Origin of the sequence: Chitinophaga pinensis, assembly GCF_007896845.1 — a bacterium.
GTDB lineage: Bacteria > Bacteroidota > Bacteroidia > Chitinophagales > Chitinophagaceae > Chitinophaga > Chitinophaga pinensis_C.
Map to the genome: position 1 here is coordinate 346,029 of NZ_VOHS01000001.1, position 57,671 is coordinate 403,699.

Annotated in this window: 50 protein-coding genes (1 of these 50 only partly in view); 23 read left to right on the plus strand and 27 right to left on the minus strand. The window is 45.5% G+C overall.

Going from position 1 to position 57,671, the window contains the following annotated elements; all coding sequences use genetic code 11:
- Positions 1-92: 92 nt before the first annotated feature.
- From FEF09_RS01495 to FEF09_RS01510, 4 genes are all read right to left on the minus strand, one after another.
- Positions 93-395, minus strand: coding sequence for a DUF4286 family protein (locus tag FEF09_RS01495; protein ID WP_146303202.1), 303 nt, complete (start codon positions 393-395; stop codon positions 93-95).
- Between the two features lie 15 nt (positions 396-410).
- Complete coding sequence (locus tag FEF09_RS01500; RefSeq protein WP_146303204.1) at positions 411-1,175, minus strand: exodeoxyribonuclease III; 765 nt, start codon at positions 1,173-1,175, stop codon at positions 411-413.
- Positions 1,176-1,269: 94 nt separating this feature from the next.
- On the minus strand, positions 1,270-4,026 hold the full coding sequence (gene metH / locus FEF09_RS01505) for a methionine synthase (RefSeq protein WP_146303206.1): 2,757 nt from the start codon (positions 4,024-4,026) through the stop codon (positions 1,270-1,272).
- A gap of 44 nt (positions 4,027-4,070) precedes the next feature.
- Positions 4,071-5,087 carry a homocysteine S-methyltransferase family protein gene (locus FEF09_RS01510; protein WP_146303208.1) on the minus strand — a complete coding sequence of 339 codons (1,017 nt, stop codon included), beginning with the start codon at positions 5,085-5,087 and terminating at the stop codon, positions 4,071-4,073.
- 506 nt (positions 5,088-5,593) lie between these two features.
- On the opposite strand from FEF09_RS01510, the gene FEF09_RS01515 reads away from it, so the two are divergent.
- Complete coding sequence (locus FEF09_RS01515) at positions 5,594-5,803, plus strand: hypothetical protein (protein WP_146303210.1); 210 nt, start codon at positions 5,594-5,596, stop codon at positions 5,801-5,803.
- A gap of 257 nt (positions 5,804-6,060) precedes the next feature.
- On the opposite strand, the gene recR is transcribed toward FEF09_RS01515, so the two are convergent.
- From recR to FEF09_RS01530, 3 genes are all read right to left on the minus strand, one after another.
- Positions 6,061-6,678 (minus strand): recombination mediator RecR, encoded by a 618-nt coding sequence (recR, locus tag FEF09_RS01520; RefSeq protein WP_146303212.1) that lies wholly within the window; start codon positions 6,676-6,678, stop codon positions 6,061-6,063.
- A 72-nt stretch (positions 6,679-6,750) separates the two neighbouring features.
- The gene (locus FEF09_RS01525; RefSeq protein WP_146303214.1) at positions 6,751-8,235 is read right to left on the minus strand and encodes an Ig-like domain-containing protein; all 1,485 of its coding nucleotides are present in this window, start codon (positions 8,233-8,235) and stop codon (positions 6,751-6,753) included.
- A gap of 101 nt (positions 8,236-8,336) precedes the next feature.
- Positions 8,337-11,537, minus strand: coding sequence for an ATP-dependent helicase (locus FEF09_RS01530; RefSeq protein WP_146303217.1), 3,201 nt, complete (start codon positions 11,535-11,537; stop codon positions 8,337-8,339).
- A gap of 50 nt (positions 11,538-11,587) precedes the next feature.
- Between FEF09_RS01530 and FEF09_RS01535 the strand changes: the two genes are divergently transcribed.
- The 5 genes from FEF09_RS01535 (at position 11,588) to FEF09_RS01555 (ending at position 14,379) form a co-directional block, all read left to right on the plus strand.
- A complete protein-coding gene (locus tag FEF09_RS01535) occupies positions 11,588-12,058 on the plus strand; it encodes an SRPBCC family protein (protein WP_146303219.1) in 471 nt (156 codons plus the stop codon).
- Between the two features lie 77 nt (positions 12,059-12,135).
- A complete protein-coding gene (locus tag FEF09_RS01540; RefSeq protein ID WP_146303221.1) occupies positions 12,136-12,642 on the plus strand; it encodes an RNA polymerase sigma factor in 507 nt (168 codons plus the stop codon).
- Entirely contained in the window at positions 12,643-13,110 is a 468-nt protein-coding gene (locus tag FEF09_RS01545) for a hypothetical protein (protein ID WP_146303223.1), read from the plus strand.
- A gap of 204 nt (positions 13,111-13,314) precedes the next feature.
- Positions 13,315-13,794, plus strand: a complete 480-nt coding sequence (locus tag FEF09_RS01550) for a hypothetical protein (RefSeq protein ID WP_146303225.1) — start codon at positions 13,315-13,317, stop codon at positions 13,792-13,794.
- Between the two features lie 87 nt (positions 13,795-13,881).
- Positions 13,882-14,379 (plus strand): lipocalin family protein, encoded by a 498-nt coding sequence (locus FEF09_RS01555; RefSeq protein WP_146303227.1) that lies wholly within the window; start codon positions 13,882-13,884, stop codon positions 14,377-14,379.
- A 93-nt stretch (positions 14,380-14,472) separates the two neighbouring features.
- On the opposite strand, the gene FEF09_RS01560 is transcribed toward FEF09_RS01555, so the two are convergent.
- The 4 genes from FEF09_RS01560 to def form a co-directional block, all read right to left on the minus strand.
- Positions 14,473-15,396 carry a LysR substrate-binding domain-containing protein gene (locus FEF09_RS01560; protein ID WP_146303229.1) on the minus strand — a complete coding sequence of 308 codons (924 nt, stop codon included), beginning with the start codon at positions 15,394-15,396 and terminating at the stop codon, positions 14,473-14,475.
- Between the two features lie 78 nt (positions 15,397-15,474).
- On the minus strand, positions 15,475-15,864 hold the full coding sequence (locus FEF09_RS01565) for a hypothetical protein (RefSeq protein ID WP_146303231.1): 390 nt from the start codon (positions 15,862-15,864) through the stop codon (positions 15,475-15,477).
- A gap of 370 nt (positions 15,865-16,234) precedes the next feature.
- A complete protein-coding gene (gene ispG, locus FEF09_RS01570) occupies positions 16,235-18,175 on the minus strand; it encodes a (E)-4-hydroxy-3-methylbut-2-enyl-diphosphate synthase (protein WP_146303233.1) in 1,941 nt (646 codons plus the stop codon).
- 50 nt (positions 18,176-18,225) lie between these two features.
- The gene (def, locus tag FEF09_RS01575; protein WP_146303235.1) at positions 18,226-18,768 is read right to left on the minus strand and encodes a peptide deformylase; all 543 of its coding nucleotides are present in this window, start codon (positions 18,766-18,768) and stop codon (positions 18,226-18,228) included.
- 138 nt (positions 18,769-18,906) lie between these two features.
- On the opposite strand from def, the gene FEF09_RS01580 reads away from it, so the two are divergent.
- Positions 18,907-19,734, plus strand: a complete 828-nt coding sequence (locus FEF09_RS01580) for a helix-turn-helix domain-containing protein (RefSeq protein WP_146303237.1) — start codon at positions 18,907-18,909, stop codon at positions 19,732-19,734.
- Here FEF09_RS01580 and FEF09_RS01585 read toward each other — a convergent pair.
- The 4 genes from FEF09_RS01585 to kbl all read right to left on the minus strand — a co-directional run bounded on the left by FEF09_RS01585 (position 19,697) and on the right by kbl (position 24,133).
- Positions 19,697-20,458 carry a tetratricopeptide repeat protein gene (locus FEF09_RS01585; protein WP_222596904.1) on the minus strand — a complete coding sequence of 254 codons (762 nt, stop codon included), beginning with the start codon at positions 20,456-20,458 and terminating at the stop codon, positions 19,697-19,699. The genes FEF09_RS01580 and FEF09_RS01585 overlap by 38 nt on opposite strands.
- A complete protein-coding gene (locus FEF09_RS01590) occupies positions 20,455-21,492 on the minus strand; it encodes a VWA domain-containing protein (protein ID WP_146303239.1) in 1,038 nt (345 codons plus the stop codon). The genes FEF09_RS01585 and FEF09_RS01590 overlap by 4 nt, the downstream gene beginning before the upstream one ends.
- Before the next feature lie 543 nt (positions 21,493-22,035).
- Positions 22,036-22,839, minus strand: coding sequence for a class D beta-lactamase (blaOXA, locus tag FEF09_RS01595; protein WP_146303241.1), 804 nt, complete (start codon positions 22,837-22,839; stop codon positions 22,036-22,038).
- 106 nt (positions 22,840-22,945) lie between these two features.
- On the minus strand, positions 22,946-24,133 hold the full coding sequence (kbl, locus tag FEF09_RS01600) for a glycine C-acetyltransferase (RefSeq protein ID WP_146303243.1): 1,188 nt from the start codon (positions 24,131-24,133) through the stop codon (positions 22,946-22,948).
- A 371-nt stretch (positions 24,134-24,504) separates the two neighbouring features.
- Here kbl and FEF09_RS01605 point away from each other — a divergent pair, with 371 nt between their 5' ends.
- The 7 genes from FEF09_RS01605 to FEF09_RS34655 all read left to right on the plus strand — a co-directional run bounded on the left by FEF09_RS01605 (position 24,505) and on the right by FEF09_RS34655 (position 31,196).
- Positions 24,505-24,990: an RNA polymerase sigma factor gene (locus tag FEF09_RS01605; protein WP_012788583.1), complete on the plus strand. Its 486-nt coding sequence runs from the start codon at positions 24,505-24,507 to the stop codon at positions 24,988-24,990.
- A gap of 50 nt (positions 24,991-25,040) precedes the next feature.
- Entirely contained in the window at positions 25,041-26,174 is a 1,134-nt protein-coding gene (locus FEF09_RS01610; protein ID WP_146303245.1) for a hypothetical protein, read from the plus strand.
- Between the two features lie 24 nt (positions 26,175-26,198).
- Complete coding sequence (locus FEF09_RS01615; protein ID WP_186774147.1) at positions 26,199-27,116, plus strand: outer membrane beta-barrel protein; 918 nt, start codon at positions 26,199-26,201, stop codon at positions 27,114-27,116.
- Between the two features lie 30 nt (positions 27,117-27,146).
- Positions 27,147-27,407: a hypothetical protein gene (locus FEF09_RS01620; protein WP_146303249.1), complete on the plus strand. Its 261-nt coding sequence runs from the start codon at positions 27,147-27,149 to the stop codon at positions 27,405-27,407.
- A 104-nt stretch (positions 27,408-27,511) separates the two neighbouring features.
- A complete protein-coding gene (locus FEF09_RS01625; RefSeq protein ID WP_146303251.1) occupies positions 27,512-30,460 on the plus strand; it encodes a M16 family metallopeptidase in 2,949 nt (982 codons plus the stop codon).
- Positions 30,461-30,624: 164 nt separating this feature from the next.
- Complete coding sequence (locus FEF09_RS01630; RefSeq protein ID WP_146303253.1) at positions 30,625-31,056, plus strand: L,D-transpeptidase; 432 nt, start codon at positions 30,625-30,627, stop codon at positions 31,054-31,056.
- Between the two features lie 14 nt (positions 31,057-31,070).
- Positions 31,071-31,196: a L,D-transpeptidase family protein gene (locus FEF09_RS34655; protein ID WP_409994844.1), complete on the plus strand. Its 126-nt coding sequence runs from the start codon at positions 31,071-31,073 to the stop codon at positions 31,194-31,196.
- A 227-nt stretch (positions 31,197-31,423) separates the two neighbouring features.
- Here FEF09_RS34655 and FEF09_RS01640 read toward each other — a convergent pair whose 3' ends face one another.
- The 4 genes from FEF09_RS01640 to FEF09_RS01655 all read right to left on the minus strand — a co-directional run bounded on the left by FEF09_RS01640 (position 31,424) and on the right by FEF09_RS01655 (position 36,641).
- Positions 31,424-32,368 (minus strand): alpha/beta hydrolase, encoded by a 945-nt coding sequence (locus FEF09_RS01640; RefSeq protein ID WP_146303255.1) that lies wholly within the window; start codon positions 32,366-32,368, stop codon positions 31,424-31,426.
- 71 nt (positions 32,369-32,439) lie between these two features.
- Positions 32,440-33,981, minus strand: a complete 1,542-nt coding sequence (locus tag FEF09_RS01645; RefSeq protein ID WP_146303257.1) for a RagB/SusD family nutrient uptake outer membrane protein — start codon at positions 33,979-33,981, stop codon at positions 32,440-32,442.
- 250 nt (positions 33,982-34,231) lie between these two features.
- Positions 34,232-36,145 (minus strand): acetate--CoA ligase, encoded by a 1,914-nt coding sequence (gene acs, locus FEF09_RS01650; protein WP_146303259.1) that lies wholly within the window; start codon positions 36,143-36,145, stop codon positions 34,232-34,234.
- A gap of 196 nt (positions 36,146-36,341) precedes the next feature.
- Complete coding sequence (locus FEF09_RS01655; protein WP_146303261.1) at positions 36,342-36,641, minus strand: hypothetical protein; 300 nt, start codon at positions 36,639-36,641, stop codon at positions 36,342-36,344.
- A gap of 394 nt (positions 36,642-37,035) precedes the next feature.
- Between FEF09_RS01655 and FEF09_RS01660 the strand changes: the two genes are divergently transcribed.
- The gene (locus FEF09_RS01660; protein ID WP_146303262.1) at positions 37,036-37,659 is read left to right on the plus strand and encodes a helix-turn-helix transcriptional regulator; all 624 of its coding nucleotides are present in this window, start codon (positions 37,036-37,038) and stop codon (positions 37,657-37,659) included.
- A gap of 169 nt (positions 37,660-37,828) precedes the next feature.
- Positions 37,829-38,278 carry a hypothetical protein gene (locus tag FEF09_RS01665; RefSeq protein ID WP_146303264.1) on the plus strand — a complete coding sequence of 150 codons (450 nt, stop codon included), beginning with the start codon at positions 37,829-37,831 and terminating at the stop codon, positions 38,276-38,278.
- On the opposite strand, the gene FEF09_RS01670 is transcribed toward FEF09_RS01665, so the two are convergent.
- Positions 38,270-38,791, minus strand: a complete 522-nt coding sequence (locus tag FEF09_RS01670; RefSeq protein WP_146303266.1) for a 5' nucleotidase, NT5C type — start codon at positions 38,789-38,791, stop codon at positions 38,270-38,272. The genes FEF09_RS01665 and FEF09_RS01670 overlap by 9 nt on opposite strands.
- 94 nt (positions 38,792-38,885) lie before the next feature.
- Here FEF09_RS01670 and FEF09_RS01675 point away from each other — a divergent pair, with 94 nt between their 5' ends.
- Together FEF09_RS01675 and FEF09_RS01680 are read left to right on the plus strand one after the other, a co-directional pair.
- A complete protein-coding gene (locus tag FEF09_RS01675) occupies positions 38,886-39,632 on the plus strand; it encodes a DeoR/GlpR family DNA-binding transcription regulator (RefSeq protein ID WP_146303268.1) in 747 nt (248 codons plus the stop codon).
- 47 nt (positions 39,633-39,679) lie between these two features.
- Entirely contained in the window at positions 39,680-40,837 is a 1,158-nt protein-coding gene (locus FEF09_RS01680; protein WP_146303270.1) for an MFS transporter, read from the plus strand.
- Positions 40,838-40,922: 85 nt separating this feature from the next.
- On the opposite strand, the gene FEF09_RS01685 is transcribed toward FEF09_RS01680, so the two are convergent.
- Positions 40,923-41,996: a hypothetical protein gene (locus tag FEF09_RS01685; protein ID WP_146303272.1), complete on the minus strand. Its 1,074-nt coding sequence runs from the start codon at positions 41,994-41,996 to the stop codon at positions 40,923-40,925.
- Positions 41,997-42,591: 595 nt separating this feature from the next.
- On the opposite strand from FEF09_RS01685, the gene carB reads away from it, so the two are divergent.
- A complete protein-coding gene (gene carB / locus FEF09_RS01690) occupies positions 42,592-45,411 on the plus strand; it encodes a carbamoyl-phosphate synthase large subunit (protein ID WP_146303274.1) in 2,820 nt (939 codons plus the stop codon).
- Between the two features lie 104 nt (positions 45,412-45,515).
- Here the strand turns inward: carB and FEF09_RS31335 are convergent, their stop codons facing one another.
- Both FEF09_RS31335 and FEF09_RS31340 read right to left on the minus strand, forming a co-directional pair.
- Positions 45,516-47,216 carry a PDZ domain-containing protein gene (locus FEF09_RS31335; RefSeq protein ID WP_222596905.1) on the minus strand — a complete coding sequence of 567 codons (1,701 nt, stop codon included), beginning with the start codon at positions 47,214-47,216 and terminating at the stop codon, positions 45,516-45,518.
- Positions 47,171-48,730 (minus strand): hypothetical protein, encoded by a 1,560-nt coding sequence (locus FEF09_RS31340; RefSeq protein ID WP_222596906.1) that lies wholly within the window; start codon positions 48,728-48,730, stop codon positions 47,171-47,173. The genes FEF09_RS31335 and FEF09_RS31340 overlap by 46 nt, the downstream gene beginning before the upstream one ends.
- An 869-nt stretch (positions 48,731-49,599) precedes the next feature.
- On the opposite strand from FEF09_RS31340, the gene FEF09_RS01700 reads away from it, so the two are divergent.
- The 4 genes from FEF09_RS01700 to FEF09_RS01715 all read left to right on the plus strand — a co-directional run bounded on the left by FEF09_RS01700 (position 49,600) and on the right by FEF09_RS01715 (position 55,156).
- On the plus strand, positions 49,600-51,609 hold the full coding sequence (locus FEF09_RS01700; protein ID WP_186774148.1) for a ComEC/Rec2 family competence protein: 2,010 nt from the start codon (positions 49,600-49,602) through the stop codon (positions 51,607-51,609).
- Positions 51,610-51,621: 12 nt separating this feature from the next.
- Entirely contained in the window at positions 51,622-53,133 is a 1,512-nt protein-coding gene (purH, locus tag FEF09_RS01705; RefSeq protein WP_146303278.1) for a bifunctional phosphoribosylaminoimidazolecarboxamide formyltransferase/IMP cyclohydrolase, read from the plus strand.
- Between the two features lie 117 nt (positions 53,134-53,250).
- Positions 53,251-53,805, plus strand: coding sequence for an RNA polymerase sigma factor (locus FEF09_RS01710; protein ID WP_261387282.1), 555 nt, complete (start codon positions 53,251-53,253; stop codon positions 53,803-53,805).
- Positions 53,806-53,818: 13 nt separating this feature from the next.
- A complete protein-coding gene (locus tag FEF09_RS01715; protein WP_186774149.1) occupies positions 53,819-55,156 on the plus strand; it encodes a TonB family protein in 1,338 nt (445 codons plus the stop codon).
- 8 nt (positions 55,157-55,164) lie between these two features.
- Here FEF09_RS01715 and FEF09_RS01720 read toward each other — a convergent pair whose 3' ends face one another.
- From FEF09_RS01720 to gldD, 4 genes are all read right to left on the minus strand, one after another.
- On the minus strand, positions 55,165-55,365 hold the full coding sequence (locus FEF09_RS01720; RefSeq protein ID WP_146303284.1) for a YqaE/Pmp3 family membrane protein: 201 nt from the start codon (positions 55,363-55,365) through the stop codon (positions 55,165-55,167).
- 12 nt (positions 55,366-55,377) lie between these two features.
- On the minus strand, positions 55,378-56,754 hold the full coding sequence (locus FEF09_RS01725) for a LutB/LldF family L-lactate oxidation iron-sulfur protein (protein WP_146303286.1): 1,377 nt from the start codon (positions 56,752-56,754) through the stop codon (positions 55,378-55,380).
- Positions 56,755-56,890: 136 nt separating this feature from the next.
- The gene (locus FEF09_RS01730) at positions 56,891-57,466 is read right to left on the minus strand and encodes a DUF3109 family protein (protein WP_012788607.1); all 576 of its coding nucleotides are present in this window, start codon (positions 57,464-57,466) and stop codon (positions 56,891-56,893) included.
- 88 nt (positions 57,467-57,554) lie between these two features.
- Positions 57,555-57,671: the 3' portion of a gliding motility lipoprotein GldD gene (gldD, locus tag FEF09_RS01735; protein WP_146303288.1), read on the minus strand. It continues 486 nt past the right edge of the window; 117 of the gene's 603 nt are visible here — the last part of the coding sequence; its start codon lies beyond the right edge, outside the window; it ends in the stop codon at positions 57,555-57,557.

Sequence of the window (57,671 nt, forward strand, 5' to 3'; positions counted from 1 at the left end):
TGTATTTACTATAAACGCATCTACGTTCCAAGTATTGTACCAAAGTCTGAACCCCCTGTAATCAGTGGATTTCCTGTGGATAAGTTTAACAACTATACTACCTGCATCACTGTATTGAAAGCTACAAACTGGTTCCCAAACCGCTCATAACCAGCCTGACGGAGGCCTGGCGCATATTCAGCAAGGAAGGTCTGATAGTTTTCAAGTGTGTCTGTAAAGTACTGAGCTGAGTAGGTTGGACCATCTTCATCATCCTGTTCAAGCAGCCTGCAGATGCGGAAATCGTGGAAAAGCCCCGTCGCCATGATTGCAGGAATATGTTCTTCTTTCATCCATTGTAACCACCTTTCATTGATGAAGTGTGTTACTTTGGTTGTTACGTTGTATATAATCATGTGTGAAAACAGGCTTTAGGCTTCTAATTGCAGGTATATCGGACAGTGATCTGAATGCTTTACATCCGGCCATATCAGGGCATCTTTCAGCTTTGTCTGCAGCGGTTCAGTGACACTGATATAGTCGATACGCCAGCCCTTGTTATTAGCCCTTGCATTGGCGCGGACGCTCCACCAGCTGTATTGATGCGGCTCCGGATGATAATGACGGAATGTATCTACAAATCCATTGCTGAACAGCTTGTCCAGCCACGCTCTTTCTTCCGGCAGAAAACCGCTGGACTTCTTATTACCCACAGGATCGTGGATATCGATGGGTTTGTGACATATATTATAGTCACCACAGATGATCAGGTTTGGTCTGGTCGCCTTTAGCTGGTCTACATATCCATAGAACTCGTCCAGCCACTGATATTTATAGGTCTGTCTTTCATCACCACTGGTGCCGGAAGGCATGTAAGTATTGATCAGGGTAATATCGCCGAAATCAAGGCGGATAACGCGTCCTTCTGCATCGCTCTGCATGAATCCGTTACCGTATTGTACATGATCAGGAGTGATTTTTGTCAGTACAGCTACGCCGCTATAGCCTTTCTTTTCTGCCGGATACCAGTAGTGCTCAAAGCCAAGCTCTTCAAACTGTTTGTAGTCCACATTGTCTTTGTGTGCTTTGATCTCCTGCAGGCAGATAATATCCGCCGGATCTGTTTTCAGCCATTCGGTGAAACCCTTGTTCATGGCGGAACGCAGTCCGTTTACATTATAGGAAACAATTCTCATGGTGTGCTAGGTCATTGTCCCGTGGAGGGGAACAATCTGTGTTGGTTATATAAAAAAGCCGGTAGCCCTGAGAACTACCGGCTCTATCGAATCATTACATGTCGTATTCAAGTACGGGGCGAAGCCATTTTTCGGCTTCTTCTATTGTCCATCCTTTACGTGCTGCATAGTCTTCTACCTGGTCTTTTTCAATCTTGCCCAGTCCGAAGTATTTCGCTTCAGGATTTGCAAAATACCAGCCGCTTACACTGGAAGCAGGGTACATTGCGAGTGATTCTGTCAGTATGATACCGGTATTTTCGGTAGCATCCAGCATATCGAACATTTTGTATTTCTCTGTGTGTTCCGGACAGGCAGGATAACCTGGCGCAGGACGGATACCCGTGTATTCCTCGCGGATCAGCTGATCATTGTCCAGCGTTTCCTCGTTAGCATAGCCCCAGAACTCTTTTCTCACGCGTTTATGCATGAGTTCTGCAAAGGCTTCTACCAGTCTGTCAGCAAGGGCTTTCAGCATAATGCTGCTATAATCATCAAGGTCTTCCTTGAACTTCTCCAGCCATTTCTCGATGTCGCCACCAGTGGTTACAGCAAAAGCGCCCATATAGTCCTGTATGCCTGATTCTGCCGGTGCAATAAAGTCAGCGAGGGAGAAGTTAGGCTGTCCCGGTGCTTTCTTCAGCTGCTGGCGGAGACATTCAAGGTGAACAGTACCCTGACCCGGTTTAGGCGATAATACCGAGATGGTATCATCTGCACTTCTGTTGGCCGGGAAGAGGCCGATCACGGCGTTGGCAGTCAGCCATTTTTCTTCTACAATGCGCTTCAGCATTGCTTTGGCGTCTTCATACAGACGGGTTGCTTCCGTACCTACAATTTCATCACTCAGGATCTGCGGGAATTTCCCGTGCAGCTCCCATGAAATGAAGAATGGTTGCCAGTCGATATATTCAGCGATTTCAGCCAGATCATAGTTACGGAACACCTGTACACCCAGTTGTTTTGGTACGACCGGTTTGTAGTTGCTCCAGTCTGTGATCGCCTTATGCTGACGTGCTTCTGCTATAGGCAGGTATTGTTTTACCGGTTTTTTATTCCGGAAGTTTTCGTTCAGTTTCTGGTAATCCTTTTTAACGTCGTCGAGGAAAGTCTTTTTAAGCGCTTTATTCAGCAAACTACCTGTCACCGTTACGCTACGGGATGCATCCAGTACGTGGATCACACCGTGCTCGTATTCCGGAGCGATCTTCACCGCCGTGTGAGTACGGGAAGTAGTCGCACCACCAATGATCAGAGGTACTTCGAAATGCTGGCGTTTCATTTCTCTCGCCACGTTCACCATTTCGTCAAGACTCGGGGTGATCAGACCACTGAGGCCGATGATATCCACCTGTTCCTGACGGGCGGTCTGTAATATCTTTTCAGCAGGTACCATTACGCCCATGTCTATGATGTCATAGCCATTACAGCCGAGTACCACGCCTACAATGTTTTTACCGATATCATGTACGTCGCCTTTTACGGTAGCGAGCAGTATTTTTCCAGCGGATTTTACTACACCGCCATTCTCAGCTACCATTCGCTGTTTTTCCTCTTCAATAAAAGGGGTGAGAACAGCCACTGATTTCTTCATTACACGGGCGCTTTTTACCACCTGTGGAAGAAACATTTTACCACTGCCAAACAGGTCGCCAACGATGTTCATACCATCCATCAGCGGGCCTTCGATCACATCCAGCGGACGAGGGTACTTCTGGCGGGCTTCTTCTGTATCACCCTCAATATAGTCGGTGATACCGTTCACCAGTGCATGGCTCAGTCTTTGTTCTACGGTGCCCTGACGCCATGTCTCGTCTTTCTCGATCACTTTACCTTTACTTTTAACCGTTTCGGCAAAGGCAATCAGACGTTCAGTGGCATCTTCTCTACGGTTCAGGATGGCGTCATCACACAGTTCACGCAGTTCAGGCTCTATCTCATCATAGATCTGAAGCATACCGGCATTCACGATGCCCATATTCATACCAGCCTTGATGGCATAGAACAGGAATGCGGAGTGCATGGCTTCACGCACCACATCATTACCACGGAAAGAGAAGGAGATATTACTTACCCCACCGCTTACGCTGGTGAGTGGCATCAATTCTTTAATACGGCGGGTAGCGTTGATAAAGTCTACCGCGTAGTTATTATGCTCTTCGATACCCGTTGCGATCGCGAAGATGTTCGGGTCGAAGATGATATCCTGCGGATCGAAACCTACCTGTTCTGTAAGGATCTTGTAGGAACGATGGCAGAAGCTTACTTTCTTTTCTTCTGTATCGGCCTGACCGTATTCGTCAAAGGCCATTACAACTACAGCTGCACCAAAGGCTTTACAGATCTTCGCCTGTTCGACGAATTTAGCTTCGCCTTCCTTCAGACTGATGGAGTTCACGATACATTTACCCTGCAGGCATTTCAGGCCGGCTTCGATGATAGAGAACTTACTGGAGTCGATCATCACCGGTATCCTGGAGATATCGGGCTCCGCTGCCAGCAGGTTCAGGAAGGTGGTCATGGCTTTTTCTCCATCGAGGAGGGCGTCATCCATGTTCACGTCCAGTACCTGGGCACCGTTTTCTACCTGCTGACGGGCCACTGAAAGGGCTTCTTCATAGAGCCCTTCTCTGATCAGACGGGCAAATTTCTTGGATCCTGTTACGTTGGTACGTTCACCAATGTTGATGAAGTTTGTCTCCGGCCTCACCACCAATGGTTCCAGACCGCTCAGGCGAAGGTAAGGTTGAATGATCCGGCCTGCCGGCGCGGCTGTTTCTATCGTATCTGTTGAAGTGATTGTATCGCTCATTTGAGTTACTGTAGTAATTGTAGGAATACCCCTGTTTATATGGTTTACGCCAATGTTTCTACCATTTCAGGCAGGCGTCTCGGACTCACTGTTTTTACATGTTCTGCAATGTGACGGATGTGGTCAGGCGTAGTGCCGCAACAACCACCCACGATGTTCACATATCCTTCTTTTGCAAAATCTTCAATGATATGAGCGGTATGATCAGGTGTTTCGTCATATTCACCAAATGCATTTGGCAGACCCGCGTTCGGATAACAGCTGACATTGCAGGCTGCAATCTGTGACAGTTCTGAGATGTAAGGGCGCATCTGCTCACCACCCAGTGCACAGTTAAGGCCTACAGAGAATGGTTTTACGTGCATTACGGAGATATAGAATGCTTCCAGTGTCTGACCGCTGAGGGTTCTTCCGGATGCATCTGTAATGGTACCGGAGATCATTACAGGTAATTCAGGTTGTGCGATATCGCTGAAATATTTCTTGATAGCGAAAATAGCTGCCTTACTGTTTAGTGTATCGAAGATCGTCTCGATCAGCAGAATATCTGCCCCGCCTTCATGTAAACCTTTTATCTGCTCATAATAAGCTTCCACTACCTCGTCAAAGGTAACGGAACGGAAACCCGGATTATTTACGTCAGGGGAGAGGGAGAGTGTTTTATTCAAAGGACCGATAGCACCTGCCACAAACCTTGGTTTGTCAGGGTTCTTTGCGGTGTACTCCTGCGCTGCTTTTTTAGCAATACGGGCAGCAGCAACGTTCATTTCAAAAGCCAGTGACTGCATGTCGTAGTCGGCCATTGCAATGGTAGTACTGCTGAATGTATTGGTCTCGATAATATCGGCGCCAGCTTCCAGATACTCTTTATGTATAGCTTCGATGATCTGAGGTTGTGTGAGACAAAGCAGGTCATTATTGCCTTTTACGTCGAGGTGATAGTCTTTGAAGCGTTCGCCTCTGTAGTCGGCTTCTTCCAGTTTATAGCGCTGGATCATGGTTCCCATCGCTCCGTCAATAATTAGAATGCGCTCAGCCGCACATTGGGATAATGATTTCATAATTGTAATACGTTTATTAGTTACTGTTTAATAATGCCCACAGGTCGAACAATAAACAAATCTACCTGCAGAAACTAATAAACAAATGTACTTAATAATTACCTTATAAAATAAGGCTTGGCGCGGATGACAGCCGCCTGACGAAAGGGTCAGTACGAAGCATCAGCTGCTTTTCATGTGGAGTGCTGATGGTATCTAAATGATTAAAAAGTGACTTCGAGCCATGGGAGGGGGTTCTATGGTTATTATGATGCCTATTTCCCACAAAAGATAGAAAAATTTGTTTTGATTTACAAAGTCTACTATATTTGTAGGGTAATAGGGAGCCACGCTCCCATAATGAGAATTACGATGCAAAAAGAGGTTCAACAATCGTTAGGGCACGTTACCACCCTGAACATGCTTCATCAAAACAACTGTTGTTATAACCAGCACTGTTGTTGCTAACCGGCACATTACCACCATTGACCGTTTAGTTTTTTAACCTGCATTAAATCATTATTGATATGAGTATTGCTGAGCATGTACACAGCTTGCAGCAACACCTGGCACAGTATGGACTGTTCCCGGTGCCTGCGGACGCCGATCGTGGAGAAGCAGAGGTATTTAAGATCTGCTTTCTGAATAAGTATGAGATGAAGAGATGGCAGGAGCTACGGGAAAGCGAGAAAGAAGCTGGTGAGGTGGACAAACACCATTCCATAACAAAGAAATAACCGGGGTACTTACCCGTCGGTATATAAGGCAGACCTGATACAGTCCGGAGGTTTATCTGTAGCAGGTTTGCCCGTAAAGAAAAAACCAACCATCAACCTTTTTTCATAACGTGGAATTACAGGTTAAACACACACGAGTGTTGTTCAGCACTCGTATCTTTTTAAGCAAAACGCTTAACATGGAATGGTAGCCATTCTATGTTAAGCGTTTTGCTTTATTGTATAACAAGCTGCTTTAATAGCGTTATCTGTCTGTGTTATTTCTGCACATAACTTTCCAGCGGAAGCCTGTTAGAAATAGATCTTGCCAGCGTCATTTCATCCGCATATTCAAGTTCGCCGCCAAAAGCAATACCACGGGCGATCGTAGTGATCTTACACGGGAATTCCTTCAGCTTTTTAGACAGGTAATAGATCGTAGTATCACCCTCAATAGTTGGGCTGAGCGCCATGATGATCTCGTCCACTCCCTGTTGCTGTACTCTCTCCACCAGTGAATAGATATTCAGCTGATCCGGACCAATACCATCAATAGGAGAGATAATACCGCCCAGCACATGATACACACCATTGAACTGTTGTGTATTTTCTATCGCCATTACATCACGGATGTTCTCTACTACACAGACCAGTGCCTTATTACGGGATGGGCTGCTGCATATACTGCATACTTCCTGATCAGAAACGTTGTGGCATACTTTACAGAATTTGATCTGCTCCCGCATACGGGTCACTACTTCACCAAACAGTTTCACCTGCGCAGGGTCCTGTTTGAGCAGATGTAACACCAGACGTAAGGCGGTTTTTTTGCCAATGCCCGGTAGCCGCGCAAACTCATTAACTGCATTTTCTATCAGTGCGGAGGAAAATATCATACTGTAAAATTAACTCAATTACGATTGATGTATTACGATTTGTCTGTTCCGGCAAGCCGGTTCGTAATTGCGCTAAAAACTGACCGGTACCTTTACTGCCCAGTTGGCCTTTATGTTCTCTTTCTTAGGGAAGCTGACCACTCTTTCCGGCTGTTTCTTCGGCGTACCGTAGTAAACGCCGCGATCCCATTTGCCATTATCATTTTCATCCATCAGTATCCATACTTCATATTCCCCGGGGGTAATACGCTTCTGGATCCATGAGCCACGTACAATTTTTCCGGAATACTTTACTTCCTTGTTAACAATGAGCTGGGCCACATAATGCATCGTATCGCTGATAGCTGCTTTTGAACTGTCACTCAGCGTGAGCGACACCATCACCTTGCCGTAATCTGATTCTTTTTTAGCGTTGAAGGTGATCGTATCTGACTTATTAGGTTGTAATCCTGTTGAGTCAGCAACAGATTCCTTCGGAATGATCAGTTCATACGGTTTACCCTCTTTCCAGTCGAAGTTGACATACAGTTTGGTACGGGTAGAGTCCAGTGTGGTGGTGAATTCCACCGGTGTATACAGTGTGTCCTGCGTGAGACTGATGGCCATACTGTCAAACTTCGTAATTGGATAGCTGAAGCTGATCAGTAATGGTTTTCCCAGTTCCTGTTTGTTGTCGGTCAGGTCAGGTGAAATGTTCAGGATGCGTTTTTTCTTTTTCTCTTTGTCTTTCTCCTTTTCCTTCTTCTCCGGTTCTGGTTCCGGTGCCGGCTGGTCTTCACCAGGCACGTCTTCCGGTTTCTTCAGAGTGCTGTCCAGCTCTGTGAATAACAGCATGGTAATATCGCTCAGATTCTGTTCGCGGAGATGTAGCAGACTATCATTGAAGGCAATCATTTCCTTCGGCTGATTGTACTGAAGATCCCTGTCTTCTTCTTTAAGTGCAAACAATTTGTAATCACCCGGGGCCATATTCCTGAACCAGAACGATCCATTGCCTTTGGAACGGGCAAAATACACCGGTTTTTCTTTGGACACGATAGAGTCAACGTTGCTCCGGTAGATCATTACCGCTACGTTACTATCGGGTTTACCTGTTTCTGCATCTATGATAAAACCTCTTACCTGTAAGGAATCCAGATAGTCGCCTGTAGAGACAACGTATTGAAAGTCCTGTATGGGGTTGTTTTCGTTATTATCCCGGATTGCGTCAGCAAAGTTGAATGTATAAGTAGTATTGGGCTGAAGGGTATCCTTGATCTCCATCGTTACTGTTCTCAGTTTGAACGTAACCGAAGGGGTACGTTTCAGAGTAGGAGATACGATCAGCTTTTCAAACACATTGTCTACCTGCACAAATTCGTTGAAAGTAAAAGAGACCTTTTTTGCCTTAAAATGAAGGGTAGAGTCCGGAGGATTAATGCCCATCAGCCTCGGCGCCAGGGTATCTTTCGGGCCACCGCTCGGAGGAACGATGTTAGCGCAGCCCGGGAGAAGATAAATACAGGCGCTTAGTATGATCAGCCAGTTGGCCCAGCCACGGAAAATATGATTCATCATTTAATGTGTTATTCCAAAAACCGGTTCCAAAGATCAAACTCCAATCAGTAATATCCAAATATACCGGGGAGCGGACACGGTCGGGCAATGGTAAGTTTTTGTTAAAGATCGGGGAGCGGCTGTTGCCGGAGGAGCTGACCGGGCCGATAGCCGGTTTCTGATTCGTCTTCTTCACTGAGGTCGTGCAGGGCTACATGCAGCTTATTGTCTTTTACGAAATTACACCAGACACAGTCCTTTTTGCCGCATCCGGTATAAAACTCCTTATTCTGGATCTTTGTCCAGGTGGATACGATCTGACCTGTTACCATCCGGACGTCTTCCGGTGTGATTACTACCTTTTCCCGGTGATAATGCCGCTGCTTGTTGGGTTCAATAAAGTCAAACTCCGTGCTGACCACCTGCCAGTTCTTCTGACGGTAGTTGTCCAGCAGGATTTTGTAAAATACAGCTTGTCGCCAGTAATCTCCCCCATGGGGGTGCTGCTGGTCTGGACGGACGAATTTCTGATATTCCCTGATGGTCTTTTCATAGTCGCCGGTTTTGTAGTCCACTACATTGACCAGATTGCCGTCAAATTCCAGTTTATCGATCTTTCCTTTTAACGGGACGCCGCTGACTACCACACTACGGATATTCCTTTCCACGCTGACTACCTTATTCCAATGTGGCAGCCAGGTTTCATAGTAATGATCGAGGATGTCGCGACCATATTCCAGTCTTCTTTCAAATGATTCGCGGGTGAAGCTTTCCCGGTTGCGCAGCATACTCCAGGTAAAGTCGCGGATGAATTCTTCTTTGGAAGGAAACTCGTAGCGACCGCTTTCCTGCATTTTCTGGAAGAGCTTTTCCAGTGCATAGTGTACAGCAGAACCGAATTCTGTGTTTTCAGAACGGCCGGAAGGCACGCGGACCAGATTTTTATAATAGAAACCCAGCGGGCAGTCGAGATAATTATTAAGGGCCGTCACGTTCATGACGAAGTTCGCCAGCAGATTGTCTATCAGTGGCTGGTCGGTCTTTGCTATTTCCGGCGCCAGCGCTGGTGCATAGTCTAATACTGCAAATGTGAATTGTACTTCTTCCGGGATGATCACCTTTTCAACCGGAAGGGTATGTTTATCCAGTATTTCGCTAACGAACAGACTGGGTTCCAGCGGTTTGCCATCCGTCTTGTATTCCGGATAACTGATATACAGGTGTTTCTCTGCGCGGGTGATGGCCACATAAAATAGCCGGCGCAGTTCCTGTTCATCGGTGCTGGTGACAGCTGTAGTAAAGAGTGTATCCGGAAAAGAGAAGCCGCTGTTGTTCTTCACTTTCTCTTCCCAGAGGTGTGCATTGGCGCCTGCTATGAACACATATTCAAACTCCAGTCCCTTTGCGCCGTGGGCAGTCAGCAGATTGATACCTCTCTCATTACCAGATACCTGTACCAATGGGATGGTGATACCATTGTGCCGCATCAGATCAACCATATCCATAAACGGCACGAGTGTCAGATCGGGGTTGCGATGTGTTTCTTCTTTGACGAAGTCGAAGAGCGCCTGCAGCACTTTCATCAGCCATGGTTTTTCGGGCGATTGCATGGCATAAGATAGCACGCCACATTCATTGATGATGGCTGCAAACAGCTGTTGCAAGGTCAGGTTGTGTGCATCCCGTATCAGCTTTTCCATCATTGCGGAGAAGTCAACAAGCGCCTGTTCAGGCGCTGCCGTGAAAAGCGTCAGATTGCGCGTATGCGCCCATTCCTGTAAATATTGGCGGATGGACGACTTTTCCCGATAGCCTTTTTCGGCCGCACGGATACTGATCTTCGCTACTTCTATCGCCGGAATATTATAAAAATCGTAATGCAGGATGGAGAAGAGCAGGTCATCGCCACTGTAAGGTGTGTCCACCTCACAGGCAAGGTAGCGCAGGAGGGACAGTACTTTACGGGCAAAAGGTACCTCAAATAGATTGATGCTGCGTTTGGAGTAGAAAGGCAATTGTTGCTGACGACAGTAACGGGCCAGTTCCTCTCCATATTTATTCTCTCTATAGATCACCGCTATGCTGCCCGGTGCAATCCCCTTTTCCAGCAGGCTGGCTATCTGCTGCGTAATATCGATCATTTCATCCCGGGGCGTATTGTAACGCCTGATAACCGGAACGGGTGATTGTGTGACGGGTATGGCTGCAATCAGTTGTTTGTCCAGTTCCGGAAGCTGGTTGACCAGCCGTGAATTGTCATTATTAGCGATCAGCGACATGGCCACATCGAGAATAGGCTGTACTGAGCGGTAATTGTGTGTCAGCACAATGGTGTGGAGGGTTTCTGCAAAGGTTTCTGCAAACTGGGCCATATTCTCAATACTGGCGCCCTGAAAGCGATAGATAGACTGATCATCATCGCCCACCACAAAGATGTTCGGGCTTTCCTGCGCTTCGGTAAGCAGTTGTACGAGGCGGTTTTGAGTACCGCTGGTGTCCTGATATTCGTCCACCAGTATATACTGGTATTTCTCACGGTAATCTGCTAACAGATCCGGATACGCTTCAAAGGCCTGTATCACCCAGTTGATCATGTCGTCAAAATCGTAGCGACCGGCAGCATGCATAAATGCCGTATATACAGGAAACTGTTCTACAGCGGCCTGCAGGCGGACCATTTTTTCTTTCTCCCGGGCGATCCTGTCCGTACGGACGTCTCCGCGGGAGTAGGCGCCGGCTGCTTTTTTGGCGATGAAGTCTTCCCTTGAGGGCAGACTTTCTATGTAAGTAGTGATGGCTTCATTGATATAAGCGACTGTCCAGCCTTCCTTTTTCATAATAGAAAAGAGCTGGGCAAGGTTTTTCATATCGAAGTATACATCACCTCTGTAGCGTTTGAGTGGATTGTCTTTGGTAAAGCCGTCAATGAGCTTTTTAAGCAACTGGATCTTTTCCAGTTCGGAAACAGGATCAAGGCTGTGTTTGTCGAACAGGGAGAGATTATCCTGTATGACTTCATTACAGAAGGAATGAAAGGTATGAATATTGACACGGTAAGCATCGGGGCCGATAAAGTCAGTCAGTCGTTTACGCATGGCCACTGTACCGGCATCGGTATAAGTCAGGCAGAGAATGTTTTGCGGCTGATAGTCGGTGTCCTGCAGGATCTTGCCAATGCGGGAGGCAAGAATCTGGGTTTTACCGGTACCGGGGCCCGCGATGACCATAACAGGGCCTTCCGTCTGGTCAACGGCCTGACGCTGTTGCCTGTTAAGGCGGTCATACATTTCCCTGAAATGCTGTTGGTATTGATCTCTTGACATGACTATATTTGAAGTCGGCTTACCGGCCAACAAAAACATACTATGAAGTTATGGTAAAAATCTATCGTTTACAGTATGAGCAGGTATTAAACACCAGTATGGATGAAGCCTGGCGCTTCTTTTCGCGTGCGGAAAATCTGGAAAAGATCACGCCCGCGTATATGCGTTTTGACATTACATCTCCACAAACGGATAAACCGGTATATGCCGGACAGATCATCACGTATATCATAAGGCCTGTGTTGGGCATTCCTTTGCGCTGGATGACGGAGATCACTCATGTGGTAGAAGGCAGGTATTTTATTGATGAGCAGCGGGAGGGACCTTACCGGATGTGGCATCACCAGCATCATTTTGAGGAAGTACCGGGAGGTGTGAAGATGACAGATATTGTGCATTACTCAATGCCATTAGGTATATTAGGTAAAATCGCCCATGCGTTGTTTGTGCAGCGGCAGTTGCGGGATATCTTTCGTCACCGGCAGGAAGCAGTGGAATCCGTCTTTGGCAGACGCTCATAACAAGAATATGTTATAACAAGAAATTGACGATTCGTAATTAATAGTTTATCTTAGTTTTCTCTTAAACCTATAACAATTTGCAGCAATCAGCTGTCCATATCGACGAGTACATCATCACCGAGCGCTTAATAGCAGGAGACCCCCGCACCCAGGAACGGGTGTATGATCACTATGGGCCTGCATTATACAGTATTATACTACAGGTGGTAGGCGATACCCGCAAGGCGGAAGATGTACTGACGAAAGTTTTCGTCCGGGTCTTCAGGAACATCCACGAGTATAAAGGATCCGGAAACACCACACTATTTGGATGGATGATGCGTGTAGCGCGTGAAATGGCTGTACAGGAAGCTGTAGACACCGAGAATGATCCTCTGGGCAATGAAGTAGCAAAGGCTGACAGCAATCTGCTACAACGATTTTCGAATAAACTGCCTGCACAAAGCCGGACTATTTTTCATTTATGTTATTATAAGGGACTACCAAAAGAAGCTGTGGCTCGTATATTAGGTATACAACCAGACGAGGTTATGAACCATTTGCGGGACATCATGGTTGAATTCAGAAAATTTTTAGGGGAATAATTGGATCTTAATCATTACATACAAAGCGGGATCATCGAAAGTTACGTACTGGGGATCGCCACAGTCAATGAGATGGAAGAGCTGCAGCATATGCGCCGGCTTTATCCTGCATTGAATGCGGAGATCATGGCCGTCGAACGCCGGATCGAGAAAACTGCACTCGCAGAAGCCGTATTCCCTTCTCCATATCTGAAAGAACGCATTTTCCAACGTATCAACTGGCGTGATGATCCTCCACCACCTCATGGAGATGATCAGTCCAGATATACCTTCATCAATATACAATCCAGAGACGGGCAGCATATCACTGTACACAAATGGTGGCGCCTGTTCTTTATCATCACTTTTATTCTTTCCAAAGTATGTTTATTCTTTGCGATCTATTACTACCTCAAGTACCAACAGTCGCAGGAGAGAAAGGCAGAAGAGAAACTACGGTTACATACAGAACAGGTCGTGGGCAATTAAGAATTGTTTCCTTTGATAGGTGAAATTACCTAATTGAGGAAAATAAAACGTTCATTATCAATGTTGTGCTTGCGCTGCATTGTTGTTACCACAATTTTTATTTGGAAATGAATTAGCTTATTTTGACATTTGAAAGCTGGAATGCAGTAGAAGGCACGTTGTTAAGAGAAAACTTTTCTGAAACCATTAGATACCTTATTGCCTTTGGATCTTCACGACTACATAGAAAGTGGCATTATTGAAAGTTACCTGCTTGGGTTGGCATCTGCTGACGAGGTGGCGTTATTTGAGCGTATGCGCAGTCTTTACCCGGAGCTGAATACGGAAGTTGCAACTGTTGAATACAAATTGCAAAAGATCATGGTAGATGATGGCGTGACTCCACCGGCAAAGGTCTGGAACAGAATTGCAGAACGGCTGACACCTCATCATAAAGAAAGTTATTATTCAAAAGCAGGCAGAAGGGGTGAAGCGGACGATCCGCTGACATATGTATTACAGCCCCGTAATAACACCATGACCGTCAGTATCTGGTGGCGTTGTGCGTTCATTGCCTTAGTCGTGGTCGTGATGGCGCTGACAGCCAGTACTTTTTACTTCTATCAGCAGTTCCGTAACATGGAAGAGCGACTGCTGCGTTTATATCCTGCCCAGCCACAACAAGTACAACCAGCCCGTCAATAAGGGATTTGGTACGTTTCTTGTTTTTTCCCACCTTGCGTCCCGTAATGCACTGCGTTACTGACAATTTAAACATCAAATTATTTGAACATGAAACACCTTACACTTGCAGTATTATGCCTGGTAGCATCTGTATTTGCCATATCCTGTAAAACACAGTCTGGCGCCACTAACACAGAACAGAGCGCCAGTGAAGGCTCTGTGAAGGGAAACTGGGTTATAACAGATATCACATTTGACGGTATTCCAAGAGGCTCTAAAGTGACAGTTTTTGACGAAGCGGCAGTGAACTGCTTCAAAGGTAGCCAGTGGATACTGCCAGCCAACAACAACGGTTCTTATACCTTGTCTTCTACAGAGGAAGGTTGTAATACGGCAACTCAATCCATTGTATGGTCTCTTTACAAACAAGGCGGTGGCAGCAGCTTCCAGTTTAAGAAAGTAGGCGGTGGTGTGAAAGCTAAAAATGTAACTGCCGGTTATCGCGTGGACGTTGCTTCACTGACCAGCACTACCATGGTTTGGAGAGCGGCTGTTAACTTTGAAGGTAAAACCGGTTATATCGTATATACCCTGCAGCGTTCATAGTACGTCAGGAGTATACGCTGAAATAAAAAACGCTTAAGATCTTATATGACAGTTGCTGTATAAGATCTTAAGCGTTCCTGTTTTCAGAAACATTTATCCAATCATGCCGGCATCAATATCGCCGGATTGTTCTCCTGCGTGCTGACGTGCATAACGGATGAATAACTGCGCCAGTTTATCCTGTTGGCCTTGCAGATAAATAAAGTGAAATTTCCTGACCAGTCTGAAATTCTTCAGTGGCAATATTTTGAATTCACCTGCTTCCAGTTCTCTTTTTACAGCATGTAGTGAGAGGAATGCTGCACAGGGTGCATGGTGCAGATAAGATTTGATACTTTCTGTACTACCCATGTACATGGCAATCTGAAGATCAGTGAGTTTTAGTTTTAGTCTTTTCAGTTCGTCTGTTATAACTTCCAATGTACCTGAACCCTGTTCACGCATAAGGAGTGGAATAGACTTGAGTTCATTGGCCCCCAGCGGACCTTCCCCGTAATCATACTTTACATTTCCGATCAACGCAATTTCATCTTTCGCAAACTCTACATATTTCAATACCGGATTTTTAGAACGGCCTTCTATCAGTCCTAGTTGGATAGTCTTGTCAAGCAGGGCTTGTTCTACCTGTTCCGTATTGCCGGAAATAAGAGAAGCGGTTACTTCTGAATAACGTTGATTGAACTGCGCCAGTAAAGGGGGAATAAAATACTGTGCAATAGTGGTGCTGGCACCGAGTGATAGCAGACCTCCCTGTTCATGTTTGAGCTGATTGATCTCGTATTCCAGGTTGCGATAACTGGTAAAAATATCATCTGCATGTTTGAGCATAATCTGTCCGGCACGGGTGATCTTGATCTTGTTGCCGATACGTTCAAACAATGCCATACCAAGTTGCTGTTCCAGTTCATGTATATGTTTGGTGACAGCCGGTTGTGAGATGAATAATTCTTCTGCAGCTTTGGTGAAGCTGAGGCGTCTCGCTACTGTGTAAAATACTTTTAGCCTGAAATCCAACATTGGCTAAATGTACGAATAAAAAAAGCGGTTATCCCACCGTGGTGAGATAACCGCCTTTGAAAAGTGTATAGCTGTTGATTATGCCTTTTTCTCTTCAGCTTTCTTTTCTTTATTGTCTTTGAAACGCTTGTCAGGAGTACCGTCTTTCTTCAGTGGTCCTTCTGGTTTCACGCCTTTAGCATCTTTGTTTTCTTTGAAACGTTTGTCAGGGGTACCATCTTTTTTCATCGGACCCTGTGCTTTACCATCTTTGTTTTCCTGATTGTCTTTAAAGCGTTTGTCCGGCGTACCGTCTTTTTTCATTGGTCTGCCGGTAGTGTCCAGTGCTGGCTTGTGTGCTTTCTGACCTGGTTTTTCTGCTCTGTGCTCTGCTTTTGTTTTGTCCTGTGTGCCTGTTGCCGGAGTCTGTGCAACTGCAATGCTAGCACCCATTAAGAATGCTAATACACCTGTAACGATCTTTTTCATCTTCAATGTTATGAATTTGAATGAAAAATTAGGGAATTTTTTAATAAGTAGACACGTTGACTAATAATATTTATTCCCATGTATTAACGTAGTGATTTGCAGTTCATTGAAACGTAGTTCCCGCAAGAGATTGCGTATTGATACGCTTGACAAACCCTTCCTGATGGTGTTACCTTTGTATCACCTGACAAAGTATAGTTAACCCCAAAAGTTTGATAACCCCATCACTTTATTGATGGTTAAAGAGTGTGAATGTTGAAGAAAAGCACAATTCGATTGTCTGACTAACATACAACCCCCTTTATTGATTTATGAGTCATCCTGTTAACCTTGATCAAAAAGGTCTCGCAATTGCGAGACCTTTTTCCTTTTAGTTAGTTTCTACCCACATACCGTTTTCCTTGATCAGGGAGATGAGTTCATCTACGGCGACTTCACTGTTGAGTCCTCGTTTGACTACCTCTTTACCACGATAGAGTGTGATCTTGCCTACACCGCTGCCGACATATCCGAAGTCGGCATCTGCCATTTCTCCGGGGCCATTCACAATACATCCCATGATAGCGATCTTCACGCCTTTGAGGTGATTGGTAACAGCTCTGATCTTAGCGGTGGTTTCCTGCAGGTCAAACAGTGTACGGCCACAGGAAGGGCAGGAAATATATTCTGTCTTCGAGATACGGGTTCTGGTGGCCTGTAATATACCGAAGGCGATATTATTTAATAATGTATGACCGGGAGCCTGTGTACCGGTAGCTTCGCTTACCAGCCAGGTACCATCTCCGAATCCGTCCAGCAGCAATGCGCCCGTTTCTGTCGCATAGTGTATCAGATGTTCATCAGACGAGGTGGCGTCAGCAAAACATTTCAATATAACCGGTTGCCGGATCTGGCGGTCCAGCAGGGTAATGAATGTACGTCTTACTTCCGGCATGGCGTGTTCATTGGAAGAGTGGAGACAGAGAACAATCGTATGATCATTAGCCATCTGCAACAGCAATGCTTCCGGCAGTGCAACACCGGAATTGTGATCGATAAAGTTGATCACAGCAGATCTGTCAGTAGCAAGGAGATATTCTTCCGCCGTGAACAGCGGCATGTACTTTTCCTTGTCTGCTGCGTCCTTCCAGATGTTATGTGGTACAATTACTTTCAGCGTACCGGGTAATGCGAAAGTCAGGAGTTCGCGGGAGAAAATATAATCAGCCGCTGCATCTGCGATATTCCATTTATCGGTATCAGCATTGTAATTATAACCAACAGTCAGCAGATGTTCAGGTGTGATATTGCTGGTGCTGCTGAAGTCAGCTACAACAACGGGAACCTGTTTGCCACCGATATTATTTACCGCAATACTTTCACGGCGTTTGTAATCGAAAGGAGAATAAGGCACCTGTTCAACCGCCGGGATAGGCGTATGATCAGCGCGGGTAGTGTAGCGTTTCACGAGGTCGCGGCATACAGGCAGTTCAAATTCCGGATCTTCTGTGAGGGATACGCGGATCGTGTCGCCAATACCATCTTCCAGCAGTGTACCAATACCAACGGCAGATTTGATACGGCCGTCTTCACCGTCGCCGGCTTCTGTTACCCCCAGATGTAGCGGGTAGCAATGACCCAGCTGATCCTGCATGGTATGTACGAGCAGACGGTAAGCCTGCACCATTACCTGCGGATTGCTGGATTTCATACTCAGTACGATGTTCCTGTAGTTCAGATCTTCTGCAATACGGAGAAATTCCATGGCACTTTCTACCATTCCCATTGGCGTATCGCCATAGCGGCTCATGATACGGTCGCTGAGGGAACCATGGTTGGTACCGATACGCATAGCAGTGCCGTGTTCCTGGCATATTTTCACCAGTGGAGTGAATTGTTTGCGGATACGGTCTATTTCCTCTTCGTATTCGGCATCAGTATATGTGAGTGTTTCGAACTTCTTTTTATCAACGTAATTGCCCGGATTAATACGCACTTTCTCTACAATACGGGCTGCTATTTCAGCGGCATTGGGCGTAAAGTGGATATCTGCTACCAGCGGAGTGGTATATCCTCTTTTGCGCAGCTCATTACGGATAGCCAGCAGGTTTTCCGCTTCCTTTTTACTGGGAGCGGTAATACGTACCAGTTCGGCGCCCGCTTCGATACAACGGATGGCCTGTTCTACAGTTCCCAGAGTATTCATGGTATCTGTAGTGGTCATGGTCTGAATACGTATCGGATTATTATTTCCAATCAGCAGGTCTCCGACCTTTACTTCCAAAGTGGCCAGCCTCTTATATTCTGTCAGTGAATTACTATATAGCTGCATAAAACAATTCCAAATATGGGGCAAAGGTAATGAATAGAATGGCGAATGAGTCAACTGTGCAAGGGGAATTGCATGGGATAGCCGGGGCGTATTTTCCCTTTGCTGATAGCCTGTAGTTTATGTTTCAGCAGGGTCCGGCTGAGTGGCGGAAGCAGGTCGGTGTACAATCTCCCCTGAATGTGGTCATACTCATGCTGAATGATCCGGGCATTCACGCCTGCAAAAGTAGCGGAATGATGCCGGAACTGCTCGTCCTGCCATGAGAGGGAGATGTGCTCAGGTCGGGTGACAAACGCTGATAATCCGGGGATGCTGAGACAGCCTTCTTCTTCCATGCAGGTGGAAATGCCGTAAGCGGTGATCCGCGGATTAATAAATACCTGTCGTAGTGGAGTGGCTTCCAGCCTGTTGTCAACCAGAAATAACCGTAAAGAGACATTGACCTGTGGGGCGGCCAGACCGACGCCACCGGTATTATCCAAAGTCTGCCACATATCAGCAATGAGTTGCGGTAGTCCCGGCGTGGAGGGGTTTAGTTTGGCAGTTTGCTGACGCAGGATGGGTGTGCCGTAGGCTACAATTGGTCTTATCATCTGTTTTTTGGGCAAAGAAAGGCAGGTATCAGGGAGAGAAATAGCATGTTTTGGACAGCTGCATGGGCATAGTATATTTTAGACATCTGTGCCGGGGAAATGGAACCGTTAGACTGATTAGGGTATCTTTACAACGATATGCCTGTAGATTTATTAGCACATATTTTCAATACCCGCTTACCAATGGTTCGGCCGGCGACTGTGCTGGCTGACATTATAGAAGGGTATTACCATGTCAGCTGGGATGGGCGGGAGGAAGATGTATGGGCGAGTCTGGACGGGAGCCCGGTATTGGTCTTTATGCTGAGTGAGCCCTTCAGCTTACATTTCAGGGGTGTACACAACCGGGTGTTCAACAAGGCATTTTTCTGTTGTTATGGGTTGCGGGGGACTTACATCTCTGATATGCCGAAAGGAATGCGGCTATTAGTAGTACGATTTACCAGCAGCGGATTGTTTCAATTGATGCAGCAACCATTGCCGACCAGTATGCCGGCAGCGCTTTGCGGAATAGGAGAGATCTGGGGAAAAGCAGGGGAGATGCTGGCGGAGGCGATCTGTCAGGATCCGGAGTCTTGTCTTGCAGGATTGGAGGCCTTTCTGATGAGCAGGTTGCCTGAATATACAACAGTGAATTATAAGTTACAGTCGGCAGTACAAATGATCAGCGACCAACGCGGACAGTTGTCCGTGTCAGATATCTGTGTGAGTTTGCGTGTGAACTATAAATGGCTGGAGCGCAATTTTATGCAGTGGCTGGGTGTGACCCCAAAAGCCTATCTGGGAAACATGCGTTTCCTGTATGCTTATTTCGGAATGATGAATGGGAAGATGGGACTGACCGGGATAGCACTGGAAAGCGGCTACTACGATCAGAACCATTTTATCAGAGATTGCAGGAAATATACGGGACGTGCGCCCTCGCAGATTACCAGTCTTTATCAACAGGAACAACCTGGCCTTTAGCCTTTTTCATTTTGTCCTGTAGTTTATTTTCTTCCTGTCCCAGTGCCTGCAGTAAGCGTTCGGCTTCCTGTTTATTCATTTTACTTGGCTGTGGTTCAGGTTTCTGGTCCTGCTCGTCTTTATTTTTGTTCTTGTCGTCTTTGTCTTTATTCTCGTCCTGTTTGTTCTTCTGCTGATCTTTGTTTTGCTGATCCTTATTCTGTTGGTCCTGTTGTTTCTTGTCTTTATTCTTATCCTTGTTATCTTTCTTGTCTTTGTTATCTCCACCGCCACCATTCTGTTTCTTCAGCATAGCCTGTGCATAGGCGAGGTTATAGCGGGCCTGTTCATCAGAGGGGTTCAGTTTCAGGGCTTCTTTGTATGCCTTGATGCTTTCTTCCCATTTTTTACCTTCCATGAAAGTATTACCGATGTTGTAGCTGGCGTCTGCTTTGCCTTCGCGGTTAGGCGCCATTTTGAAACTATTGGCATACTGAGAGCGGGCGTCATCATAACGCTTCTGCTCATACAGGGAGTTACCAAGGTTGTAGCGACCTTCTACGGATTGCTGGTTTACTTCCAGCGCTTTTTTATAGTTCGCTTCTGCGTCGGTGTACTGTTTGTTCTTATACAGGTCATTGCCCTTACGGATATATTTATTACCTGTCTGAGCAAAGGAATGCTGGCAGAGGCAGAGCAACAGCCCGGCCATGAGCGCCTGATATGTGAGTGTGCGTTTCGTCATGGTTTTTCTGTAGCGGTAACAACAACGTCAGCGCGTTTGCTGCGTCTGATTTCAGGAATAAAGAATTCAGCAACGAGCAGTATGAGGCTGATAGCCAGAAAATACTGGAAGTAGCTGTTATAATCTGTGAAGATGTTTTCTCCGAATTCTTTCTGCTCCATGCTATCGATCTTCTGTGTCAGTGAGTTGACAACTTCTTCGGTGTTATTGTCCAGATGTTCGTAGATGCCTTTACCGGCAGCTGCGATGGACTTCAATGCTTCTTCGTTCAGTTTGGAAATAACGGTATTTCCTTCTTTATCTTTTTTGTAAGTGCCTGTTTCAGGATCTGGCAGTGGAGAACCGGTTGGTGAACCGATACCGATGGTATTGATGACTACACCGTCTTCGAAAGCAGCACGTGCCTTTGAGATAGCAGCTTCATCATGGTCTTCACCGTCAGAGATGATGATAAGGGACTTATGTTTTCTTTCTTTTTTATTGAAGGCGTCATTCGCTACCTGTATGGCCTGTCCGATAGCGGTACCCTGCGTAGGGATCATATCAGGACTTACGGTAGTAAGGTACATTTTAGCAGCGGAGTAGTCGATGGTCAGGGGCATCTGCAGGTAGGCATTCCCCGCAAATACAACCAGTCCGACACGGTCATTATCCAGTTTGTCAGCCAGTTTTGATATCAGCTGTTTTGCTCTGGTAAGGCGGTCAGGTTTTACGTCACCAGCCAGCATACTTTTACTGACATCGAGTGCGATTACCACATCCACGCCCTTACGCGTGATCTTTTCCATACGGCTGCCCTTCTGAAGGTTTGCCAGTCCGATAGCGCCAAACAGAAAGGCGATAAAGATCAGCAGGAAGCGGAAAGTGAACCGACGACGGGAATAACCGGTGAATAATTTCTCTACAAGAACAGGATCACCGAGCTTACGAATAGAACGTCGTTTCCACCAGGATATACTGAGGAATGCAAGCTGCAATACCAGCAGTAATACCAGTGCCCATAAATATTCGCTGTGTTGAAAACGTAACATCATTCAATAAAGATTTCTGGAGCCGGTATAATTGGAAACCGGACACAAGGATCAAATATAATTTTTTTAGTACGTTTTATGCCATTTACAGGAATGGATTTAGGAGATTTTTAACGCAGAAGGAGAGGAATAAGTCATTTTCGGGGTAGCCGGACAGGAGGGTAGAGGATGATTGAAGGGTAGGATCAGGGGACAGGAGCTGGGAGATTATCAGGTTGTTAAGATGGACCTGACGTGGACTTAAGGTGGACTTGATACGGAGATTTGAAGTACTACTACTCAATATAGTAAAGGGTTTACCGGCTTTTGATTGACAGTGACAAGTATCTGTGTTTCCCATTGGCTTGCAGCTGTTTATGTTATTTGACTAAGGCAATTATATATATGGGTCATAAAAAGACCATAGTCTGGCAGGAAGCTAGCCTGTGCAACTATGGTCCTGTTTATCAGTGGCTGAGGTCCCTGTAAGGGAAGATCAGCAGCTTGTTATTTTCTGATCATTTTTCCGGTTCCTGACTGGAAGATGCAATTGCTTGACACAGGCATCTATTTCATTCCTTTGAAGTATCCGGCGTCTGCCAGTATGTTTCTGAGGATGTTCATGCGTACGGTACGCATGTCCAGTGATTTGTTTTCTGTTTCTATGTTCAGTACAAAGAAGCTTGGGTGGCCGTTTTCTTCAATCCAGCCGGTGATCCAGCCGATTGTTTTTGGTCCGGAGAAGCCCATACCAGTTTTATAGCTCAGCTCATACTCCGGTTTTTTCTCCATGAGCATTACTTGTCTGACATTTTGCATGGTCACTTTATGGAAAGGCAGCTGGTCGAAATACAGCTTCTTGACGAAGCCAAGTTCTTCGTCCGGAGAAATCTGCAGGGAGTTATCCAGCCAGAAGGTGTCGATCTTGCTGATCTTCATATTACCAAACTTGACAGTATCCAGCCAATGTTGCATAACTGGTTTGGTAATGCGGCGGGCTACTTCCTGAAAATAAGGCACGGCTGATACGCGAAAGGCCTGTTGCATGCTCAGGTCACGGTTCCACTCCGGCATATCGCGGGTAACGCCGTCCCATGGAATAACAAAGGAAGTATCTCTGATCACACCTGTTTCCAGACCTACGAGGGCATTGAAGATCTTAAAGGTAGAGGCAGGCAGGAAGCGTTGCTGAGAACGTTCCAGATTATATACTTTAAAGGTACCCTGACTGTTGTTGAACAGCATAAAGCATCCTTCCACCTTGTATTCGGCGAAGTATTTCTCCCAATTCTTTTCGTTTTCAACGTTATTCGGTGCGCAGGCGTTGGCCAAGAAGGCTATCAGCAGGAGTATCCAGCCAGTCTGTTTCATTATGCATTCTTTGTTTAGTGCTGCAAAAGTAGATATTTAGTGGTACAGCACGAAATGACAAAAGGATGCCATGTGGCATCCTTTTGCAGATCTTATATATAAGTAGTTATTTAATTACACCTAATTCCTTACCTACCTTAGTAAAGGCAGTGATTGCCTTATCCAGGTGAGCCTGTTCGTGTGCGGCACTGAGCTGTACGCGGATACGCGCCTGACCTTTTGCCACAACCGGGAAGAAGAAGCCGATCACATAGATACCTTCTTTCAGCAATTTGTCAGCAAACTGCTGGCTGAGTACTGCATCATATAGCATTACAGGAACAATCGGGTGATCACCGGGTTTGATATCGAAACCGGCTTCCGTCATTTTGGTACGGAAGTAACGGGTATTGTATTCCAGTTTATCGCGCAGGGCAGTAGTAGCGCTCAGCATATCCAGCACGGAGATGGATGCGCCCACGATGCTTGGAGCAACAGAGTTGGAGAACAGATAAGGACGGCTACGCTGACGCAGCATGTCGATGATCTCTTTTTTACCGCTGGTGAAACCGCCGGATGCGCCGCCAAGGGCTTTACCCAGTGTACCTGTGATGATGTCGATACGGCCCATTACATTACGGTATTCATGGGTACCGCGGCCGGTTTTACCGAGAAAGCCGGAAGAGTGGCTTTCGTCGATCATTACGATCGCATCATATTTATCAGCCAGATCACAGATTTTGTCCAGCTGGGCGATAGTGCCGTCCATGCTGAAGGAACCGTCTGTAACGATGATACGGCTGCGCAGATGGGCAGATTCCTGGAGTTTAGCTTCCAGATCAGCCATATTATTGTGCTCGTAACGGAAACGCTGTGCTTTACAGAGACGTACACCGTCGATGATAGAAGCATGGTTCAGGGCATCGGAGATGATCGCGTCTTCTTCATTGAACAGTGGTTCAAATACACCACCATTCGCGTCAAACGCTGCTGCGTACAGGATGGTATCTTCTGTACCGAGGAAGGAAGCCAGTTTTTGCTCCAGTTCACGGTGAATATCCTGCGTACCGCAGATAAAGCGTACACTGCTCATACCATATCCGTGAGTGTCAATGGCTTCTTTAGCAGCCTTTACCACATCGGGATGGCTGGAAAGACCCAGGTAGTTATTAGCACAGAAGTTAATAACGGTATTGCCGCCTACCTGAATTTCGGCGCCTTGTTCTGAAGTGATAACTCTCTCATTCTTGAAAAGGCCGGCCGAGCGTATGTCATCCAGCTCCTTTTGGATACGGGTAATGAATTTCTGGTTCATAAATAGCAGATTTTTGTAACCTGGTCAAAGTTATAGGATTAAAAGTATTACGAATCCCGCAGCTATACGGGCATTTGTCACGGAGCATCAAAAAGTTTGACGAGGTTGTAACATTTGGGGACTGCTCTGCGTCATAGTAATGTCTGCCCCTTGTCTCCCCAGCAGGATACTTCCTGAAAGGGGGACTGGCCGAAGGTTGAATTTCCGCGCTATTGAAATGGATGGCTGAGGCTATGCGGGAACTCTCCATCCGGAGTAGCGGGGCTGGCAGAACTGTAACGTACAGGTAAATAGTGTGTTAGAAGTGAGGAAGAGCGATAGCGCGTATTAATAATTGTCGGACATTAGCACTAAAATCCCGCAACACCCGGATGACGGAAAAGGAGTATAATCAATGCGTGGATCTGTACGCGGACAATCTCTTCCGGTTTATTGTTAAAAATTTAGACCATACTGAGGATGCCAGAGATGTTGTACAGAATGCGTTTGAAATATTGTGGAAGCACTGTAAAGATGTGCCTTTTGAGAAAGGCAAGTCATACCTGTTTACTGTAGCGTACCACAATATGATTGACCATGTCCGCAAAGTAAAGCGCATCTCTCTGGTGGATGAGTTTAAAGAGGAAACGAAGATTTCAGAGCAAAGGATCCATGATGCGAAAAAGGTATTGGAGAAAGCGCTGGACCGTTTGACAGATGTACAGCGTTCACTGATATTACTGAAAGATTACGAAGGGTACAGTTACGAAGAGATCGGAGATATCATGAAACTAAACCCTTCACAGGTAAAAGTTTATCTCCATCGGGCCCGGTTACATCTTAAGCAGTATCTGGTCAAAATGGAAAATGTGATCTAGTACAGATCTGGAGAATCGAGTAATATTGCATAATAATTATATGTCTTGATTTGGCAGTAAATATCAACATATCGAACTACGAAGAATTCCTGCTTAGCGCCATTGACGGTGAGTTGACAGGAGAGGAGCGTGCTGCGTTGGAGGCATTCATGGACCTTCATCCGGACATCCGGAAGGAACTGGCCCTGCTGGAATCGACTAAACTGTCGCCGGATACAAGCATGCAGTTTGATGCCAAAGACCTGCTATATCGTAAGTCTGATGTATTGTCAGCTACCAATTACGAGCGCTTCCTGCTGGATTATGTTGATAATGAGTTAAATACGACCGAAAGGACACAGCTGGAGGCATTGATCAGCCAGCATCCGCACATAGAAAAGGAGCTACGTCTCCTGCAGGCAACCCGTTTAACCCCGGATCCTGCTGTAACATTTGAGAACAAAGCATCGCTATACAGGAAGGAAAGGACAAGGGTTCGCCCTCTGTGGTGGTGGAGTGCTGCCGCAGCCGTGGTAGCAGGTCTTTCCTTCTGGCTCATTCCGGGCCAACGTTCAGGAGAACCTGCATCTGTGGCTATAAATCAGGTAAGGGTACAGGACAATTCGTCCTCTTCCGCAACACAACAGACATTACCCGTGCCGCAGGCATCGACGCCATCTGTTGCACAAAATGACAATCCGGTTCCTTCTCAGTCACAGGTGGCTGATAACATCACCAGTGATCCTGCCGGCAAGTTACCGGTAGCCACTGATAAAAACAGGAATACCGCTTTGTCAAACGCCCTCGCCCGCAACAAGGTCTCTGATAAGGAGGTAAACCGTCAGGCACCGGAAACCAACGAAGCAAAGCAGCAGGAGCCCGCTAACCATATTCCTGACACGAGAGCGGTCGCAATCGCCAAGATACCGCAACCGGCATCTACTTCCGGCGAGGTGGTGCAGCAACTGCAGGAAAAGAGTGAACAACAGGAGAAAATACTGGCTGAAAACGCAACCGTTATAGCAGAGAAATCGGCTGCTATGGCCAATGCGACCAAGATCAGTAACGCGGCACCAGAAGCCGCCAGTGCAGCACCGGCTAATGTGAAGGGAGAACTGGTGGTAGCGGTGACTATGAACGGAGACAGTAAACTGCTGAATGGGGTTGCTAATGTAGCCCGGTTCCTGTCCCGTAAAAAGAAATAATCAGGAAGAATGAATTTTTTTGATATGAAGTGTAAAGCTTTACGCTATTTATTGTTACTGCTTATTGTAAGTGTAGGTGCACAGGCCCAGACTGCAGACAGTCTTGTTGAGACGTTCCAGGTAAAAGGACTCATCATCATGAAGGGAAAGGATGCAAAAGGCAAACGTATCTTCAGGGTTTACAATGACACCGCCTATGCGAAAGAAAAGTTGAAGAAGAACCTGCAAACCAGATGGTTTGTCGTGGATCTCGGCTTTAACAACTATATCGACCGCAGCGATTATGGCGGAGCGGTAGCATTATCCTATTACGCAGCACCCAACGGCTATGCTGACAGTTACAGTAAATCCTATACTTATTCTGCTGCCGGCCTCAATACCCTGGCGCCCCGCGGAGGAAGTGCACCACTTACACCTTCGGAGTTCAAGCTGATTACCGGAAAGTCCATCAATGTCAACATCTGGCTTTTCCAGCAAAGGCTGAACGTCTACAAGCATAAGTTAAACCTGATCTATGCGCTGGGTGTCGAAATGAACAACTACCGCTTTGCGAGAAATATCACTTACGTACCGGGTTACCCGACTGAGATCGTAAGAGATAATGTTAACTTCTCTAAAAACAAGTTGTTTGCTGAATACCTGAGCGTACCGCTGATGCTGAACTTTAACAGTAATCCGGCCCGTCCCTCCAGAGCCTTTAAAATGGGCATGGGTGTAATGGGTGGTTATCTTGTGAAAGCCAGAACCAAGCAGATCAGCAGAGAAAGAGGAAAAGAGAAAAAAGTAGATGACTTCAACCTGAATAAATGGAAGCTCAGCCTTACCGGAGATATTGGTTATGGACCTCTTAAACTTTATGGTAATTTCGCGCTGACTCCTTTACATGATTATGGCCTGGAACAGTATCCTTTCTCAATAGGGATACGTTTTAATAGCTTTTAGCGTTTTTTGGGGGATCAAAATCTAAGATGTATGCGTTCTTTTATTGCCTTTCTGGCCTGTACCGGATTTATTGTATGGGCTCATTCATGTGAGAAGAGAATTGTGGGGGTTAAAATTTATGGACACAAACCCGGGGTTACTGAAAATGAAGACGAAGTCCGTTATTCGTCCTTTGATCAATCACATGAGCACCCTTTACTGTTAGCCAATATACAGACACCTGTTGCCCTCGATGCACTGTTTGTTAATGTTCAGTATGGCCCCACTTCGGAACTGGACTGGAAGAAATAGTCCATTGCTCATTTTTTAGTTCCATTTAACAAATTACTGCCCGGACACATCCGGACATTACCATTATATTTGGTAATGTTTATTTTATTTTCAAAAACCAATTCATGAACCTCATTCAAAAAGCAATCTGCTTATTGCTGCTGGCCTGTTCTATGTCCACAATAGCAGGAGCACAACAAAAGAAGTACGAATGGAAAGAGGGCACATCAGGAGGATATACCTATAAGTATATCGTAAATGATCCGATGAAAGCCCGCTTTTACACGCTGAAAAACGGACTCACTGTTATCCTGTCTGTCAACAAAAAAGATCCACGTATTCAGACGCTGATCGGCACACGTGCCGGTAGCAACGACGATCCGGCTGATCACACCGGTCTGGCACACTACCTTGAACACCTGCTGTTCAAAGGTACCCAGCAGTACGGATCACTGGACTGGTCGAAGGAAAAACCTTATCTGGATCAGATCGAAGGGCTGTATGATACTTACAATCATACAACCGGTACTACTGCCCGCAATGCAGTGTATCACAAAATTGACAGCGTATCCGGTCTGGCAGCGAAGTATGCCATCGCCAACGAGTATGACAAACTGATGTCAGGCATGGGCGCTCAGGGTACCAACGCACATACCTGGGTAGAAGAGACCATTTATGAGGAAGATATCCCTTCCAACGTAGTGGACAAATTCCTGACTGTGCAGGCAGAAAGATTCAAAGACCCGGTGTTCCGCCTGTTCCATACAGAACTGGAAGCCGTGTACGAGGAAAAGAACAGAGGTCTGGACAATGACGGTCGTAAGTCTTACGAACTGATGTTATCTACCCTGTTCCCGACCCACAACTATGGTCAGCAGAGCACCATCGGTACCGTAGAACATCTGAAAAACCCTTCCCTGAAGGCAATCCGTGATTTCTACAACACTTACTATGTACCGGGTAACATGGCGGTCGTAATGGCCGGTGATCTGGACCCTGATCAGGTGATCAGACAGGTGGATAAAGCGTTCTCTTACATGCAGGCTAAACCTGTAGTAAGCTACAAAGCGCCTGTTGAGAAGCCAATGACCACGCCAATCGTAAAAGAAGTATTCGGTCCTGACGCTGAAAACGTAATGATCTCCTTCCGTATGCCCGGCGCACTGGATGTAAAATCCACTGTACTGCTGTCTGTTATTTCTGAAGTAATGAACAATGGCAAAGCCGGTCTGTTGGATCTGAACATCAACAAACAGCAGAAAGTACTGAAATCAGGTGCCAGCGTAATGGGATGGAAAGACTATTCCGTGTTTATGCTGAACGGTACCGCCAAACAAGGCCAGACACTGGAAGAAGTAAAAGACCTCTTACTGGGTCAGCTGGATATCCTGAAGAAAGGAGAGTTTGACGAGTCAATGGTAAAAGCGATTGTAAACAACGCGAAACTGGCTGAATTAACCGGTCTGGAAAGCAACAGCACCCGTGCTAATGCATTGATGGACGGCTTCATCAAACACAAAGGAAAGAACTGGGTAACCGACGTTTCTTTCGTGGATGATATGGGCAAGGTAACCAAACAGCAGATCGTTGATTTTGCCAATAAATACTTCGCAAACAACTACGTACTGTTGTACAAACGTAAAGGCGAAGACAAGAATATTCAGAAAGTAGAGAAACCTGCTATTACACCGGTGGAAGTAAACCGTGAAGCACAATCTGCTTTCCTGAAACAGGTCAACGAAATGCCGGCTGCGGCTATTCAACCAATGTGGCTGGATTACGATAAAGATATTCAGAAAGGTAAACTGGGTGCTGCTGATGTGCTGTACGTACAAAACAAAGACAACGGTCTCTTCCGTCTGTACTACCGTTTTGATATGGGTAGCTGGAACAATAAACTGTATCCTCTGGCAGCACAGTATCTTCAGTTCCTCGGTACTGACAAGTATAGTTCCGAGCAGATCAGCAAAGAGTTCTATAACATCGCCTGTAATTTCAATGTTTCTACCGGTACAGACGCAACTACACTCAGCGTTACAGGTCTGCAGGAAAACTTTGATAAAGCAGTGAGTCTGTTTGAACACCTGCTGAAAAACTGCCAGCCAAATGAACAGGCACTTACCGCATTAAAAGGACGTATCGGAAAGAGCCGTTCAGATGCAAAACTGAATAAGGGTAATATCCTGAAAGGACTTGCCAGCTATGGTATGTATGGTGCTAAAAACCCATTCAACAACCAGTTGAGCCAGACAGATCTGGATGGTGTTACTGCACAGCAACTGACAGACCTCCTGCATGGTTTGCCTGAATATCAGCATATGGTGATCTATTATGGTCCGCAGACCTTAGAAGCTGCTATTGCTGCTATCACTAAACAACACCAGATATCTGCTTCACCAAAAGCAGTACCTGCGCCGGTGAAATTTGATAAGATTACACAGGATAAAAATCAGGTGTTATTTACTGACTATGACATGGTACAGTCAGAAGTGAACTGGATCAGAAACGGTGGTACTTACAATCCTGAAACAACTGCACTGGTAAGCGTGTTTAACGGTTACTTCGGCGGAAACATGGGTTCTATCGTATTCCAGACTATCCGTGAGTCAAAAGCACTCGCTTACTCTACTTATGCTTACTATGCGGTGCCTGACAAGAAAGACAGCCGCTATTCTATGATCGCATACGTAGGTAGTCAGGCAGATAAGATGAATGATGCGATCGGTGGCATGAATGAACTGCTGAATGAGATGCCTCGTTCTGATAAAGGTTTCCAGACGGCAAAACTGAGTCTGAAACAAGATATCGAAACCGAGCGTATCACACAGGATGGTATCATCTTCAGTTACCTCGCTGCTAAAAAGCTGGGACTGGATACGGATTATCGTAAAACTGTCTATGCACAGATCGATGGTATTACCTTCGACAATGTGAAACAGTTCCATGATCAGAACATTGCCAACAAGCCTTATACTTATTGTATCATGGCTTCAGAAAAGAAAGTAAATCCTGACGATCTGAAGAAGTATGGCGATGTGAAAGTCGTTACACTGGAAGAGATTTTCGGATACTAATCATATAGCGGTATAGCCGTTTTTTTTAAGAACCGTCCGGTTCCGTTCAGCTGAAAGTTGAACGGAAATTCCGGATGGTTCTTTATTTTTGCGATCTATTTTTTTACGCGCTGCAATAATGCATTGACAGCCAACGTTAACTAAATTGCAAAATCCCTGTGAAAATGAATCGCTATTGCTTGTTGATGCTCCTGGTGCTGACTGTGACCGTATCAGGATTTACTTTTAAAGGAGGTGACGAAGATTATCTGTATGAAGTGAAATTACACCCTGGCAACATTGATCCTGATAAAATATTTTTGTTGGTGGACAAGAGTGATTACCGGATGTACTTATATGAGGATGTTACCTTAAGAAAAATTTATAAAGTAGTATTTGGTAACAAAGACCAATCAGATAAGAGACAAGAAGGAGATCGCCTGACGCCTGAGGGTACATTTCATATACTGAGTAAAAGAACGGACAAACTCTGGAACCGTTTTATGCTCCTCGATTATCCGAACGAAGCTTCCTGGAATAAATTTCATGAGTTACAGAGTGCAGGCGCATTGCCAGCAGGTGCTACCCCGGTGGTGGTATTGGTATACACGGTGTAGAATGGAACTCCGGTATACGTGACAATTACGTCGAAGGACGCATTAACTGGACGCTCGGATGCGTGAGTATGAAGAATGCCGATGTCAGTGAACTATACGATATTATCAAAGTAGGAACACCTGTTGTAATAAGACGTTGATCCCTGTATTGCACATTGCAGTGTGTCTTATTACCTTTATTATAAGCAACGAATTCGAAGATCTTACATGCTGAATTTTGATGAACAACAGTGCCGTTTTGGCCTCATGCCGGGAGCATTGTAGTGATGTCTGGCCTATGGTCTGGCATCATGAACTATCATAAAGGCGGGTATTGGTCTTGTGAGGCACACTTCATTCGGGTGGAGTGTGCTTTTTTTTATGTCATCTATTGCAGGAAGCTTTTAACCGCTGCTTTCCATTTCTCTCCCTCATTACGGCAGAATGACTGATGACCTGATTGCTCAAAGATGATCAGCTTCTTTTTACGTGTGCCCAATTGACGATAGACACTGGTGGTTTCCTGACGGGTCACCCGGTTATCTTTTGTACCCCAGCATACAAGGGCCGGCATATTAATACTTTGGGCATAATCAGAAGGATTATGGCTGAATCCCCAGAAGCCATTCTCAATACCACCCCAGAAGGTGAGCAGTTCCGCAAGTGGCGTACCCGGCAGACTCACTGCACGCATTCTCCCTTTAACAGCATCTGTAAGCCTTGCAAAGGAGCATTCAAGGATAACCTTATCAGGATGCAGATGATAGGTCGGAACAGCCCTTAAAATAGCAGCAGCACCCATACTTACTCCCCAGAGTACAATGTGTTTTTCTCCTTTCTGCTGTACGAAGTTATAAGCCAACATTACATCTTCAGCCTCTTTATAACCGATAGTACAGACATCACCCTGACTATTACCGTGTGCGCGGAAATCCATTAACAGTGTATTATAACCAAGCTGACGGAAATAAGCCGCTTCAGGGATTGGACCATCTTTACCGCCATTGTAACCGTGAAAGAGAATGACAGTACCTTTTGCATTTGATCGCGGGATCCACCATCCTTCCAGTTCAAGACCGTTGGAGGTTTCCACATGTATCGTTTCGTAAGGGACTTCCGGTTTGTGTCTGATAGAAGACTTCGAAAGACGTACACCTAACAGCACCATCTTAGCTTTTTCGAAGATACTCATCTGTTCCGGTTGCTGGTGTTTGTTGGCAAATGCGCCGGCAGCATAAAAGTGAGTGAATTTCCACGCATGGAATGCGGCCACTATATTCAACAGGAGAAACAAAACAAGAAAAATCCGCAGGGTACGTTTCAGCAACTTCATGGTGTAAAAGTATAAAAAGCGGATGTATCATTTCAAGGATACACCCGCTTTTATCATGAAAGTATATATGTTTAGTAACCTGCGTTCTGAATCATACCGGGATATACCTCCAGTACGGACATCGGAATTGGCAGGTGTATGTGATGGTCTTTATACCCTTTATCAGTCAGTACCTGTGCGGCCTGATTGGTTAATACTAAAAATGCATAGCGGAAACCTTCGCGATATAGTTCTTCTTTGTAGAGTAAGCCTAATTCTGCGATTGCCTCATCCATATTTTTCAGATCGAGGGCCGGTTTTTTACTACGTGCACGGATCGTATTAACAGCGGTCTTGATATCGGCCAGTTCGTTTGCCATTGCTTTACCATAACCTCTCAGTAACCACGCTTCTGTGTAGCGGATAGTTGGAAGGAATTTATATACAACATTATTACGAACGAAGTAGTTGATAAATGGACTCTCACCTGTTCCGAATACGGGAATATTCAGAATGATTTCATGTGTAGCAGGTGTAGTGAAAACGGTGCTATAATCAACCAGTTCATATGCCTTTGAATTAATCACCGCATCAGTATGTGAAAGGATAGATTCGATATCGCTTTCCTGAAAAGCTAATCTGGCCAGTAACATATGTGCTGCATAACTCGTAATATATCCGGTTGTGCTAGCAGGTGCTATTGCCGGCAGCGTAGGAAGAACGGCGTTCAGCTCTGCTTTGATGAAGGCCCTTGTTTCTTCCCATGAAGCGCGTTTTACATCGACGCCCATTTTAGAGTTTTTAAGGATGGGCAGCTGACCGAAATAGGTGTGCAGTTCGAGATTAATGAACGCACGGTATACTCTGGCTTGTGCGATCATGGCGGAGTTGTCACCACTGATCTGTTGCAGACTTGAAAGTATTTTATTCAGCTCCAGTATGTTGTCAATATATGACGTCCAGATATAGGCGCTTGCTGCTGTATTGGGATTGAAAGTGAATTTGTCATAGGGACATAGATCATTCACGAAATTGCAGTCAGCATCATCGCTGAGTACACCATCCAGCATGGTGAGCGCTGTATGTACGGTGCCAACACGGCTGATGACGGTATACAGTGCACTTTGTGCCTGATCTGTCGTTGTATAGAGGGTAGATTTTGAATTCGATTTATAACCGATAATAACCTCCGCTCTGGCATCACCATCTTTTTTGATATCATAAGTGAGGAACGGTATTTCGGCAACATCGTCAGCGGAGATCATCATGTCTCCATTCAGGTCGCTGAAACGGAAGTCACCCGGCATTGCGCCTGACTGCAAAGGAGTCTGTGGATTTTTAATCTCTGTTTCTGACTGAAACAGGGTGTCTGATACCATTGTGTGACCGGTACCGTCATTCCATATATTGGTCATTTCGCCTTTGAAGGCCAGTATGAAATACTTACCGGGCGTTACATCCATAAATACGGCACTGCCTGATTCACCCGTAGTAGCAGTGTAAGCTGGTTTTGCCTCGAGATAGTCCTTTTTGGATGCAAACAATTGCACTTTTGCCTCGCCGGCTTCTCCGCCTCTTGGATGTGCTACATCCCATCCGGTGGCATCCCATACTTTGACGACCAGATCAGGCACTTCTACAGGCGGTTCTGGAATGGGCTTATCTTTTTTACAGGCCCACAGGCTGCATAACAGTACAGGAATGAGGATTTTTTCATGGAAAAATTGTTAAAGTTGGGATAATGGTCTTCGTCCGGTTCTGAATGTTTCGTTCGCAGGTTAATATGGTCCGCTCGGGATCTTTACTACGCGGTTTCCTGGGCACAAGGATACAAAAAAGGGCTGAATATGTCAGCCCTTTTTATAATGTGAGTGTTAATAACTGTTAAAGTCTGCTTCTTTTGATCTCCTCCACAACGGCCGGATCGAGCAGGGTAGAGGTATCACCCAGATTGTCCAGTTCTCCTTCTGCGATTTTGCGGAGGATACGGCGCATGATTTTACCTGAGCGGGTCTTAGGTAAACCACTGACGAACTGGATCTTATCCGGTTTGGCGATTGGACCAATGATACGGGATACTGTCTGCAGAATGTCTTTTTTAGTCAGTTCAGGATCATGGGTCTGTCTTTCAGTGATCACATAAGCATAAATGCCCTGTCCTTTGATGTCGTGCGGATATCCTACAACAGCGCTTTCTACGACGCCGGCGTGCATGTTGATGGCATTTTCGACTTCGGCTGTACCGATACGGTGACCACTTACATTGAGTACATCGTCTACGCGGCCGGTGATGCGGTAGTAGCCATCTTCATCGCGGAGACAACCATCGCCGGTAAAGTAGAGATTATCGTATGTAGCGAAGTAGGTGGTGCGACAGCGTTCATGATCGCCATAGGTCGTGCGCAACATACCCGGCCACGGGAACTTGATACAGAGGTTACCATTGACATTATTGCCTTTGATTTCTTCTCCTTTTTCGTCTACAAGGATGGGTTGGATACCCGGCAGCGGAAGCGTGGCGTAGCCCGGTTTTTCTTTGGTAACGCCGGCAATAGGTGTGATCATAATACCTCCGGTTTCAGTTTGCCACCATGTGTCAACAATCGGACAACGTCCTTTACCGATATGATCTTTGAACCAATGCCAGGCTTCCTCATTGATAGGTTCACCAACACTACCCAGTTTTCTGAGAGAGCTGAGGTCTTTATGATTTACCGGACCAAGACCGTATCCCATCAGACTGCGGATGGCGGTAGGAGCGGTATAAAGAATATTTACACGGAATTTATCTACGATAGACCATAAGCGGCCTGCATCAGGATAAGTAGGCACACCTTCAAACATCAGGGTGGTAGCGCCGGCACTGAGCGGACCGTAGATGATATAACTATGACCGGTGATCCATCCCACATCGGCGGTACAGAAGTATACTTCGCCGGGCTGGTATTGGAAGGTATTTACAAAAGTATAGTTTGCGTATACCATGTAGCCACCGCAGGTATGTACAACTCCTTTAGGTTTACCGGTAGAGCCGGAAGTATAGAGGATGAAGAGCATATCTTCCGCATCCATTTCTTCAGCCGGACAAGGAGGATTTCCCATGGTTTCCACCTGTTTGATCTCATCTTCCCACCAGAGGTCACGTCCTTTGATCATGCTGACAGGCGTGCGGGTGCGGGTACATACGATCACCTTTTTAACAGAAGGGCAGCCAATAAGAGCATCATCGATAACAGATTTGAGCGGAATATCTTTATTACCACGGAATGCACCGTCGCAGGTGATGACCAGACTGGCCTGTGCGTCCTGAATCCTGTCAGCAATAGACTGTGCACTAAAGCCGCCGAATACTACTGAGTGGATCGCGCCGATACGGGCACAGGCAAGTACTGCGATGGCCAGTTCGGGGATCATACCCATATAGATACAAACGCGGTCACCTTTCTTTACACCATTGTTCTTCAATACATTGGCGAATTGGCAAACTTTATTATAAAGATCACGATAAGTAATAACGCGGTGGTGTTCTTCCGGATCGTTAGGTTCCCAGATAATAGCGGGTGTATTTCCCAGAGTACCGAGGTGACGGTCAAGGCAGTTTTCGGTAATATTGAGTTTACCGCCAGTGAACCATTTAACATCCGGATCTTTAAAATTCCATTCCAGTACCTTATCCCATTTACGGCGCCAGTAGAAGTGATCAGCCACATTTGCCCAGAAGCCTTCCGGGTCCATAACACTCTGCTGATAATTCTGTTGATACTCTTCTAAGCTCTTGATCTGATACGGATAAGCCATAGCTGCAATCAGTTTTTGTTGGTCAAATTAAGTAACGTGTTAGCAATCTGCAGCTTAAATTTAATAAAATTGGGCAATAGTCAATAACAAACCTGTTCATGTTCTCATAGGGCCAGGAATGGTGTCTTTAGCTGGTCTGAAGGGGATCCTGGAGTTAGCATCTAAATGGCATAGGTTATGAAATACAGGTGTTTAATTAATCTTTAGCTGGCTTTTTCCTGTATTTCCCGCAGTACTCCCAGAAACCCTCAAATACTTCATCGAGTACCGCAATGATCTTTTCTTTTTCTGCATTGCTGAGACTGGGTGTGATCTTTTCACTGTTGAGGCTACCGGGCCTGATGGCAGTACGCATTTTGCGGTAAAAAGTGGGGATGCTCCATGAACATTCCTCGCATACGCGCTCTCGGAAGTAGATCGGGAGATTGATCATCCTTGAATGCACATCCTGTAACAAATTGATTGGTTCAGGTGCGGAAGGCATCTTCTTTTTCATGTCGAATGTTTTTGATTTAATGTGATAATGATTAATTGAGAGTTTCTTACCACTATAACAATAATGATTGTGATGTAAGCAAATCTATTTATAAATATTTTATTGTAGCAATTTTTAATTAAATATTTTTCTGAGTACTTGTGTTATCCTAATTGATTGTTAAGTAGTTGGTTACAATCGATTTCTGTGAATGAAAAAATCTCCCTGTCAATACTTCTCATTGAAACACAATATGTACGGATTTGTTAACTATAAAGCAGGTGTCAATTGTATTATCGCGCTGATAACTATATTGTCTATATGAATTTCTAATTATGGCATTGAAATGGAAATTATTATTATATTGTATGAATTGCACACCAGCGCAAACCACTGTTAGTAAAATATAGCATACATGTCCAGGTTAATCCACATGGGCCAGCGCCTTAAACAAATATTAAAACAGAAGAAAGTTAAGATAGTAGACTTCGCAGACATGGCTGGTTTCACCAACCAGATTGCACATTACCATTTGCGTAAGAGTGATATGAAGCGGAGCACATTAGAGAAATTCTGTGAGATCATCGGTGTTACACCGGAAGAGTTTTATGAATGGAACAGCAGCCCTTCGGTAAATGGAGAGAAAGGGGCAGAAAGTACAATATTGCATCACGGCGGCCGGCTGATGGAGCTGATAGGAGAGCGGGGATTGAATAAAACCAGACTGGCTAAACGTCTTGGCATGAGTCGCAGAACGATGTACAATCTGTTTGAAAAAGAAGTGTTCGGCGCAGAAGAGCTGGACAGAGTTGTAAGAGCTTTGGAGATGACAAGCACCAGTTTCCTCCATCCCGGCGCACTGGAAGACGCGCGTCAGGCTGAAAATGACGAAATGCTCGCGCTCAGAGAGAAGTACTACAAGCTACTGGAAGAGCATAACATGTTATTGAAAAGCTATTCATCCCTCAAAGAAGGACTCGAACTTGCCAAGAAAGATATTTTACAATTACGTAAACAAGCCCGTTCAAAAAAAGGCTGATACACGAAAAGACACAACTAACTATCTCAGTACACCCAGACAATATTCCACCGACGATTAACCCATAACATCCACCATGTGATTTCCGGGGTTTTTATCGAATAGTAAAATTGTTATAGTTTTACGTGTATTACTATTATGATAATCAAGTTATCATAAATCTTTTTCGATGAATTATCTGCCGAATGCATTTGATCCTCCCGTATGGTATCTGGTAATGCCCGTTTGTGGTGCCGGAGAGGAAGTCTTTACCCGGAAAAGGTATGCTGATATTGTAGCTGCAAAGCTGAATAATGATCAGCACCATGCACTGGTGAAAGTAGAAGATTATATGTTCCTGCCTTCGTCCATTCACATCATAATACGTGAAGGCGCACTCACTCTTGACCTGTGGTGGCAACCATTTATGGATGCCGTCATGGAAGAGATTCGTCTGCAGGCGCCGGACGAAAAATTATCGTGGTGCAATAATACCTGCGAACGCATTGCTGATGCTGATGCATTTGAGCACAGGGCATATGAAATGCTCTTCCTGCCCGTATGGAAAGGCCTGGCCACAGACCCTGAGGGGTACGCCTATAATAGTGTCAATAACAGGGCAAAGATCGACTTACAATAAAAGTCCTGCCACATCCTGCCAGTTGTCCACTCTCTTAAAGTCAGTTACATGCACGTTATGTGGTGCCGTGTACATTAATCCCTGTCCCTTAAAAGGCTGCAGGTTCTTCACATGGTCGTCTATCATATAGTCTGCCTGTACAATCGTTTTGGATCCGCAGAAAACAATGTTCTGCCATGTAATGAACGGATAATGCTCCGCCAGCCATTCTACCTTCTCCGGAAGTGATGCCGGAAATTCCATAGCCGCAGATACTATAAACACCTCATGCTTGTCCTGTAAAGCCCTGATCACCTCCTGACTGTCCTTAATCACCGGCTTGGTTCTGAAGAAACCCGGCTCAAACAGGAAAGACCTGATGATTTCCTTTTCATGTGGGAAACCCGTGGTTTCCGGTTTGCCATATAATGCGTCCCTGTCTACCTGTACACCATAACGTTTCGCATACCAGTCAATCATCTGCTGCGTGGTATCTGCCATAACACCGTCCATGTCTATTGCAATTCTTGCCATATTTTGCTGTTTTCTGCAAAGTTATTCCTTTTTCTGAGATTAGGTAGCATAAAATTGCAAGAAGTTTCTTATTTTTGCTGGAAATTGCAAGAATATGCTGAAAGAAGAGCGCTTTGATTACATTCTCAGAAAGTTGCAGGCAGACCATAAAGTGCTGCACACAGAACTGAGTAATGATCTGCAGGTATCAGAAGATACTGTGCGGCGCGATCTGGAGGCGCTGGCTCAGAATGGTCTGTTGATCAAAGTAAGAGGTGGTGCTATTCCTCATTCTCCCCACCCATATGCCTTTAATGAACGTATCGGTATCCATGAAGACGATAAGAAAGCCATTGCCGCCAAAGCATTGTCTTTCCTGCGCGATGGCCAGACCATTATCATGGATGGAGGTACTTCCACATATGCGCTTACCAAACTGTTCCCTCCTTCTTTGCAGCTGACTGTAGTTACCCCCAGTATTCCAATCGCAATGCAACTGATGGAGCATCCGGGGGTAGACGTCATCCTGACCGGTGGCCGGCTTTTTAAAAGTTCTCAGGTTACCGCAGGCATTGATACCATCCGCATGATTGAAAAAATGCGGGCCGACATCTGCTTTATGGGAGTGTGTAGTCTGCATCCGGAAGTGGGTGTGACTGGTCCGGATATGGACGAAGCAGCCGTGAAAAACGTCATGGTCCAGTCGGCCAACAGGGTCGTGGCACTGGTAACCGGAGATAAAATGGGAACAGCAGAACCTTACAAGGTGTGTAATATAACAGCAATGGATACGATTATAACCGATGAAGCCGGATTATCACTGGCTATCCCTTACCGACAGCTTGGAATTAATGTTATCTGATAGTAGAACAGTGAACTTCTCAGTATTTTCTAAGTAATTAACGTAGCATGTTACAGGACTTGACAGTCGACTATTCTAACAAAAGGCATACACGTATAGCGGTAAGCGCCTTGTTTTTTCTGACCGGACTATGTTTTTCCAGCTGGGCATCAAGAATCCCTGCCATTCAGCACAAACTCAACCTTTCTGAAGGTGAGTTAGGTGGAATGTTGCTGGCCCTGCCCATCGGGTCTATTTTATCCATGCCTGTTGCCGGTGTACTGGTGAGCAGGTATGGGAGCCGTTATGTGCTGATGACTGCCGGCTTGTTGTATGCCTTCATTCTGCCAACATTAGGTCTTACAACAACCGCGTGGCAATTGTTTTCCTGCCTCGTGCTGTTTGGATTCTGTGGTAACCTCGCCAATATTGCCGTGAATACACAGGCAGTACTGGTAGAAGCGATGTACGGACGCTCCATAATGGCATCGTTTCACGGACTGTGGAGTCTGGGTGGTTTTACCGGAGCCTCCATTGGTTCAGGTATGTCGGCACTGGGCATCCTGCCTTATCAGCATTTTCTCGTAATCATGATCCTTGCTATCATCATAGTAGCAGTTGCCATCCGTCACGTGGTGTCTCATGATGCACCGGCAACAGGAGAGAAGACGCCATTATTTGCATGGCCTGACAAGGTATTGCTGATACTGGGTATCATCGCATTTTGCTCCATGATCTGTGAAGGGACAATGTTTGACTGGAGTGGCGTGTATTTCAGAAAAGTAATTGAGGCGCCGGAGAAAACAGCCGGACTCGGATATACTGCCTTTATGAGTACAATGGCTGCCTTCCGTTTTGTGGCAGACTGGCTGACCACCCGTTTTGGATTCAAAAGAATGTTGCAGATAAGCGGCGGACTGACAGCCGGCGGATTATTGATCGCCGTATTGCTGCCTTATTTTCCAACGGCCATCCTCGGCTTTCTGTTAGTCGGTGCAGGTGTTTCCTCTGTTGTACCTCTGGTATACAGCGCGGCCGGCCGTAGTAAAACCTTGTCACCGGGTATGGCACTGGCAGCCGTATCCACGATCGGTTACCTTGGGTTTCTTGCCGGACCACCCCTGATCGGATTTGTGGCACAGGCTACCAGTTTACGTATATCATTCTCCATTATCGCACTGATGGGTACCTGTATTGCTGTGATGAGCACGAGGGCGAAGGAATAACTTATAATAATGCGGAGTGTTTTAGAAAAATAGAGGGGCTGATCGTAATGATCAGCCCCTCAAATATTTTGAAATAAAGAGATGGTTATTTTTTAACTAATTCCACCATATAGGAGGTGTTCGCCGTATTTACGATCGTGATCGCCTGCGGGGTCATTTCAAGAAACTTTACGGAATAGGAGTAGAAGTTGGCAAATTCCAGTCCATTGTTGTCAACCACGATGGTCAGAATTTTGGATTCCGCATCGAAGGACCAGCCGCCTTTTTCCAGTTTGGTCTGTGTCTGTGTACCATAAGCGAGTTTATCGCAGGTAGAGTTTTCCAGCAGGACACGGGTGGCACTGGCAGAGAATAATTCGCTGAATTCATTCTGGTCAGTGAACATCATGTCATATTTGGTAACACCTGAGATAGCGGCAATGCCTTCAAAACACTGGCTATTGGTGTTGATACAATATTGCACCTTTCCATCCACACAGGTAAAATTGGTTTTGGAAGTATCCGGCAGATAATAGTTCTGCCATTTACCATTCGCATCCGTTCTTCTGTTTACTTTCCATGAACCTACGAAATCCTGATATTCTGCAATCCCGTTCTGGCTGTGAATACGAACTAAACCTTTCACATGATTGCTGACATGGTTCAGGGAGTCGTATGCGGCATATGTTACAGACAAAGTGTCTCCGATGATGTAAGGAGGCAGTTTTATGATGATAGAAGAATCTATATAGTCACCCTGACGGCCCAAAGCAGAAGGCATGCCTGGAGCTTCTCTATAGAAACCACGGCTAGCGGAATAATCTACTTTAAAATGCGCGCCGCTGCCATTGATGGTAACATAGAATCCTTTTATGGTAGATTCATAGTAGGTAAAATTAGGCTTCACGACGATGTATCGGCCGCTGATAGCGTTTACAATGTTTTTATCTTCAACAAGAACAGGAGATCCGTTTGCGTCAGATGCGGCAGGCATGGCGCCGGGATTATAAATGCCGAATGCTACTTTTACCTTGGTTGCCAGCATCGTTCTGTCTCCAAGATGGATAGTGTCAATTTTTTCTGGTTGTTCGGTGTCTGTGCCTTCTCCGCCGTCGTCCTTTTTACAGGCGTAAAAAGCAACTGCACAGGCCAGCGCGCCGAATAATAATAGCTTTTTCATGGTATCAGGGTTTGTTAGATTGTCTGGATCAATAAATAGAGTTCAGTAATAATAGTGATCGATCGGCTCCTTTCTTCAGAATTGTCTTAAAGTCATTTGTTGCTATATGTCCCTTAAACGCTTATAAGTTGTTTTTCATATTAAAAAATAAGCACATTATATACGCGTTTTTACCTCTTTAGGTTTTGCTACAGGATAAAATGTTCATTATTCTTCTAACGTGCTGTAATGTAATCTGTTGTGTCTGTTTGGGACCGGGACAAAGCTTGTTCTTCTATAAAAGTATATGTTTTTTCTCAAATGTGATAGTGTGGGATGGTAAAGAAAGATGATTTTCCGGGATAAGGCCCTTTTGCATCCGGAAGGTCGCAGAGGATGATTTGAGTGCGCTACATACGCCGCAATAAATATGTTTATTAATATTATTCGTTTGGCTAACACCTTATCTGTAAAGGATTTAAAACTTTACATTTCTTTTAGCGTCAAATTTAATTACCACAATAAACTTTGAAACCCTTAATTTTGCACGATTTTTTTGTCGGAGAATGGTACTAAAATCAGACTAGGTTTTAAAAATTTCAATTAGAATACGCAAATGCCGAAAGATTCCTCTATCAAATCTGTTCTTATTATTGGTTCTGGTCCTATTATTATTGGTCAGGCTTGTGAATTTGACTATTCCGGCTCCCAGGCAGCACGTTCGCTGCGTGAGGAAGGTATCAGGGTAGTATTGATCAATTCCAACCCGGCTACTATCATGACTGACCCTATGATGGCCGACAAGGTGTACCTGTTGCCGCTGACAGTAGAAAGTATAGAACAGATACTGGAGGAGCAACAGATCGATGCCGTACTGCCTACCATGGGTGGCCAGACAGCCCTGAACCTCTGTAAAGAGGTAGATGAGCTGGGTATATGGCAGAAGTATAACGTCCGTCTGATAGGTGTAGATATCAAAGCCATCGATAAGGCTGAAGACCGTGAACAGTTCCGCCAGTGGATGATCCGACTGGGCGTACCGGTAGCACCGGCTAAAACTGCAAACTCTTTCCTCGAAGGAAAGGAATTTGCACAGGAAATAGGATTCCCTCTGGTTATCCGTCCTTCCTTCACCCTGGGTGGTACTGGTGGTGGTTTCGTACACACCAAAGACGATCTGGATGAAGCACTGCAACGTGGTTTACAGGCTTCTCCGATTCATGAAGTACTGGTTGAAAAAGCAGTACTGGGTTGGAAAGAGTTTGAGTTGGAGCTGTTACGTGATAAAAATGACAACGTAGTGATCATCTGTACTGTGGAAAACCTCGATCCAATGGGTGTTCACACAGGAGACTCCATCACCGTTGCACCTGCCATGACCCTGAGCGATACCGCTTTCCAGGACATGCGTAACAAAGCGATGATGATGATGCGTGACCTCGGTAACTTCGCCGGCGGTTGTAACGTACAGTTCTCGCTGAATCCTGAAAATGAAGAACTGATCGCTATCGAGATCAACCCTCGTGTGAGCCGTTCCTCTGCACTGGCATCCAAAGCAACTGGTTACCCAATTGCTAAGATCGCTGCAAAACTGGCGATTGGTTACACACTGGATGAACTGGAAAACCAGATCACCAGAACCACTTCCGCGTTTTTTGAACCAGCACTGGACTACGTGATCGTAAAAATGCCACGCTGGAACTTCGATAAATTTAAAGGTGCTGACCAGACCCTCGGTCTTCAGATGAAGTCTGTAGGTGAAGTAATGTCTATCGGACGTACTTTCACTGAAGCTTTACAGAAAGCTTGTCAGAGTCTGGAAAATGATGCACTGGGTCTCGGTTACTACGGTAAATCAGCTATGAAGAGCGATCAGCTCCTCGAAAGACTGAAGACGCCAACCTGGGATCGTATCTTCCGTATTAAAGACGCCCTGATGGAAGGTGTTTCTGTAAAACACATCCACCAGATGACTTATATCGACAAGTGGTTCCTGAACCAGATCAACGATATCGTGAACATGGAAAAGCAGCTGGCTGAACACGATCTGGAATCAGTATCAAAAGACATGCTGAGCGACGCCAAAAAAATGGGCTTCTCTGATATGCAGCTGGTTCACCTGTTCGGTAACTGCGAAGAGCAGGAAGTATACGAAAAACGTAAATCTCTGGGTATCACCCGTACCTACAAAATGGTAGATACCTGCGCAGCTGAGTTTGAAGCGGTTACTCCTTATTTCTACTCCACATTTGATACCGTAAACGAAAGCAAACCTTCTGACAGGAAGAAAGTGATCGTACTGGGTTCCGGTCCTAACCGTATCGGTCAGGGTATCGAATTTGACTACTGTTGTACACACGGCTTACAGGCGATTCAGGAATGCGGCTACGACGCGATTATGGTGAACTGTAACCCTGAAACAGTATCTACTGACTTCGATATGGCTAATAAGCTGTACTTCGAGCCAGTGTTCTGGGAGCACCTGTGGGAGATCATCGAACTGGAAAAACCAGAAGGTGTGATCGTACAGCTGGGCGGACAAACAGCTTTGAAGCTGGCTAAACGTCTGGAAGAAAAAGGTATCAGAATCATCGGTACATCTTTCGATAACATGGATATCGCTGAAGACCGTGGCCGTTTCTCTGACCTGCTGAAAGAACTGAACATTCCGTTCCCTAAATATGGTACTGCGTTCAACACAGACGATGCGATCGAAGTGGCCAAAGAAGTAGGTTATCCTGTACTGGTGCGCCCTTCTTACGTACTCGGTGGTCAGCGTATGCGTATCGTGATCAACGAAGAAGAACTGGAAAGCTCCGTACTGAGCCTGCTGAAACACCTGCCGGGTAACAAAATCCTGATCGACCACTTCCTGGATCGTTGTCAGGAGGCTGAGATCGACGGTATCTTCGATGGTGAGAATTTCCATGTAATGGGCGTGATGGAACACATCGAGCCTGCTGGTATCCACAGTGGTGACAGTAACGCGGTACTGCCTGCGTTCAACCTGAGCCCGATGGAAGTAACTACCATGGAATATTATGCTGAGAAGATCGCCCGCGCGCTGGATATCCGTGGTCTCATCAACATCCAGTTTGCTATCAAAGGCGGACAGGTATTTGTGATCGAGGCAAACCCACGTGCTTCCCGTACCACACCGTTCATCGCGAAAGCATATCAGGTACCTTACCTGAATATTGCTACCAAAGTGATGCTGGGTGCTAACAAACTGACTGATTTCACGATCGAGAAGAAACTGGATGGTTTTGCTATCAAAGAACCAGTATTCTCCTTCAACAAATTCCCGGGCGTGAACAAAGAACTCGGCCCTGAAATGAAATCAACCGGTGAGGCTATCCGTTTCATCAAAGATCTGAGAGATCCTTATTTCAGAACCCTGTATAAGGAGAAGAGCATGTATCTGAGCAACAAGTAAGATCAACCGGAAAATGGCCGTAAAAAGCCGGATTCTGACTATAAAACAAAGGCGACATCGGTTATGATGTCGCCTTTGTCATTTTATGCCTGAAAAGAGCGGTGTTATTCTGCGCGTACAGGACCGGCAGGTTTTCTTACAGCCGGCGTTTCTTTAATATCCTTCATCAGTAACTCGACTGTTTTCTCCAGTTGAGGATCCTTTCCGGCAATGACCTCCTGTGGTGTCATCTCTACTACTACATCAGGAGAAACACCCTTATTTTCAATGATCCATTTGCCATCCTTACTAAAGATACCCAGACGTGGCGCCGTAACAGATCCACCATCCATCAATGCCGGATAGTTGTAAATACCAACGAGTATACCCATTGTTGTGGTACCTACCAGTGGTCCCAGTTTCTTTTCATGGAACATGAATGGCATCAGATCTCCGCCTGAACCTGCATAGCTGTTGGTGATCATGGCTTTTGGCCCGAAGATGGCATTACCCGGTGTAGTCATTGGTAAGCCTTCACGCGTACCCCAGTAGTTCAACAGATCACGATTCAGCAGGTCTATGACATAATCAGCCGCAGAACCACCTCCATTGAAACGTTCATCGATAATGACGCCTTTCTTATCCAGTTGGGAGAAATAGTAACGGTTGAAATAAGTATAACCATCTCCACCGGTATTAGGCATGTATACATAAGCCAGTTTACCATTACTCAGCTGATCCACTTTTTTACGGTTGCCTTCTACCCAATCCATCTCCCTTAAAGCGGCTTCCGAATTAAGGGGTATCACCGTGTATTCTTTCGCTCCGTTGGCATTTGGTTGCTGGTTAACCTGTATACGTACCTGCTTGCCGGCGCTGTTCTGAAACAGGCTGTAAATTTCTGTATCGCTGTTGACTGGTACACCGTTCACCGCAATCAGATAATCACCTTCTTTTACGTTGATGCCAGGTTGCGTAAGTGGTGCTCTGAACTGTGGATTCCAGTTCAATCCGGAATAGATCTTCTTAAAACGGAAGTGCCCGTTCTCAATACTGTAGTCTGCCCCCAGCAAACCCACTGACTCACTGATAGGCTTAGGTGCATCACCCTGTCCCACATATGCATGCCCGATCACCAGTTCACTCATCATTTCATTGAACAGATAATTGAGGTCTTCACGATGGCCAACATAAGGGAGGAAACGCTGATATTTTTTCTTTACAGCTTTCCAGTCCGCGCCATGCATATTATCAACGTAGAAGAAGTCTCTTTCTATCCGCCAGAGTTCATCAAACATTTGTGGCCATTCAGCAGAAGGGTCTACAAGTGTGCGGACATTACCTATCTGCAAAGTTCCCTCACCTGCATTTGCTTTACCGCCGGTACCAACAATACCACAGGAGCCAGCTGCGATATACAGCAATTTTTCTCCATTCTGGCTGACGGTATAACCATCAATGCCGCTCATCAGCACATCACTTTTACGTTTGTTAATATCATAGCTGTACAGCGTATTACCAGAACGATATAAGAGTTTGTTTGCGACAAGTCCGTTTAATTGTGAATATTCATCAGCAGGCAGAGGCAGGGCAACAATACGCTGGTCAATATTGGCAAGGTCAATAGACGTCTGTGTTTTAGAAGAATCTTTGGTAGCTGATTTTTCATCCTTCTCTTTCTTTTCCTGTTCATCATCACTTTCAGGCGCCAGCAGGGAAGGAGCATTCGCAGAGAGTACAATAGCATAAATGTTACTGCGTACAGTACGTTCGTATGATGTCATGTCCAGCCAGCCCGTATTCTGTGCATAGTTGGTACTTGCCATGAAGAAGATGTATTTGCCATTTTTGCTGAATACAGGTTCTGCTGCTTCACTACGACCATCAGTAACCTGACTGCTTTTTTGTCAGCAATATTGTACAGGAATACAGCCTGTAAGCTATTGGGTAACCGCTTACTGTATGTGATCCAGCGGGAATCAGGACTCCAGTTGGCACTAAATGTCTGATCCGGACGATCATAGCTGTCTTCATCGATCTGCGTCACTTTTTTGCTCTCTATATCGACATAATACAGCCGTAATTTTTTATCTGCAAAGAGGATTTTCTTGTTGTCCGGTGACCATTGCGGACTATTATAAAAGCTGGCTTCTCCCAATGGAATAATCTGAGCTGGCTTTTCTGCTTTCTGATCACGGATATGTAAAGCATATTCACCACCGGCATCAGAGAAATAGGCGATGGATGTGCCATCCGGCGACCATACAGGTGTTCGCTCGTGTGTACCGGGAGTAGCGGTGATATTACGTATGTTGCCTTTTTCTGCCGGAATAGTCAATACATCACCACGGAATTGTACTACAGCGCGAACACCTGTAGGAGATAGATTAACGCTTCTGAGTGCATTGACGGTAGCGGTGATATAATGAGGTCTTTTATAAGGCAGATCGGCCTGCAGACTGATAGTTAATGCGGTGCTTTTATTAGCAGCGGCATCCCATTTATTGATCCTGCCTGCCTGTTCATACACCAGTGTTTTACCATCTGAAAACAGTGTTTTAACATCGTAATCTTTGTGATTGGAGATCTGCGTAACGGTCTTTCCGGAGATGGAATAACGGAAGATATTCATCGTACCGTTTCTGTCGCTCAGGAAGTATACATCATTACCCAGCCATACCGGACGGATATTATTAGCACCTGCATCCGGAATTTCAATGACTGTATTTGTCTGATTATTGAAGATCCAGATCTTAGGCATGTTACCACCCCTATAATGTTTGAAAGGGCGATAGGTACCTGCTCTTTCCGTAGGATCGGGATTTTTGATGTAGGCGGTGTATAATCCGTCGGGAGAGATATTTCCCTGATGTGCTTCCGGCATTTTCAATTTTGTGGGCATACCTCCATCGATGCTCACTTCAAATAATTGCTGGAAGCGCATGGAGAATGAGTTGCGGGTAGATGCAAAAACAATCTTGTCATTGCCATGCCATCCACGTACGATATCAGCATCGGGATGGTGAGTGATCCGGCGGGGAATACCACCGTTGACTGCCACAACATAGAGGTCGACGTTTCCATCATAGTTACCGCTGAAAGCAATCCATTTGCCATCAGGAGATAACATAGGTTCCAGTTCGACATCCGGGTTGACTGTGATGCGTTGTGGATGTTGGCCATTTTCATCAGTGGTCCAGATATCACCTGCATAGTTAAATGCAATCTGATGCTGACTGATAGAGGGGGAGCGCAGTAACAGGGTTTCTGTTGATTGCGCTGTGGCTGTGGCACAGGCAAGGCCTGTCAGCATAAGCAGGGTGACGGGTTTGTGTAACATTTGGGTCTTGTTAAACTGTTGAAGTGTATATACTAATTTATACTTTTTCTCAGGTAAGTGGATGCGGAAAAGTACTGAATCCGGATAGAAAGGTGTTTAGATATGCAAGGTACAAGCTCATAACACCTGCACTATTTTATAATTGCTTCGTTCCTGCTTCGTCCGGAGACGTTGTAATGGCGTAGTAGTAAGGGATTATGACGTCGTAATGACGGTGTATATCAATAAGTAAACAATGGAAAAGAGGCTAAATGTAGTGCTGACAAGCATTTACCGGCTCAACCTACGTTATTGCCCATGTAAAAATGAAAGAAAAACCGGTTAAATATATTGTTAGGATAACTAATTGACGATTGGCTGAAATGCAGTGTAATGGCGGGATGTAACGATATCATAAATGCCTTAAAGAAGTATTGTTACGTCTTAAAATGATCAGAGCCTGATGAAGATCAGGCTCTTTCTTTTCCCTCAAAATAACCATTAAAGACACGACTATTTATGTGTATAAATAGCGTGACCGGTAATGCAGTTTACTATAAATATTAAATATTAAAAAGATGTTAACTAATCAATAACAGATGTGGAAATATATAATTATTATATCATTGTAAAACAATTAGTTAATATTTTATAATATTTATGCATATGTAAAAAGCATCTTATTGCAGAAATATTTTTCATGCCATAAACTTATCAAGCTGGTAGATATTTACCATATCTTAAAAACAAATTTCATGTGTGAAAGACTTACATTCATTACTTGAATAGGTTAACCATATAATGTTGTCATGTTTGTTAGCTTTCTTAAAGGTGCGCCATTTCTGCGCCTGATATGCTGCTTATCTGTGGGCATATTTATGCAAATATTTATGTCATTAAGACTCCCGTTAATATCAGCTGTCATGGCTTCTGCGGGCTTACTGTTATTTATTTCATCCCGATGGCCGGCATCTCTGCGTTACAGGTATGACTGGTGTCGTGGTATTGCATTGCAATGGCTGGTTGCCGCTGGTGGCTGTGTGTTGGTATTGTTGTCAGATGTGCGTTATCACGGGTATTACTTTGAAAGAAGCATCCGGCCGGGAGATCTGCTACAGGTAAGGCTGGAAGAGCCGGTACAGGCGAAGAAAAAGACCTTAAAAACGATTGCTGCAATAAGATATGTTATAAGTGGCAACACGCGTGTACCGGCAAAAGGGCGTTTGCTGATTTATCTGCAGATAGATAGTAATGCCATGCAATTGAGACAGGGAGATCAGTTGTTGATCAATAGTAATACGGTGCCTGTATCACGGAGTGGTAATCCGGGTGCTTTTGATTATCGTCGTTACTGTGCGTGGCAACAGATTTACCGGCAGGCGTATCTGCAGAGTAGTGCGTGGCAGTTGTTACATGAACAGGATGAATGTTTTGTGCGAAGATGGTTGCGCGAAAGCCGTATTTATTGCCTGCAAACATTACAGCAATACATAGGTGGGCGTGAGGCGGCACTGGCAGCAGCTTTATTGATAGGATACAGGTATGAGCTGGATGTTGATATGGTACAGGATTATACAAACACCGGTATCGTACATATCATCGCTATTTCAGGGATGCATCTGGCAATGATATATGGTGCTTTGTTATGGCTGTTAAGCTGGTGGCCTGCACATCGTTTCTCAGATGTGACAAAGGGTACATTGATTATTGTATTACTCTGGGCATTTACATTACTGACGGGAGGAGCGGCATCTGTATTACGTGCGACGGTGATGTTCACATTTCTGACTTTGGGCAGGTTTATGCTGGAAAGACATACAAATGTATATAACACGCTGGCGGCATCTGCATTCCTGCTATTGTGTTATGAACCCAGATTGTTGCTGGATGTAGGTTTTCAGTTGTCTTATCTGGCGGTATTGAGTATTGTTGTTGCTTATCGCAGGTTATATTATCAGTGGCAGTTTGATAATAAATGGATGAATAAGTGCTGGGACATGACGGCGCTTACGCTGGCCGCACAGCTGTTTACATTGCCGGTATCGCTTTATTATTTTCATCAGTTTCCTTTATATTTTCTTCCGGCCAACATGATCGCAGTGCCTTTATCGACTGTAGTATTGTATGGAGAGATCGTGCTTTTAATAACAGGACGTATACCTGTTATTGCAGATGTAATCGGACCCTTGCTGAAGATAATTATGCAGTGTATGAATACGCTGGTCGCGCAGATTGGTCATTGGCCGGGTGCGTTGATCGCAGATATGCATATACATTTATTTAGTGTATTGTGTTTGTATGCTTGTATTGGCGGACTGCTTCTTTGGATAATCCATCACCGCAGGCAGGGACTGCAGTTGACGTTGATCGCTATGACCTGCTGGACTACGGGAGAAATGTTCCTGCGTCTGAATGAACAACATCAGCACAAAATGGTTGTTTATAACATACCCGGACATACTGTAGTGGAGATGGTCAACGGGCACCGGATATATAGTGTGGCAGGAGAAGTGATGGCAGACGCTTTATATGATCGTTACCTGAAGCCGGCACATGTTGTTTATGGCGCTACTTATCGGGGAATGGTCAATACCTGTGTCGAAGCTTGTACTTTTCCCGGTTTCCGGGTACTGGCTGTCGGTAATAAACGGCTGGTTGTAGTAGATAGTGTACTACCGGAGATGCATCCAGAGAAAAAGTTACGGACAGATTATCTTTTACTTTCACATAATCCACATGTGGATATCAGACAATTGGAGCAGATATTTGACGCAGACTGCTACATTTTTGACGCTTCTAACACCCTGCGGAACATTCAGCAGTGGAAAAGTGATTGTTACGTGCTAACTTTGCGCTTCTTTTCGGTTCCGGATCAGGGAGCCTATGTTGTAAATTTCTAATGATTTCCATACATGCAAAAGCAAATTAAATCTGCATTGATCTCCGTTTTCTATAAAGATAACCTGGAGAACATTGTTAAAAAGTTAGGTGAACAGGGAGTAACTATTTATTCAACTGGTGGTACTCAGAAATTCATCGAGGACCTGGGCGTGAAATGTGTGGCGGTGGAAGAGCTGACAGCTTATCCTTCCATTCTGGGCGGACGTGTAAAAACGTTACACCCTAAAATATTTGGTGGTATCCTGGCGCGCCGGGAAAACCCACAGGATCTGGAGCAGCTTGCTCAGTATGCTATTCCTGAACTGGACCTGGTGATTGTTGACCTGTATCCGTTTGAGGAGACAGTAAAGAGCACAAAAGAGGAACAGACCATCATTGAGAAAATAGACATCGGTGGCGTATCCCTGATCAGAGCAGCGGGTAAGAACTACAAAGATGTAGTGATTGTTGCTTCTAAAGATCAGTATGCTGATCTGGAGCAGGTGCTGAATAACGGTAACGGTACGAGCATCGAAGATCGCAGGTCATTTGCAGCAAAAGCATTTGAAGTATGTGCTAACTACGATGTGGCCATTTCCCAGTACTTCCTGAACAATGAGCCGGCTGCATATTTTCAGGTGTCTGCACCTCAGGGTCAGATCATGCGTTACGGAGAAAACCCTCATCAGAAAGGTGTATTCTACGGTAACCTGTCTGAAATATTCAATAAACTGCACGGTAAAGAGTTGTCTTACAACAATCTGGTAGATGTTGATGCTGCCTGCCAGCTGATACAGGAATTCACAGAAACTACTTTCGCTGTTATCAAACATACCAACGTATGTGGTATTGCCAGCCGTCCTACGTTGAAAGCAGCATGGGATGCAGCATTGGCCGGTGACAAAGAAAGCGCTTTCGGTGGTGTACTGGTAACCAATGCGGTAATCGACAAAGCTACAGCTGAATCTATCAGTGAGATCTTCTTCGAAATCCTGATCGCACCGGGTTTTGACGCTGATGCGCTGACTGTGCTGCAGGCTAAGAAGAACCGTATTCTGCTGCAACAGCTGCAGCCGGTGAAAGCACCTTATGTATATAAAAATGTCCTGAACGGCGTTCTGCTGCAGGAGAATGATAAAGGCAACTATCAGGAGTGGAATGAAGCGGGCGCAAGACCGTCTACCCCTGCTGAAAAAGCAGACCTGGAATTTGCAAATCTGGTATGTAAGCACCTGAAATCTAATGCGATCGCGCTGGTGAAAGACAAACAGCTGATCGGTAAAGGTTGTGGACAGACTTCCCGTATCGACTCACTGCGTCATGCTATTGCGAAGGCTGCTCAGTTCAACTTTGATCTGAAAGGTGCTGCGATGGCTTCTGACGCATTCTTCCCATTTGATGACTGTGTACGCATTGCACATGAGGAAGGTATCACTTCTGTGATCCAGCCCGGAGGTTCCGTAAGAGATAATGATTCAGTAGAATTCTGCAAACAGAACGGTATGGTAATGGTAATGACCGGTACCCGCCACTTCAGACACTAAGTCTGATCTGTATCTGCGAAAAGCATATTAAAAAGCACTGGCCCATGCCGGTGCTTTTTTGCTAAAAATTCTTTACTATTGTCCATCTAATCTATGGCCTTTTTACACCATAATATCATGAAAGATGCTGATGATGCCGTGTTGATCCTGGAGTACAAACGCTCCGGTCAGCTCGACTATCTGGCTGCGTTGTATCAACGCTACATGAATCTGGTATATGGTGTATGTCTGCGTTATTTTGACGAGGAATCCAGTAAGGACGCCGTTATGCAGATCTTTGAGGAGCTGATTGTGAAGTTGCAGCAGCATGAGGTTCAGAACTTTAAGAGTTGGTTGCATGTGCTGACGAAGAACCATTGTCTGATGAAATTGCGTTCCATGAAAAACAGGGAGGGAAAGGAAATTTCTCTGGACGGACTCCCCGTTATGGAAAACGACTCTTTTGCACATCATGAGAACGGTGTAAGTATAGAAGTACATCTGCAGGGTATGGAAAAATGCCTTGACGCCTTGCCGGAAGAGCAAAAGCGTAGTGTAGATCTATTCTATCTCAAAGAAAAAAGCTATAAAGAAGTAGCGGATATCACCGGATATGACATGAAAAAGGTGAAAAGTTATATCCAGAATGGTAAACGCAACCTGAAAATCTGTATGGAACAACAAGATGTCTGATAAGCACAGTCATATGAACCATAGCGTTGATCCGGAGCTGATCCGCAAATATCTGGCAGGAGAGCTGGATAATAAAGCGATGCATGCCCTCGAGAAACAGGCCATGGACGATCCGTTTCTGGCGGACGCACTGGACGGGTTTGCTGAACGCAAGTCTGATCAGCGTATGCATCTGGCTGATCTGAACAAGCGACTTGAGTTACGGGTGAAGGGTAAAGAAGAGCGGAAAGTGCTTCCGATCATCAGACTGGACAGACGTTGGCTGGCTGCTGCGGGAGTGCTGTTGCTGGTGATGGGTGGTTTGTTCTGGATATGGCGTTCCGGTTTCAGAGAAGATCAATCTATTGCCTATAAATCTGCAGATGTAGCTGATAGTTCTATCACTGATACCTTACAGTATTATAATCAGGAAGAGCCGATGGCGTGGGGGAACAAATCTGAGAAGCTGCGGGGCATCAGTATTCGTCCCGACACGGGCAGTCATATTTTCCCCGGAAATGTCAGCACAGAATCAAGAGGTATTGCGGGTATTTTAAGAAGAGAACAGGATACGGTTGCACTGGCAATGGCCCCGTCACCTTCTACTGTTGCCGCGGCACCAACCTTAATGGCTGAGAAGGCGGATAGGACAGATACAATTGATACCAGAATTGTGGATATAGCGATCGCTAATCCTAAAGATATGCCTATCAGGGAAAAAGAAACCGAGGCCAGATCCAGAAATTATTTTGCGGTAAAACCGATCGTTGCTAACCGTCTTATCAAAGGACAGGTTAATGATGGGAAAAATGGGTTGCCGGGTGTGGCGGTAATACTCGAAGGAACTACACAGGGCGTTGTAACAGGTGCGGATGGTTCGTTCTCGCTCAATGTGGCAGATACTACAAAAAATGTTAATCTGGTTGCATCCTATGTAGGGTTTAAGCAGGAAAGGCTGAGTGTCTCACCAAGAGAAAATAATCTGGATATCCGGATGAGAGAAGATCAGAATGGTCTGAACGAGGTTGTCGTAACCGGCTATGATAAGAAAATCAGCAAGAAATTTGGAGCTGTTTATCAGCCGCCAATGCCGGCTGAAGGATATGACAGTTACAATGAATATCTTGCAAAAAATACCCATTATCCTGCTTCCGCAGTAGCTGATAATGTGAAAGGAAGGGTAAAAGTGTCGTTCAGGGTGATGCCTGACGGTTCGCTGGAAGACTTCAAAATAACCAGACGTTTGCAGCCGGATTGTGATGCAGAAGCATTAAGATTGATAAAAGAAGGCCCCGGATGGACCCCCGCATCCGATAGAACAGCGGCACGCGTTACCGTGGAAGTATATTTCCCGGCCAAAACTCCCAGATAATAAACGAACTACCTGTTTTGCCTCATTGCTTTGACTATTTTCCGTGTTCTACGGTCTTCACGTGCATTTTGAAGGGATATTACGGCCCATATGGCGGCAGGTATCCAGCCGATTAATGTGATCTGCAGTAACAGGCATAAGATACCCGTTAAGATCTTTCCTCTTAACATAAAGGAGAGCCAGGGCAACAGAATGGCGATGAGTGTCATGTCAAAAAGATACTATTTTTTTCTCTCTTTCCACAGCTGGTTAAAGGATTTCGGTGCAAATACAGGTAATGCCCTGTCATCACCCCAGGCCTGGGAGAAGAATTTTTTCATGAAGAAGTTTTTGGCGCCACCACCTACGAGGTTCATCATTCTGCGGCTCAGACTTGCCTGTTTCCAGCCAAACCACGACATCTTTTCTCCTCCGGAGGTATAGTTCTCTTCAACCGCTTTATGACGATTATGGAGCAGTAATTCGTGTACATTGATCCTTACAGGGCATACCTCTGTGCAGTTGCCGCAAAGGGAAGAGGCGTAGCTAAGGTGCATGAATGACTCCATGCCCTGCAGGTGTGGGGTGATAACAGATCCGATGGGACCACTATAAGTGGTACCATAGCTATGACCACCGATATTTTTATAGACAGGACAGGCGTTCAGGCAGGAGCCGCAGCGTATGCAGTAAAGGCTTTCGCGGGCTTCTGTATCTGCCAGAATGTTGGTACGGCCATTATCCATGAGAATAACATACATCTCTTCCGGACCATCTGTTTCATGTTCCTGACGGGGACCGCTGAAAATAGAATTGTACACTGTTACCTGCTGACCGGTGCCGTAAGTAGCCAGTAAAGGCCAGAACATAGCCAGGTCGTTGATAGAGGGCAGCATCTTTTCGATACCTACCAATACGATATGTGTTTTGGGAAATGCGGTGCTGAGACGCGCGTTTCCTTCATTTTCGGTGACAGCAATGCCGCCTATATCTGCGATAATGAAGTTGGCGCCGGTAATGCCGATTTCTGCGTCGAGGTATTTCTGACGGAGTTTTTCGCGGGCTACGAGGGTCATTTCCTGCGGTGTCAGATCGGGAGGTGTACCGAGTTTCTCGGCGAACAGTTTTGCCACATCTTCCTTACTCTTATGCATAGCAGGCGTCACGATGTGATAGGGCGGTTCTCCATCCAGCTGTTGGATGTATTCACCAAGATCAGTTTCTACACATTCAATATTATGCTGTGCCAGGAAGTGGTTCAGGTGAACTTCTTCCGTCGCCATGGATTTACTCTTTACAATGCTTTTGCAGTTTTTGGCTTCACAGATCGCGAGTATCTCATCCAGTACCTGTTGCGTATTTTCTGCCCAGATGACTTTACCACCTCTGCGGGTGAAGTTGCTTTCAAATTCCTCGAGATGTTTATCCAGATGTTCCAGTGCCCTCCACTTGATATTCTTGGCTCTTTCGCGCGCGGTGGTAAGATCGGCAAACTGTTGTTTACCAGCTTTCACGGCAGTATTATACTTACCGATATTGAAGTTGATCGTCTGGCGATGTATGAGGTTTGTCGCTTTCTTCTCACTGTTATCAAGAAAAGTGGAGGCGTTCTGATGCATAAGTTGTTGAGATTGCTGATTTCGGAATTACAAAACCCATACCGGTTTACGGTATGCACGAAATGAATGAAAAAACAACTGTTAGTTAGTATGGAGTAAAGATAGCGAATGCAGGGATAGCATCAGCAACCGGCTATTATTCAGCTTTGTATTGTTTGGTAGCGATTTTGTCCAGCACCTGATAGAATTCTTCCCCATATTTCCGGATCAGCGCTTCCCGGAGAAAGCGGTATACCGGTACACGAAGGCTTTTACCATTCTTGCAGGCTGGTTTACAGATGTCCCATCTGTCATAATTCAATGCTTCGAATGCCTCGTATTTGGTGACCCTGATAGGGTAGAGGTGGCAGGAAATAGGCTTTTTATAGTCAACAACGCCTTCGTTATAGGCCTTTTCTATGCCACAGCCCACAACGCCATGGTCGTCGATGACTGCATAGGCGCAGATGCCTTTATTGACGATTGGCGTGACATAGCCATATTCATCGTCTGTGGTATGCGTACCTGTTTTTTCTATTTCGGCGATGCCGTCAGGCCGAAGGTAGGATTTGATCTTCGGATAGATCTTCTTGAGTTTCTTCACTTCCTCCTTATCGAGCGGCGCTCCACAATCACCCGCAACACAGCAGGCGCCTTTACAGGCTCCCAGGTTGCAGACGAACTGTTCCTCAATAACTTCGTCGCTGATATACTTATCGTCAATAATGATCATAAAAAAATTGATGGTCGATAGTCCGTTGATGTTGGCATGACAGCGGACCGGATTCCTTAAAAACGCAAAGTTACAAAATAGTCAAAGACTATCGCCACTTGAGCGTTTCAACAAGGTGCCACATATCTTCCTGAAGGAATTGTTGTACCGGCGCGAGTGAGTCAGCGTTGGGAGCGGCATCGAAATACAGCGCTCCGCGCAGGAA

Excerpts from the sequence above, each read along its gene's own strand:
- FEF09_RS01530 (WP_146303217.1), bottom strand. The coding sequence starts at position 11,537 with ATGTCAAGAGATCAATACCAACAGCATTTCAGGGAAATGTATGACCGC.
- FEF09_RS01525 (WP_146303214.1), bottom strand. The coding sequence starts at position 8,235 with ATGATGAATCATATTTTCCGTGGCTGGGCCAACTGGCTGATCATACTA.
- ispG (WP_146303233.1), bottom strand. The coding sequence starts at position 18,175 with ATGCAGCTATATAGTAATTCACTGACAGAATATAAGAGGCTGGCCACT.
- def (WP_146303235.1), bottom strand. The coding sequence starts at position 18,768 with ATGATAAGACCAATTGTAGCCTACGGCACACCCATCCTGCGTCAGCAA.
- acs (WP_146303259.1), bottom strand. The coding sequence starts at position 36,145 with ATGGCTTATCCGTATCAGATCAAGAGCTTAGAAGAGTATCAACAGAAT.
- carB (WP_146303274.1), top strand. The coding sequence starts at position 42,592 with ATGCCGAAAGATTCCTCTATCAAATCTGTTCTTATTATTGGTTCTGGT.
- FEF09_RS01585 (WP_222596904.1), bottom strand. The coding sequence starts at position 20,458 with ATGACGAAACGCACACTCACATATCAGGCGCTCATGGCCGGGCTGTTG.
- FEF09_RS01730 (WP_012788607.1), bottom strand. The coding sequence starts at position 57,466 with ATGATCATTATTGACGATAAGTATATCAGCGACGAAGTTATTGAGGAA.
- FEF09_RS01715 (WP_186774149.1), top strand. The coding sequence starts at position 53,819 with ATGAACCATAGCGTTGATCCGGAGCTGATCCGCAAATATCTGGCAGGA.
- FEF09_RS31335 (WP_222596905.1), bottom strand. The coding sequence starts at position 47,216 with ATGGCAAGTACCAACTATGCACAGAATACGGGCTGGCTGGACATGACA.
- FEF09_RS01625 (WP_146303251.1), top strand. The coding sequence starts at position 27,512 with ATGAACCTCATTCAAAAAGCAATCTGCTTATTGCTGCTGGCCTGTTCT.
- FEF09_RS01725 (WP_146303286.1), bottom strand. The coding sequence starts at position 56,754 with ATGCATCAGAACGCCTCCACTTTTCTTGATAACAGTGAGAAGAAAGCG.
- FEF09_RS01640 (WP_146303255.1), bottom strand. The coding sequence starts at position 32,368 with ATGAAGTTGCTGAAACGTACCCTGCGGATTTTTCTTGTTTTGTTTCTC.
- purH (WP_146303278.1), top strand. The coding sequence starts at position 51,622 with ATGCAAAAGCAAATTAAATCTGCATTGATCTCCGTTTTCTATAAAGAT.
- FEF09_RS01660 (WP_146303262.1), top strand. The coding sequence starts at position 37,036 with ATGTCCAGGTTAATCCACATGGGCCAGCGCCTTAAACAAATATTAAAA.
- FEF09_RS01670 (WP_146303266.1), bottom strand. The coding sequence starts at position 38,791 with ATGGCAAGAATTGCAATAGACATGGACGGTGTTATGGCAGATACCACG.
- FEF09_RS01655 (WP_146303261.1), bottom strand. The coding sequence starts at position 36,641 with ATGAAAAAGAAGATGCCTTCCGCACCTGAACCAATCAATTTGTTACAG.
- FEF09_RS01615 (WP_186774147.1), top strand. The coding sequence starts at position 26,199 with ATGAAGTGTAAAGCTTTACGCTATTTATTGTTACTGCTTATTGTAAGT.
- FEF09_RS01555 (WP_146303227.1), top strand. The coding sequence starts at position 13,882 with ATGAAACACCTTACACTTGCAGTATTATGCCTGGTAGCATCTGTATTT.
- FEF09_RS01630 (WP_146303253.1), top strand. The coding sequence starts at position 30,625 with ATGAATCGCTATTGCTTGTTGATGCTCCTGGTGCTGACTGTGACCGTA.
- blaOXA (WP_146303241.1), bottom strand. The coding sequence starts at position 22,839 with ATGAAACAGACTGGCTGGATACTCCTGCTGATAGCCTTCTTGGCCAAC.
- FEF09_RS01685 (WP_146303272.1), bottom strand. The coding sequence starts at position 41,996 with ATGAAAAAGCTATTATTATTCGGCGCGCTGGCCTGTGCAGTTGCTTTT.
- FEF09_RS01700 (WP_186774148.1), top strand. The coding sequence starts at position 49,600 with ATGTCATTAAGACTCCCGTTAATATCAGCTGTCATGGCTTCTGCGGGC.
- FEF09_RS01620 (WP_146303249.1), top strand. The coding sequence starts at position 27,147 with ATGCGTTCTTTTATTGCCTTTCTGGCCTGTACCGGATTTATTGTATGG.
- FEF09_RS01605 (WP_012788583.1), top strand. The coding sequence starts at position 24,505 with ATGACGGAAAAGGAGTATAATCAATGCGTGGATCTGTACGCGGACAAT.
- FEF09_RS01710 (WP_261387282.1), top strand. The coding sequence starts at position 53,251 with ATGAAAGATGCTGATGATGCCGTGTTGATCCTGGAGTACAAACGCTCC.
- FEF09_RS01560 (WP_146303229.1), bottom strand. The coding sequence starts at position 15,396 with ATGTTGGATTTCAGGCTAAAAGTATTTTACACAGTAGCGAGACGCCTC.
- FEF09_RS01515 (WP_146303210.1), top strand. The coding sequence starts at position 5,594 with ATGAGTATTGCTGAGCATGTACACAGCTTGCAGCAACACCTGGCACAG.
- FEF09_RS01495 (WP_146303202.1), bottom strand. The coding sequence starts at position 395 with ATGATTATATACAACGTAACAACCAAAGTAACACACTTCATCAATGAA.
- FEF09_RS01590 (WP_146303239.1), bottom strand. The coding sequence starts at position 21,492 with ATGATGTTACGTTTTCAACACAGCGAATATTTATGGGCACTGGTATTA.
- kbl (WP_146303243.1), bottom strand. The coding sequence starts at position 24,133 with ATGAACCAGAAATTCATTACCCGTATCCAAAAGGAGCTGGATGACATA.
- FEF09_RS01675 (WP_146303268.1), top strand. The coding sequence starts at position 38,886 with ATGCTGAAAGAAGAGCGCTTTGATTACATTCTCAGAAAGTTGCAGGCA.
- metH (WP_146303206.1), bottom strand. The coding sequence starts at position 4,026 with ATGAGCGATACAATCACTTCAACAGATACGATAGAAACAGCCGCGCCG.
- FEF09_RS01500 (WP_146303204.1), bottom strand. The coding sequence starts at position 1,175 with ATGAGAATTGTTTCCTATAATGTAAACGGACTGCGTTCCGCCATGAAC.
- FEF09_RS01665 (WP_146303264.1), top strand. The coding sequence starts at position 37,829 with ATGAATTATCTGCCGAATGCATTTGATCCTCCCGTATGGTATCTGGTA.
- FEF09_RS01720 (WP_146303284.1), bottom strand. The coding sequence starts at position 55,365 with ATGACACTCATCGCCATTCTGTTGCCCTGGCTCTCCTTTATGTTAAGA.
- FEF09_RS01565 (WP_146303231.1), bottom strand. The coding sequence starts at position 15,864 with ATGAAAAAGATCGTTACAGGTGTATTAGCATTCTTAATGGGTGCTAGC.
- FEF09_RS01510 (WP_146303208.1), bottom strand. The coding sequence starts at position 5,087 with ATGAAATCATTATCCCAATGTGCGGCTGAGCGCATTCTAATTATTGAC.
- FEF09_RS01680 (WP_146303270.1), top strand. The coding sequence starts at position 39,680 with ATGTTACAGGACTTGACAGTCGACTATTCTAACAAAAGGCATACACGT.
- FEF09_RS01535 (WP_146303219.1), top strand. The coding sequence starts at position 11,588 with ATGGTAAAAATCTATCGTTTACAGTATGAGCAGGTATTAAACACCAGT.
- FEF09_RS01580 (WP_146303237.1), top strand. The coding sequence starts at position 18,907 with ATGCCTGTAGATTTATTAGCACATATTTTCAATACCCGCTTACCAATG.
- recR (WP_146303212.1), bottom strand. The coding sequence starts at position 6,678 with ATGATATTTTCCTCCGCACTGATAGAAAATGCAGTTAATGAGTTTGCG.
- FEF09_RS31340 (WP_222596906.1), bottom strand. The coding sequence starts at position 48,730 with ATGTTACACAAACCCGTCACCCTGCTTATGCTGACAGGCCTTGCCTGT.